This is a genomic window from Streptomyces sp. NPDC030245, assembly GCF_055572995.1.
Window position 1 is genome coordinate 619,290 of record NZ_JBVICF010000002.1, and the last position, 54,898, is coordinate 674,187.

The window sequence follows — 54,898 nt, forward strand, 5'->3', positions numbered from 1 at the left end:
TGGTGATCACGACGACGGTCGTACGGGGGTCGGGCCCGGGGTCCCGCTCGTGCTCCGTGAGGGTGCCGGTCGTCGGGGCGTTCTCGTACGGCATCTGCGCTGATCCTCTGATGTGTTGAGGGCTTCTGGTCTGTTGAGGGATTTATGAAGGGGCCCGGTCCAGCAGGCGGGCCGCGGACTCGATGCGGGCGGGCAGCGGTTCGCGGGCGCTGAGGGCGGCGGGGAGGCGGACGAGCACGCCTTTGAGGGCGCTCGCGGCGTCCCGTTCCCCGCGGGCGGCCGCCGCGGCGAGGTGTGCCGTGCCACGCAGGGCCACGTGGACCGGCCGCCGGAGCCAGGCGGTGAGGAGGGCGTTGCGCCGCTGCACCGCGGAGCGACCCGGCCGGGTGGCGGGGTCGGGGTGGTGGTGGGCCGTCACGGAGGGCGCGTAGGTCACACCCCAGCCGCGGGCCGCCAGGTCGTAGGCGAGCAGGGTCTCCTCGCCGCCGAAGAACAGCACCCGGTGGTAGCCGCCCGCCTCCAGGAAGGCCGCGCGCCGGGCCACCGCCGCGCAGGCGAGGAAGCCGAGGACGGGGCGGCCGGGCAGGTCGTGGACGGGTGGCAGCGGCGAGTCGGCGAGGACGCGGTTGAGCGGGTCCTCCTCGGTCTCGGGGCCGACCAGGGTGCGGGCGGCCAGGAGCCCGAGGCGTGGGTGCGCGTCGAGGAGGTCGGCGGCCGTGTCGAGGGCGCCGGGCGCCCACCAGGAGTCGTCGTCGCTGAAGGCCACGTACGGCGTGGTGGCGTGCCGCACCGCGAGGTTGCGGCCGAGGGCGCCGGTGTTGCGCCCGGCCTCGACGACGTGGGCGCCGACGGGGTGGGCGCGCACCGCGTCGGCCGTCCCGTCGGTGGAGCCGTTGTCCACGACGACGACGGGCGGCCGCTCGGGCAGCGCGGCGAGCCGGTCGAGGGTGCGCAGGACGCTCTCGCGGCGGTTCCTGGTGATCACGGCGACGGTGGTGCGCGGGGGGCCTGCGCTCACGTGCTCTCCTTCAGCAGTTTCCGCACCGCGCGCACCACGTCGTCCGGCGGTGCGGCGGTGCCGCCCGGGCGGCCGGTGTCCGTGGCCGGGTCGTCCTGGTCCCCGAGGAGCACGGCGGGCACGCCGTAGGGGCTCCGCCGTTCGGCGGGCACGTCCTGGGGGCCGACGGAGACGACGGGGGTGCCGGTCGCGGCGGCGAGGTGGGCCGGGCCGGTGTCGCCCGCGACGACGACGTCGGCGGCGCGCAGGACGCCGGCCAGGGTCCGCAGGTCGGTGCGGCCGCCGAGGTCGACGGCGGTGTCGCCGCTGACCCGCCGGGTCAGGGCGGTCTCCTCGGGGCCGCCGGTGACGACGACGCGGTGGCCCGCGTCGGCGAGCAGGGCGGCCGTCTCGGCCGCGTGTCCGGCGTCCCAGGCGCGGGCGGGTGCCGCGGTGCCCGGGTGCAGCACGACGTACGGGCCGTTGCCGGTGAGGCCCGTGGTGTCGGGGGCCGGGAGCACGCGGAGCCTGCCGTCGTCGCCGGGCCGGGGCGAGAAGCCGAGGGCCGCCGCCGTGTCGAGCGCCGCTTCGGCGTCGTGCCGGCCGGGCAGCCGCCGGTGACGTACGTCGATGAGGCTGCCCGCGTGGTCGGCGCTGTCGGCCCCGATCCGGGGGACCTGCGCCATCCGCAGCAGCAGCGCGATGGGCAGCGGGCTCTGCTCGAAGGACGTGACGACGAGGGCGACGTCGTACGCCGCGTCCCGCATGCGTGTCAGCAGACCGTCGACGTCGGCCTCCGCCACCGACGGCGGCCGGTCGCCCTCCCAGGGCGCCTCCCAGACGAGGACCTCGTCGACGTGGGGCAGCAGCCCGGCGGCGGGCGCGCCGCGCGGTCCGCACAACATCGCCACGTGGTCGGCCCTGGTCGCGACGGCGCGGACGGCGGGTCCGGCCAGGAGCACGCCGCTCATGCCGTCCAGGCAGACGACGAGCGCCTTCGCCACGTTCCCCCGCAGGTCGTCACCAGGAGCACGCATGGCGTGCGCCTCCCTCGGCGCTCGGCGCGCCCTGTCCGGCGTTCTGGAAGTAGGCGATGGTGCGCTTGAGCCCGTCGTCGAGGGAGACCTTGGGCGTCCAGCCGAAGAGCTCGTGGGCGAATCCGGTGGCGGGCGCGGGTGGTTCCGGGGGGCGCGGCCCGGTGAACTCCAGGGGTGCGTGGGAGCCGGTCAGGGCAAGGACCCGGCGGGCGATCTCCGCCAGGGTCGGCCCGGGGTCGCCGCCGATGTCGACGGGCCGCACGGAGCGGCTTGCGGCGACCAGGAGCACACCGTCGACCGTGTCGTCGACGTAGCACAGCGAGGGCGTGCCGCCGCCGTCCCCGGGCACGGTCACCGGTCCCCCGCCCAGCGCCTGCCCGATCAGCCCGGGGATCAGCCGGCCGTCCCCGGCGTCCATGCGCGGCCCGTACGCCGGGAAGACCCGCACGATGCCCGCGTCCGCCTCCTTGGCGCTCACGTACGCGGTGGTCAGCGCCTCCGAGAAGCGCTGGGTCTCGCCGGCGGGACCGGCCGGGGCGCCGTGGACCGGGCAGGTGGACGCCAGGAGGAACCGCGCCCCGTCACGCTCGGCGACGGCCAGGGCGGTGCGGGCGCCGAGGCTGCCGGCGTCCAGCGTCTCCAGGGGGCCTGCGGCGGTCGCCGCCGCGGGGCATGCGAAGTGCACCACCAGGTCGTACGGTCCGGGCAGCGTGTCGGCGCAGCCGGGCCGCGCGAGGTCCCGCTCCAGGAACCGGAAGTCCGGGTGGTCCGTCATGTGCTGGACATTGCCGGTCGATCCGGTCGGCCTGTCGTCCACGCAGTCGACCGCGACGCCCGCGTCCAGCAGGCGTTCGCACAGGTGCGAGCCGAGGAAGCCGGCCCCCGCGGTGACCATGGCCCTCTCCCACGGAGGCGGGGGCTGCGGCGCCATGGAGAACATCGTCGGCGACATGGGCTTGACCTTCCTTCCGCCATTGGGGTGGGTGTCGGTGGCAGCGCCTCATGTGCCCTGCCGTACGCCGTTCAGACATGGGCGGTGACAGCCGTGCCCGAGCGGGCCCTCACGGCCAGGACGGCTCCCTGCGCGGTACGACGACCAGTTCGCCCACCACGCTCCCGGCCGGGACCGACAGGGCGTACAGGACCGTGTCGGCGACGATGTCCGGGCTCTGCAACATGGCCACGTCGGCGTCCGGGAAGCGCTCCATGATGAACGGGGTCTCCATGCCGCCCGCGATGATCCCGGTGACGCCGATGCCCACGCAGTCGCGCTGGGCCTCCTTGAACAGCGTGTGGGTGAAGGCCCGCAGACCCGACTTGCCCGCCGCGTAGGGCCCCGCCTCCGTCCACGTCCGGTTGGCGGCGGTGGAGAGGATGTTCACGATGTGGCCGCCGCCGCGGGCGATCATGCGCCGGTACGCCTCCAGGCACAGGTACATCGGCCCGAGCAGGTTGGTCTCGACGACCCGTGTGACCTCGTCGGCCGTCAGGTGCTCGATCGGTTTGGAGACGTCCACGGCCGCGTTGTTCACCAGGATGTCGAGGGGGCTGCCCGCCTCGTCCAGGTCGCGGAAGGCCGCGGCGACTCCCGGGGCGTCCCGCACGTCCATCTCCAGGAACCGGGCATCGAGGCCCTCGGCGGTGAGCTCGTCGCACAGCTCCCCGGCCATTTCCTTGCGGACGTCGGCGATCAGGACCGACGCGCCCGCGGCCGCCAGTCTCCTGGCGATCGAGGCGCCGAGGCCCCTGGCCGAACCGGTCACGAGAGCCTGCTTGCCGTGGAGGTCGACCTGTGCGCCGCCCATGCCTGTGCCTTCCGTCGTTCTCGTTGACGGCGGTGCGCTCCGCGACCGCCCCGCTTCCCACTGTGAGGGCCGGTGCGGAGTCCGGCACCTCGGGCCGGGTGCCGGGCGGGCGGCGCCCGGCTGTGGCGCCCCTCACGCGCGAAGGGCCCGGAGGCGGGGTCACGGGGGCGCCGGGAGGCCGTGTGAGCAAGCACACCAGAAGCGCCAATTCCCTTGCGTGGATGCGGGTTTGGGCCCGATCACCGGCATGTTCGGCAGAGCCGTCCCGGAGCGCGGCGAACCCGTCTGCCACCATGGTCGTCGCCGTACTTCCGGAGCGTCCACGCGCCTCTTGGCGCACCCCGCCGACGCCCCTCCCGCAGGACGGCGCCCCCAGACAGATCCGGTGGAGTGACCGCGCAGTGCTGCCGGTGTTCCGAGCTCCCGCCGAGACCTCCGCCTGAGTCCGTCCCTCCGGACTCACCCCGAGTCTTCGAGTGCCCCTGTGTCTTCTTCTCCCCCCACCTCTCCTGCCCCGCCTGTGCCCGCCCATGCCTCCGCGTCCCGGTCGCCCTGGCGGTCCCTGCGGTACCGCAGCATGCGCTGGTGGTCCGTCGCCAACTTCGTGTCGAACGCCGGCACCTGGATGCAGCTCACCGTGCAGAACCTGCTGGTCCTTCAGATCACCGGATCCGCCGCCGCCACCGGTCTCTCCATGTCCGTGCAGGCCGCGCCCGCGCTCCTGATGAGCCTGGTGGGCGGCGCCGCCGTCGACCGCTGGCCGCGCAAGCTCACCGCCTCCGTCAGCCAGGCGCTGCTCGGCGCCGTCGCCTTCACGACGGCCCTCCTCGTGGCGACCGGCGGGCTCGACCTGACGATCCTCATGGTGCTCGCGGCCGTCACCGGCGTCATCGCCACGGTCGACGGGCCCGCGTGCGCCCTCCTCGGCAACGACCTCGTGCCGCCGGAGGACGTGCCCTCCGCCATCGGCGTGGGCTCGCTCGTCCACAGCGCGGGCCGTCTCGCCGGTGCCGCACTCGGCGGCGTCACGGTCGGTTTCCTCGGCACGGCCGCCGCGTACGCCGCCAACGGCTTGTCGTTCCTCTTCGTCGCCGCCGTCATCCCCTTCCTCCGTCCCGCGTACGGCGCGGTGCGCCAGGCCGGGGCCGGCCGGTCCGTCGCCCCGGTGCCGACGGGCCCCGCGCCGACCGGGCCCGCGCCGGTGGGCGAGCACATGACCGTCCGGCAGGGCCTCGCGTACTTCATGCGGCGCCCCCGGCTCGTGGCCCTGGCGGGGGTGACCGGCGTCAGCGCGGTCTTCGGGCGGAACTACAACCTCACGCTCGCCGTGCTCGTCACCGGGCCGCTCGCCGGCGGCGCCGGGTCGTTCGGCACGGTCTCCACCGTCCTCGCCGTCGGCGGCATCATCGGCGCGGTCCTCGGCGCCCGGCTGCGGAAGCCGTCCGTGCGGCTCGTGGGCACGCTGGCCGCCGCGGGCGCGCTGCTCCAGGTCGTGGCGGGCTTCTCCCCGTCCTTCGCCGTCCTGCTGGTCCTCGTCCTGCCGATGGCCGTCGTCGAGTCGGTCTCCGACACCGCGGGCACGACCGTCCTTCAGACCGACCCGCCCGCCCACCTGCGGGGCCGCGTGCTCGGCGTGTGGGGCAGCATCAGCACCGCCTGGGGCCTCGGCGGACCGCCCGCGCTCGGCCTCCTCATGGAACTGGCCGGCGCCCGCGGCGCCCTCGTCTCCGGCGGCCTGATCATCGCGGGCTCCATCGGGGCGGGGTTCCTCCTGCGCAGGCGCAGGACCACCGAGCCCGTACTCCTCCGCGAGACCGCCCGCGACGTCACACCCCAGCCCGCCCTGCAAACGGCGGCCTGACCGCCGGGTGCGGCGGCTCTGTGGTTGCTCGCGCAGTTCCCCGCGCCCCTGACGGGGCGCGGAGCGCCCCCCTAGGGGCGCGGGGAACTGCGCGAGGACGGACCACTGCCCGCAGTCGAGAACGGCGGGAACCAGGACTGATCCGGCTCCGGCAAGGACGCCACCGCGGCGAGCACCTCCTCCGGTGTGATCCGGAGCAGGCGCTCGTCCGGCTGCGTGCCGTGTGCGTCGCCCGGGCGGGGCTCGTCGGCGGCGTCCGGGTGCCACAGGGCCCGGTGGCGGGGGTCCGCCGGCGGTCCCCACAGGCGGGGCGCCACGGGGCCGAAGAGGACGACGGAGGGGGTGCCGAGTGCCGTGGCGAGGTGGGCCAGGCCCGTGTCGCCGACGATGACGCAGCGGGCGTGGGCCACGAGCGCCGTCAGCCGGTCGAACGGCACATCCGCGGCGCCGCCCAGCACGGCGTCCGCGGGCAGCCCGGCCTGCGAGGCCACGGACCGCGCCGTCGCCTCCTCGCCCGCCCCCGCCGTCACCACGACCCGGTGCCCGCGGGTGGCCAGCTCCCGGGCCACGGCGGCGAACCGCTCCGGGGGCCAGCGGCGGGCGCCTGCGTCGGCGCCCGGGTGGACGACGACCGCGCCGGGCGCCGGTGACGGCGTCACGGGCGACGGGATCCGCACCTCGGCGGGGTCCGCGTCGATGCCGTACCAGGACAGCAGCCGGCACCACCGGTCCCGCTCGTGCTCGTCCTCCCGCCACGCGGGCCCTTCGATGCCGGGCGTGCCGGGGTGTGCGTACGCCAGGAGGCGGCGGGGCCGCAGCCGTTGGAGCAGCAGGTGGCTCGGGGGGCCGTTGCCGTGCAGGTCGACGGCGACGTCGGGGGGCGGGCCCGGCCACGGCAGGTCGGAGGGGACCGCCCGGCCCGGTGCCGACGCGGGCAGCAGCCGGTCGACCAGGCCGGTGGCCAGGGCGGGGCCGGTCAGCCGTTCGGGCGCGGCCAGCACGATGTCGTGGGAGGGCAGCCGCCGTCGCAGGGCGCGCAGCGCCGGTACGGCGGTCAGCAGGTCCCCGAGGCCCAGCGCTCGCAGCACCAGTACGCGGGGGCGGTCCGGCCCCGGGGAGCCGGGCCGCGGCGGTCGCGTGGTCTTCTCGGTCACGGTCAGGGGCGCCTCTCGGCCGAGGGTGCGGCCGGCCGGTTCGGCGTCGCGGCCGCGGCGGCCCGGCGGGCCAGGAGAGTGGTGGAGCGGCCGTCGAGGTAGGGCAGGACGACGGCCTGCCCGCCCCACGCGCGCAGGGTCTCGGCCTCGGGCAGGTCCTGGACGGAGTAGTCGCCGCCCTTGACCCACACGTCGGGCCGCAGCCTGCCGAGCAGTTCCTGCGGGGTGTCCTCCGCGAAGACGGCGACGGCGTCGACACTGCCGAGCGCTTCGAGGACACGGACGCGGTCCGCCTCCTTGTTGAGCGGCCGCCCCGGCCCTTTGCGGCGGGTCAGCGACTCGTCGGAGTTGAGGCAGACGATCAGGCAGTCGCCGATGCGCCGGGCGCTCTCCAGCAGGCCGACGTGGCCCGCGTGCAGCAGGTCGAAGCAGCCGCCGGTCGCCACGACCGTCCCGCCGCGCGCCCGCACCTGTGCCGCGAGGGCGAACGCGTCGGTGCGGGGCTCGTCCTCGGCGCGGCCGGGGGACGCCGACCGCCACAGGGACGGGTTCGTGGCGCCGCCCGCGGAGACGAAGGCGGCGGCCTCCGCGACGGCCCGTTGCAGGGCCTCCTCCGGGAGTGCCCCGTCGGCGAGGGCGGCCGCTGTGGCGGCGGCGAAGCAGTCACCGGCCCCGCACGGGTCGCCGCTCGCGCGGTAGGGCGCGGGGATGAGCATCGGCGTACCGGAACCCGGCCGGGTGAGGAGCACGCCGCGCTCGCCCAGGGTGACGGCGACCCCGGCGGCCTGCCAGCGGTCCGCCAGCTCCGCGCCCCGCCCGGCGTACGCGCGCAGCGTCTCGTCGTCGCCGGGGCACAGGGCGCGGGTCTCCGCCGCGTTCGGGGTGACGAGCCGCGCGCCCGGTACGGGTGTGTCGCCCTTGGGGTGGGGGTCCCACACCAGCGGGGTGCGGGGGGTGACGGCCGCCAGGTGTTCGCGCACGGCGCTCGCGGTGTGCCGCCCGTAGTCCGCGACGAGGACCGCGTGGGCCCCGGCCAGCGCGTCGCGTACGGCGGCGTCGGGCTCTCCCGGTGTGCCGCCGCCCCGGTCGAAGCGCACCAGCGGGCGGCCGGACGCGAGGACGCGCGTCTTGACCGGCAGGGTGCCGTTCAGCGGCAGCTCCACCAGCCGCACCCGGCCGCTGAGCGCGCGGCGCACCGCTTCGCTCGCGGGGTCGTCGCCGAGGGCGGTCACCAGCGTCACGTCACGGCCGCCGCGTGCCGCGAGCGCGGCGGCGAGTCCCGCGCCGCCCGGATGCCGCCGGTCGGCGGTGACGTCGACGACGGGCGCGGGGGCGTCCGGGGAGAGCCGGGTGGCGACTCCTTCGATGTCCTCGTCGAGCAGCACGTCCCCGACGACGACGAGCGGCTTCGGCGCGGTCACGAGACGTTCCCGTTGACGGGGACCACGTCGCGTGGCGCGAGGCGTCCGGGGGTGGTCACGACGGTCTGGGAGAGCGCCGCGTCGAAGGCTTCGCACAGCAGGTGCACGGCGACGAGGTGGGCCTCCTGGACGGTCGCCGTGGTGTCGCCCTCGATGTACAGGACTTCGTCGGCGGCCTCGCCCACCGGGTTCGGGCCCGGCCCGGTGAGCGCCCAGACGCGCAGTCCGGCGGCCCGGCCCGCGACCGCCGCCGTGATCAGGTTGGCGCTGCGGCCCGATGTGGAGAGCAGGACGAGGATGTCGCCTGGCCTGCCGTGTGCGGAGACCTGGCGGGCGAAGACGTGGTCGAAGCCGTAGTCGTTGCCGATGGCGGTCACGCTGGACGTCTCGGCGTGCAGGGAGATGGCGGAGTACGCCGGCCGTTCCTGCCGGTAGCGGCCGACGAGTTCGGCGGTCAGATGCTGGGCCTGGGCGGCGCTGCCGCCGTTGCCCGCGGCGAGGAGCCGGCTCCCCGCGGGCAGTGCGGCGGCGAGCCTGCCGCCCCAGTCCGCGATCCGGCCGAGGCCGTCCCGGCGCAGCCGGCCGAGCGCTTGCTCCAGTGACCGGCAGTGCAGCTGCGCGGCGTCGAGTGCGGGGGATTCGCTCATGCTGGTCGGGCGTGCGGCGTCGCTGGGGACGCCGGGGGCCCGCACCTCCTTCGGGTGTCGGTGCTGCGCGATCGGCCGGCGGGGGCCGGCGGCGGTCGGGAGCGTCCGCGGTGACCGGCGCCGGTCACCGGGCTGTCCGGTGCGTGCCTCACACCGCTCCGACCCCCGTCACGAGGGACTTGGCGTCGAGGACTTCGCAGTAGGCGGCCTCGGTGGCCGCGGCGACCTGGCCCCAGCCGTACCGGCGCAGGACCCTGCGCCGCCCCGCCTCGCCGCTCGCCTCGCGCAGCGCGGGGTCGGCGAGGAGTTCGGCGACGGCGCGGGCGAGGGCCTCGGGGTCCCGGGGCGGCACGAGGCGGCCGGTGGCCGGGTCGGCGACCGTGTCGAGCTGCCCGCCGACGGCGCTGGCGACGACGGGTCTGCCGCATGCCATCGCCTCCAGCGGCACGATGCCGAACGGTTCGTAGTCCGCGGGGCAGAGCACGATGTCGGCCGCGCGCAGCAGCGGCGGCACGTCGCCGCTCGGTACGCCGCCGGTGAAGCGGACCCGGTCGGCGACGCCCGCCTCGCGGGCGAGCGCGCGCAGCCTGCGGACCTCGGGGTCCTCGGCGAGCCGGCCGGCGGGCGGGCCGCCGACCACGACGAGTTCGGTCTCGGGCAGCCGGGCCAGCGCGGCGACGGAGACCGCCGCGCCCTTGCGCGGCACGAGGCGGCCCAGCTGGAGCACCTGGTGCCGCTGGGTGCCGCGCTCGGCGACCGGCCCGCGCGGGGTGAACAGTTCGGTGTCGACGCCGCACGGCACGATGCCGACCTTGGCGGCGGGGACGCCCATCCTGCCCAGTTCGGCGACCTCGTCGCGGCAGGTGGCGATGATCCGGTCGCAGCCGAGGCCCACCTCCGTCTCCAGGGCGATCCGCCGGGGCGGGCTGGGGTCGGCGAGCTGCTGATGGCGTCGCTTCACCGTGCCGAGGGCGTGGTACGTGTGCAGCAGGGGCAGGCCGACCTCGCGTGTGGCCCGCAGCGAGGCGAGCCCGGACATCCAGAAGTGCGAGTGCACCACGTCGGGCGGGCGGCCGCGCCAGACCCGTGCCAGGTAGCGGCCGAACTCGTCCATGTGGGGCAGGAGTTCGTCCTTGGGTATCTGCTCGGGCGGGCCCGCGGGCACGTGGTGCACCTGTACTCCGGTGCGCAGCGCGACGCGCTCGGGCAGGTCGGGTGCGTCCCTGCGGGTGTAGACGGTCACCCGGTGGCCGCGGTCGGCGAGCGCGCCGGCGAGGCAGGCCACGTGCACGTTCTGGCCGCCCGCGTCGACGCCGCCGAGGGCGGCGAGCGGGCTCGCGTGTTCGGAGACGAGGGCGATCGACAGCACGCCGGGGCCGACGGGTTCGGCGCCGAGGACACCGGAGTCGAGGGGGCCGAGGGTCGAGGTCATGAGATCGCCTCCGTCAGCACGCGCTCCCAGTCGTCGAGGAAACGCTTGAGTCCGTACCTTTCGAGAGCGGCCTGGCGGGCGCGTGCGCCGTCCTCGGCCGCGGCCTCCGGTTCGTGCAGGTAGTGCCGGGCGGCCCGCGCCAGGACCTCGGGGCGGGTGGAGAGGGTGCCCGTGCCGCGCGGCACGGCCTCGACCGCCTCCGTGGTGGCGAGCGCCACGACCGGCATGCCCAGGTGCATGGCCTCCAGCAGGGAGAGGCCGAGGGACGTCCAGCGCACCGGGTGCAGATACAGGCGGCGCTCGGCGAGTGCCGCGTGCAGTTCGCTCTGCGGCAGGTCGGCGGTGCGGCAGCGGTCCTCGGTGAGGCCCAGGTGCTTTGCCAGGCCCTCGGTCCGCATGCCGAAGACGTCCAGGGGAGCCGCCTCGCTGAGGTCGGCGAGGAGGTCGGTGCCGGTGTAACGGCCGCGGCGCACCGGTTCGTTGACGACGACGGCGGCGCGGCCGAGGCGGCCGGTGTACTGGTGGCCGGGGTCGACGATGCCGTGTTCGATCACTTCGGTGCGGGTGGTGCCGTTGTCCCAGAAGAGCCGGTTGAAGTGCGTGACGTGGACGAGTGTGAGGTCGTCGCGGTCGGCGCACGGGTGCCGGGTGTCGGGGACGTCGCCGTCCGGTGCGTTGTGTTCCAGGTACACGGCGGGCACGTCGCGGCCGGGGCGCCGGCCGCCGAGCCAGCGTTCGGCCAGCTCGGGTTCGTGCGGCCGCTGGAAGAGGACGAGGTCGACCTCGGCGTCGCGCAGCTCCTCGGGCGTGACCTCGCGCACGGAGTCGGGCCACGTGAACGTCCGGGCCCGGCCGAGGCCGTCGGGGCCGCGGTCCGGTGTGACGGGAACGAGGTAGGTGTGGGGCCCCTGCACGAACGAGGTCGTCCAGGAGCCGTGCACGTGCCACAGCAGGATGTTCATACGGTCGCTCCTCGTTCGGTTCCGGGCGTGCGGCCCTTTCCGGTCGGCGGTCGGGACAGGGCGGTCACCGGGCGCGGGGGCGACCGGTGACCGGCCGTGCGGTCGGTGTCGGCGGCGGCGAGGGCGCCTGCGGCGTGAGCCGTGGCGGTGTCGGCGGTGAGCGCCGCCACGGCGGCGAGCACCTCGGCGTCACCGACACCGTCGAGGCAGGGGTGGCCGGGCACCGGACAGGTCCGCGCCCTGCTGTCCGCGCACCGCTCGCGCTGGTCGCCGAGCAGGACGTGGCGTACGCCGTACGGGCCCCAGCGCTCGGCCGGCACCACCGGCGCGAACAGGCTGACGACGGGGGTGCCGACGGCGGCGGCGAGGTGTCCTGGCCCGGTGTTGCCGACCACGGCCGCCCGGGCCCCCGCCAGCACGCCCGCCAGGTGCCGCAGGTCGGTGGCTCCGCCCAGGTCGAGGCCGTGCCGTCCGGCGACCTTCGCGGTCAGTTCGCACTCGCGTGGCCCGCCGGTGACCACGACCCGGTGCCCGGCGGAGGCGAGGGCCGCCACGGCACGCCGTGCCCGGTCGGGGCTCCAGGCGCGGGCGGGCACGGCGGCCCCGGGGTGGAGCACCACATAGGGCTCGGAGCCGGTGAGGGAGGTGGTGTCGGGCGGTGTCGTGACCCGCAGGGCACCGTCGTCGCCGGGCGGCAGCGCGAAGCCGGCGGCCTCGGCGAGGTCGAGGGCGGCCCTGGCCTCGTGGCGGTGGGGCAGCCGGTGGTGGCGCAGGTCGAGGAGGGCGCCCGGGTAGTCCTCGCTGTCGGCGGCCGTCCAGGCGACCCCGGCGAGCTTCAGGAGGAGGGCGACGGGCAGCGGGCTCTGGTGGTACGAGACGAGGATCAGGGCCCGGTCGAAGCGGCCTGCCGTCAGGGTGTTGAGCACCTGGCGCGTCGCCTCGCGCGACACCTTCGCGGGCTCCAGGCCCACCCAGGGCGCGTCGTACACCAGCACGTCGTCCGCGCCGGGCAGCAGCTCGCCCGCGTGCACGCCCTGCGGCCCGCAGAGCAGCGCGGTGTACGAGGAGCCGGCCGCCGCGGCGCGCACGGCGGGCCCGGCGAGCAGCACGTCGCCCGCGCTGTCGAGCCGTACGACGAGCGTGCGCGGCAGGGACGGGGTGCCGGTCATCGCCGCTCCCCCTCCCCCGCACCCGGGCCTGCCCCGGGGGCGCAGACGGCCGCCGCCGGGCGGTCCGTGCCGCGCGCGCCGAGGGCCAGGCGGACGGCGGTGAGCAGGTCCGGGGCCACGGTGTCGGCCGCCTCGATCTCCTCGGCGCGGGTGGCCGGGGTGGGCACCAGGACGCCGCGGGCCCCGGCGGCGCGAGCGGCGTCCGTGTCGGCTCCGATGTCGCCGATGACGGTGGTGTGTCCGGGCGGGACGCCGAGCCGTTGGCACGCGGCGAGCACCAGGCCGGGCGCGGGTTTGCGGCAGCCGCAGCCGTCGCCGGGGCCGTGCGGGCAGATGGCCCAGACGGCGAACGGGCCGAGGAGGTCCTCCACGCGCCGCCGCACCGCGTCGACCTGGGCGCGGGTCAGCAGGCCGCGGGCCATGCCCGACTGGTTGCTGACGACGCCGACGGGGATGCCCGCCGCGCGGACGGCCCGGACGGCGGCGCGCACGGTCGGCGCGAGGCGTACCAGCGCGGGGTCGCCGTTGTAGGGCACGTCCTCGACGAGGGTGCCGTCGCGGTCGAAGAGGATCGCGGCGGGGAGGTCCGGTCGGTCGCCGCGCGTGGTTGTCACCGCCCCTCGGGGGCCGTCGATCAGCCAGGGCCCTTCGCGGCCGCGGGCGACGGTGTCCGTGCGCGGGGTTTCCGGAGGGCGTCGGCTCATCGGCGCACCCGTTCCTCGTGGGCCGGCCGGACCGGTGGGGGCGAGCCGTGGCCGGGCACGGCCGGGTGCGGGCCGAGCTGTTCGACGCGTCGGTGCAGGGCCTGTCCGCGCAGCCAGTGCCAGACGGCGGCGGGCGGGATGAGCACGCTGGTCAGCGCCATGGTGGTCACTTCCGCCCGGTGCCGCGGCCCCGGCAGGATCCGGGCGAGCGCGAACTCGGCGGTGCCGGCCAGCCAGCCCGCGGCGCAGACGGTGGCGGCCCCCGGTCTGCGGAGCGCGGCTGCGGCGAGGGCTGCGGCGGCCGCCGCGGTCACCGCGATGTGGCGGTGCAGCCGGCCGCGGGGCGCGGCGGCGCGGGCCCACCAGTCGGGTCCGTGCAGCCGTGTCATGAGGACGTCGTCGGCGTTGCCGGCCTGCACCCGCACGGAGACCCAGCGGTCGGCGGGGCGTACCGGGTGTGCCGTGGTGCGGGTGCCCGCGTCCACCGTCCAGCCCGCGTCGAGCACCCGCAGCGCGAGGTCGGCGTCTTCCCTGAAGGCGCGCCGGAACCGCTCGTCGAAGCCGCCGACGGCCTCCAGCGCCTCACGGCGGTAGGCCATGTCCGCGGTGATCCACCGGGCGGTGGCGAGCCCCGCGGTGTTGCGTTCCCAGTCCGTGGGCCTGCGGTCCTCGGGCAGCGGCACGTCGATGTGGGCGGTGACGGCCGCGTCGCGCGGGGCCGCCGCGGCGAGGTCGAGTGCGAGGTCGTCGCACCAGGTGGGGCCGGGGACGACGTCGTCGTCGAGGAAGACGATCCACGGCACGCGCCCGGCCGCCCGCCACCCCGTGTTGCGGGCCGCGGCGGGCCCTCGCGCCTTGCCCTTCACCACGGTGGTGACGGGGCGCAGGGCGGCCGGGACCTCGACGGGCAGCGGGGTTGCACCCTCGGCTCCCGGCCGGTCGTCGACGAGGATCACCCGGTCCGGTGCGGGTCCGGCGGCGTCGGCGAGCGCGCGCAGGGTCGCGCGCAGGCTCGGCCGCCCGAGGGTGGGGATCACCACGGCGTAGGTGCCCTCGGGGGTGTTGCGGGTCCGCTTCTTGTCGGCGGCCATCAGACATCGCCGCCTTCGGAGGTGCGGAAGAGGTCCTGGCGGTGGATCGCGTACGGGCCGATGGCCAGCAGGTCGACGGGGGAGGAACCGAAGCACTCCAGCGCGTCGCGCGGGTCGTCCACCATGGGGCGGCCGGCGGTGTTCAGGCTGGTGTTGACCACGACGGGCAGCCCGGTGAGCTTCTCGAACTCGCCGAGCATGCGGGCCACCAGGGGCTCCTGCGCCGGGTCCACGGTCTGGATGCGGGCCGTCCCGTCGACGTGGACGACGGCGGGGATCCGGTCGCGCCAGGGCTCCGCCACGTCGTGCACGAAGAGCATGTACGGGCTGGGCATCGGCCCGTCGAAGATCTCCGGGGCACGGTCGGCGAGGACCATGGGGGCGACGGGCCTGAACTGTTCGCGGCCCTTGACGTCGTTGAGGCGTTCCAGGTTTCCGGCGTGCCCGGGGTGGGCCATGAGCGAGCGGTGGCCGAGCGCCCGGGGACCGTACTCGGACCGGCCCTGGAACCAGGCGACGATCCGGTTCTCGGCCAGCGCCCGCGCGACCGTCGCGGCGATGTCGGCGGGCCGCTCGAAGGTGACGGCTGCGGTCTTCAGCCAGGCGCCGAGTTCGGCGTCCGACCAGTCGCGGCCCAGATCGGCGCCGGTCATGGGCTCCGGCTGCACGCCCTCGCCCGCGGTGAGGAGCAGCGCGCCGCCCAGTGCCGTGCCCGCGTCACCGGCCGCGGGCTGCACCCACACCCGGGAGAAGGGGCCCTCGCGGGCGATCCTGGAGTTGGCGACGCAGTTCAGCGCGACGCCGCCGGCGAGGGTGAGCACGGTGTGGTGGGTCTTGCCGTGCAGCCAGCGCGCCAGGTCGAGCAGGGTCTCTTCGAGGACGGCCTGGGCGCTGGCGGCCACGTCCGCGTGGTCCTGGGTCCAGGGTTCGTCCGCGCCGCGCGGCGGGCACAGCTCGTGCCACGGCACGGCGGTGGCGCGGAACCCTCCGTCGCCCGTCGGGTACACGTGCTTGCGCAGCTCCGGGAGCATGCGCGGGGTGCCGTGGGAGGCGAGGGCCATCACCTTGAACTCGTCGGACGAGCGCAGGAATCCGAGGTGCCCGGTGAGCTCTTCGTAGACGAGGCCGAGGGAGTGCGGCAGGTCCTGGGCGTACAGCGGCTCCAGCTCGTCGCGGACGCGGCGTGCGGCGAGGTGCGAGGCGCGCTCGCCGCGGCCGTCGAGCACGAGGACCGAGGAGTCCTCCGCGTCGGGCGCGGCGAAGGCGCTCGACGCGGCGTGGGCCATGTGGTGCGGTACGAAGCGGACGATGCCCGGGTCGAGCCCCGGCAGCGCGGTCCTGAGGAAGTTCGGGGCCTCGCGGGCGTAGGTCTGGCGCAGGTGGTCCCAAGGGTCGTCGAGGCCCATGGACTCGGCGGGCCTGGCGAGTTCGGGGTCGTAGGAGTAGGCGACCGCGTCGAGGTCCTCGGGCCGTAGACCGGCCCTGCTCAGGCACCAGGCGGCGGCCTGTTCGGGGAGTTCCCAGGCCGAGAACGGCAGGGGTCGTTTGCCGTGTTTGCGCCGGGAGAACCGCTCCTCCTCGGCGGCGGCGACGGTTCTGCCGTCGATCACGAGGGCTGCGGCGGGGTCGTGGAAGAGGGCGTTGATTCCGAGGACGCGCATGGGGTGTCCGAGATTCTGTCGGCGGTCCTTGGCCCGTGTCCGGTGCCGCGGTCGTGGCGCGGGAGCGCGCGGGTGACAGCGGTACGGGGAACATGACCAAGCTGGGTCTGGGCAGGCAGGTTTCCCGCGAGGGGCGGCGCGGTGGGCGTGCCGCCCGGTGCTCAGCGGTCGGCTGTGGCGCGGAACCAGTCGATGGTGCGCCGCAGGCCTTCCTCGGCGGCGACTTCCGGTTCCCAGCCGAGCTTGTCGCGGGCCAGGGTGATGTCCGGGCAGCGCACGGCCGGGTCGTCGGTGGGCCGGTCGATGAAGCGGATCTCCGAGCGGGAGCCGGTGAGTTCGATGACCAGGCGCGCCAGTTCGAGCATGGTGATCTCGGTGGGGTTGCCGATGTTGACCGGGCCGCGCATGCCGTGGGCGGCCGCCGCGAGGATGCCGCGCACGGTGTCGTCGACGTAGCAGAGCGAGCGGGTCTGGTTGCCGTCGCCGGTGACGGTCAGCGGCTCGCCGTCGAGCGCCTGCCGGACGAAGGTGGGCACCGCCCGGCCGTCGTGGCCGCGCATCCGGGGGCCGTAGGTGTTGAAGAGGCGCACGATGCCGGTGTCGGTGCCTTCGGCGTCGGCGTGCGCGGTGGTCAGTGCCTCGCCGAACCGCTTCGCCTCGTCGTACACGCTGCGCGGCCCGACCGGGTTGACGTGGCCCCAGTACCGCTCGTCCTGCGGATTCTGCTCCGGGTCCCCGTAGACCTCCGAGGTCGAGGCGAGCACGAAGCGGGCGTCCGACCGGTGTGCCAGTTCCAGGGCGTTGCGGGTGCCGAGGCTGCCGGTGTCCAGGGTGTGCAGGGGGAGCCGCAGATAGTCGGCGGGCGACGCCGGGGAGGCGAAGTGGAGGACGAGGTCGACGGGCCGCTCCACGGTGAACCCCTCGGCGACGTTCGCCTGTATGAGCCGGAAGCCGGGCCGGTCGAGGAGCGGCGTCAGATTCTCGGGCCGCCCGGTGCTGAAGTCGTCGACGCAGGTCACAGCGGTGCCTGCGGCCAGCAGGGCGGTGCACAGATGCGAGCCGACGAAGCCTCCGCCGCCGGTGACGACGGCGTGCTCCCACTTTCCTGACAGAGCTGTGGTCATCCAGGACTCCTCACGTGCGGCGGGGACGGCGTACCCGGTCCGGTGCCGACCGCCGGTCGCCGGCGGCCTGGGGGCCGCCGAGTTCTCGATCAGCCTCTGTCAGGTGAGCGCGGACGGCTCGGTGGTGTAGGGCATACGGGTGACGCGTGCGCGCCGCCGAGCACGCGAGATGCCCGCCGCGCCACGCCGGTGAGGGCGTCGCGGGCGGGCATCGGGAAGGCGGGGGCCCTGCTCGGTGGTCAGTCGGAGGAGAGGGCCTGGAGGAGCTGTCCGACGGACGGGTCGGGGAGGCTGCGGGCCACGTCGGCCTGGGCGACGACGCCGACGAGGTCGTGGCCGTCGATCACCGGAAGGCGGCGGACCTTGTGGGAGGTCATGGTGCGCATGATTTCGTCGGCGTCGTCGTCCGCGCCGATGGTGACGGCCTCGCCCTGGGCGAGCTCGCCGGCCTTGGTGCCGGCCGGGTCCTTGCCCTGGCCGAGGACCTTCACGACGATGTCGCGGTCGGTCAGCATGCCCTTGAGCCGGTTGTCGGTGCCGCAGATGGGCAGCGCCCCGACCCCGAGCTCGGTCATCTTCTGGGCGGCGAGCAGGACGCTTTCTTCGGCGCCGATGCACTCCGCGCCGCCGGTCATGATCTCTCTGGCCGTGGTCATGTCACTCCGTAGGTCGGTCCGCTGTGGGCAGCCCTATGGGTTCCCGTGGGCGGCATGGGGTGTATCGCCGCCGTACGGGTCTATTTGCGGCGCTCAGCTGCCGAGGCCGCCGCTGCCGAAGCTGCCGCCGCTGCCCTTCCTGTGGTCGTCCGGGTCCTGGGAGGGGCTGGGGTGCGTGCCGGACTTGCCGTATCCGTCGTTGAGCTCGTGCGGCGTGAGGCGGCCGCCGTCGCGCGGCACCTCGTCCGGGTCGCGGTACTCACGTTCCTCCCGCACCGGCCCGTCGTACGGCCGCTTGGGCTGCTCTTCGGGGCTCGGCACCCGCGTCTCGCGTGCTTGGGCGCGCCGGCCCCAGAAGAAGGCGGCCAGGAGCATGCCGGCCACGACGATGCCGGCGACCCACATCAGCAGGGCCACGGTGTGCGGGACAGCCAGTTCCATTGGTTCCATATAAGGGATGTACCCGGCCTGCCCGAAAAATAGCTTAAATCGCCCTTTTCGCGGCTTCTGCTCCGGTGCAACACCTCCGCACCTTCTACCCCACGGGTGCGGTCGTACGCGTGCGGTGGGCGAGGCGGGCCCTGCGGGTGGCGACGTCGACGGTGTACGCCTCGACGGTCATCGCCCGCTCGGACACCTTCAGCACCATGAAGCCGTGCTCGGAGAAGTTCTGCCAGGCCGCCGGATGGTTGAAATGGGCCCTTCCGTCTCCGGCCTTACCCGCGGCGCCGCAGACGATCTGCCGGGTGCCGCCGGTGCGGGCGGTGGGCTCCAGGATCTGAAGCGTGTGGTCGTGCCCGGACAGGATCAGGTCGGCGCGCCCGCACACCACCTCTTCGTACAGCTCCTTGAGGTGGATGCCGCTGGTGTAGTGCCCGATCACGAAGCCGTCGTACGAACCGGCGCTGCCGTGCTTGCCGTTGTTCAGGTACGGGTGGTGGCCGAGCACGATCTTCCAGCGGGCCCGCGACGCCTTGAGGGCCCCGTCCAGCCACGCGCGCTGCGCGCGCATGTAGGGGCCGTTCCACCGGTAGTGCGGGTCGAGCTGGGCGACGTACGACGAGACGGGGTTGGTGTCGATGGCGAAGAACTCGACCACCGGTTCGGGCCCGGCCGCGGCGGGCAGCGCGACGGTGTAGTAGCGGCTCGGCATGTACCAGCGGGGCGATCCCTCGGCGTAGGCGACCTCCCGGTCGCCGCGTGACGGGTCGCCGCCGCTGCCCGGTATCAGACCGGAGCAGTCGTGGTTGCCTAGGACCATCAGCCACGGCATGTCGACACCGGAGTTGGGGTCCTCGAACTTGGCGCGGAACTCGGAGTCGTCGGCGGACTCGGGGCCGTTCTCGTAGATGTTGTCGCCGAGGCCGACCGCCAGGCCGATGCCTTCGGCGCGGCACACCTCGCGGGCGGCGGCGGCCACCGCGTGCTGGGCCTCCTCGCCGGTGCCGGCGTCACCGGTGAGGAGCACCGCGTACTCCCCGGACCTGTTCGGGGCGGCCGGGAAGGGGAACTTGCCGGTGCGGGAGGCCGCCGCCGCGGAGGTCTGCGCCCCGCCCGGCAGCACGGCCAGCGCCGCCGCCCCCGCCACCACACCGCCCAGCACGGTCCTGCGGCGCGGCGCCCGCATCCGACTGACCCGCTCCCCCACCGGCCCTTCGGCGAGCGCCGGATCGGCCCGCAGCCACTGGTCCTCCGTCAGGTCCGCACTCGGTGGTATCAACTCGTCGTCGCACATGGAGGGTTTCTCTCACGGGAGCGCGTGCGGTTGGTGGGGAACCAATGAACTCCTGGTGGACGAATGGACACGGGCCGGCGTATCTCTCAGGCCGCTGTCACGACCTCCGCCGGGTCCACCGGCTCCGTGCCCTTGGCGAACTGCGTCCGGTACAGCTCCGCGTACCGCCCGTCCAGGGCAAGGAGTTCGTCGTGCGTCCCGCGTTCGACGATCTGTCCCGCCTCGACGACGAGGATCTGGTCGGCGGAGCGCACCGTGGACAGCCGGTGCGCGATCACCACGGCGGTACGGCCTTCGAGCGCCTCGGCCAGCGCCTCCTGCACGGCGGCCTCCGAGGTGTTGTCCAGGTGGGCCGTCGCCTCGTCGAGGATGACCACGCGCTGTCCGGCGAGGAGCAGCCGGGCGATGGTCATCCGCTGCCGTTCACCGCCGGAGAGGCGGTAGCCGCGCTCGCCGACCACGGTGTCCAGGCCGTCGGGCAGCGACCGTACGAGCTCTTCGAGGCGGGCTCGCCGCAGCACGTCCCACAGCTCGTCCTCGCTCGCGCCGGGCCGGGCGAGGAGCAGGTTGTCGCGGACGGACTCGTGGAAGAGGTGGCCGTCCTGCGTCACCATGCCGAGGGTGGCCCGCATCGAGTCCGCGGACAGGTCCCGCACGTCGACGCCTCCGATGCGGACGGTGCCCTCGTCGGCGTCGTACAAGCGCGGCAGCAGCTGCGCGATGGTCGACTTGCCCGCTCCCGAGGAGCCGACAAGCGCGATGGTCTGGCCGGGCTCGGCGCGGAAGGACAGGCCGTGCAGGACCTCCTCGCCGCCGCGGGTGTCGAGCGAGGCGACCTCTTCGAGGGAGGCGAGGGAGACCTTGTCGGCGGACGGGTAGCCGAACCGGACGTCGTCGAACTCGATGGCGACGGGCCCGTCGGGCACCTGCGCCGGCTCGGCCTTCTCCTCGATGAGCGGCTTCAGGTCGAGCACCTCGAAGACCCGCTCGAAGCTGACGAGCGCGCTCATCACCTCGACGCGCGCCCCGGCCAGCGAGGTCAGCGGCGCGTAGAGCCGAGTGAGCAGCAGGGCCAGCGCGACGACGTCGCCCGCGGCCAGGGTGCCTTCCAGCGCGAAGTACCCGCCGAGGCCGTAGACGAGCGCCAGCGCGAGGGCCGACACCAGGGTGAGCGCGGTGATGAACGCGGACTGCGCCATGGCGGTCCGTACGCCGATGTCCCGCACCCGGCGGGCCCGCGCGGCGAACTCGGCGGACTCGTCGGCGGGCCGGCCGAAGAGCTTGATGAGGGTGGCGCCGGGCGCCGAGAAGCGCTCGGTCATGCGGGTGCCCATGGCGGCGTTGTGGTGCGCCGCCTCGCGCTGGAGCCTGGCCATGCGTGAGCCCATGCGGCGCGCGGGCACGACGAAGACGGGCAGGAGCACCAGGGCGAGGAGGGTGATCTGCCAGGAGAGCGTCAGCATGACGACGAGGGTCAGGAGCAGCGTGACGATGTTCCCGACGACGCCGGACAGCGTGTTGCTGAACGCCCGCTGCGCGCCGACCACGTCGTTGTTGAGGCGGCTGACCAGCGCGCCCGTGCGGGTGCGGGTGAAGAAGGCGACGGGCATCCGCTGCACGTGGTCGAAGACGGCGGTCCGCAGGTCGAGGATGAGGCCTTCGCCGAGGTTCGCCGACAGCCAGCGGCTCAGCAGGCCGAGGCCGGCCTCGGCGAGCGCGATCACGGCGATGAGCACGGCGTACCGCACGACGGTCGAGGAGTCGGAGCCCTTCACGATGGCCGTGACAACATGGCCCGCGAGGACGGGAGTTGCCACGGCGAGGAGTGCGGTGACGACGCTCAGCAGCACGAACTGCCAGATGCGGCGGCGGTGGGGCCGTGCGAAGGCGCCGATGCGGCGCAGCGTGGCTCGGGCGAAGGGGCGGCGGTCCTGCTGCGCGGTCATGACGCTGTACATCTGCGTCCACGCGGTCGTTTCCATGCTCATACCGGAAGGTTAGAACCTCAACTAAACTTGAGGTCAAGGCTCGACCGCCGCTTTCACCTAGCCGAGTTCGAGCGAGGTGACGCCGAAGACCCTTCCCTCCGCGTATTCCCTGACCGGTCCCGTGTACATGCGGGCGGTGTCGAAGGTGGGTTTCATGCCGCGCGCCTCGGCGAGGGCCACCGCTTCCGGGTTGGTCTCGGGCACGTCCATCGCGACGGGCGCGCCGTCCGCCTCCGCGGCCAGCGCGTCCAGGAGCGCCTCGGCGTCGGCGCGGGTGTCGGCGAACAGCGGTCCGACGCGCAGGGCGTCACGGCCGGGGCGGAGCACTCCGTACCCGGTCAGCCTGCCGTCGACGATGCGGGCGAGGGCGCGGTGGCCCGGGGCGGTGAGCCAGGACTCCAGGAAGCGCGGCCGGTCGGCGGGCAGACATGCGCCGTCGTACGCCAGGAGCGCCCGCAGGCCCGCTGCCTCGACGGGGCGCACGTGCCGGTCGGGCGCGTCGGGCGCGGGCAGCGGGCCGAGGTAGCGGAGCGTGCCGTGGCGCCACTCGAAGCCGGAGCGGCGGTAGTTGTCCTGCTGGGCGGGGACGCCGTCCAGGCCGACGGTCCTGCCCTCGGCGTGCGCGAGCCCCGTCCGCCAGGTGGCGAGCCCCAGGCCCTGGCCGCGCCGGTCGGGGCGGACCAGGTAGAAGCCGAGGAAGGCGTAGCTGTCGCCGTAGTTGACCACGGAGATCGCGGAGACCGGTTCGCCGTCGAGCCGCCCCAGGAAGAACCCGTCGGGATCCTGCGCGAAGAACGACGGGGCGTCGGCGAGGCCGGGGTTCCAGCCCTCGCCCGCCGCCCACTCCGTGACCACTCGCCAGTCGTCGAGCGTCGCCCGTGAGACAGCGAGCCGCCCGGGGGCCGAATCCGTCATCGCTGCACCCTTCTCGAACCGACACGGCGGGCCGTGGAGGACCGCACCGGGTGCATCCTGCCCGGTGCGGCGTCAGCCGATGCCCGCCACGTGCCGGTCGCGTGCGGCGCCGAGCCCGGCCACGACCTGTGGCACCAGCAGGACGAGCAGGAGGACCAGCGGCACGGTCCAGCTGTGCGAGACGTCGTGGACGGCGCCCAGGAGGGTCGGCCCGGTGGCGGCGAGGATGTACCCGAAACACTGCGACATGCTGGAGAGTTGCGCCGCGTGCCGGGTGTCGGGCGCGCGCTGCACGATGAAGAGCAGCGCCAGGCTGATGGCCGCGCCCTGCCCGAGGCCGAGCAGCGTCATCCACAGATAGGCGCCGCCGACCGGCGCGACGAGCAGTCCGGCGAAGCCGAGCGCGCACAGGGCCGCGCCGAGCGCGGCGAGGGTGCCGGAGCGCAGCCTGCGGCCGACGATCACCGGGGCGAGGAAGGAGCCCGCGATGCCGAGCAGCGACGAGAAGGAGAGCATCCAGCCCGCGTCGCCCGCGCCCATGCCTGCGTCCTGGAAGACGGTCGGGAGCCAGGCGGCGGCCGCGTAGTAGTTGAGGGACTGGAGCCCCATGTACGCGGTGACCTGCCAGGCCAGCGGGGAGCGCCAGAGCCCGCGTACGGGATGCGCGGCCTGCCGTGCCGCCGCGGCGCCCACGCGGGTACGCGACCGGATCTGCGGCAGCCACACGACCAGCGCGACCACCGCGAGCGCGCCCCAACAGGCCAGGGTGGTACGCCAGTTCATGCCGCTCGCCTGCTGCACGGGCAGCGTCACGCCGGCCGCGAGGGCGGCACCGCCGAAGAGCGACATCGAGTACAGACCCGTCATCAGGCCCGCCTTGGCCGGGAAATCACGCTTGATGAGCCCCGGCAACAGCACATTGGCGACGGCGATGCCCGCGCCGATGACGACGGTCCCCGCGAAGAGCGCGACGACCGAGTCGACCAGGCGCAGCGCCGTGCCCGCACAGATCAGCACCATCGTCCCGAACAACGACCGCTCCATCCCGAGCCCCCGCCCGAGCCGCGGCGCCACGGGCGCGAGCAGCCCGAAGCAGAGCAACGGCAGCGCGGTGAGCAGACTCGTCGCGGCGGCCGACATGCCGCTGTCGTCCCGGATGGTATCGGCGAGCGGCGAGACGGCGACGAGGGCTGGCCGCAGATTGAGCGCGAGGAGCACGACCCCGAGGGCGAGGTAGAGGGTGGCGCGGGGGGATGTCGGGGGTGGGGCGGGGGTCGGGGCGGCGACGGGGTTCGGCGCAGCCGTGCTGGTACCGGTGGGTGCGGCTTTGGGGGGCGGCGGCTCGTCCGGCGCCGGTACCGGTGCTGCTGCCTTACTCATGTGCTGCTCCTGCGGTCGTTCTTGTGGGCGCCGAAGTCGGTGGCCGGAGCCGTGTCCGACGGCGTGTCGGAGGCGCCGGGCGGGTGTTCCCGCAGTGCCGCCATCCCCTCGTCGAGATGGGCAAGGACCGCGGCCTCCGCGGCCTCGGGGTCCCGTGCCTCGATGGCGTCGACGATCGCCTCGTGGCCCGCGAGCTGGTGGCGCACCGAGTCCGGGACGGGCGCCCCGATGACGGACTGCACCGTGGAGCGCAGGGCGTCACTGAGGTGTCCGTACAGCTCCGCGAGGACGCTGTTGTGCGCCGCCTCGGCGACCGTCCGGTGGAAGGCCATGTCCGCGTCGACGAACGCGGCCGTGTTCCCGCTCTCCCACGCCGCGGTGCGCTCGGCGAGCGCGGCCCGCAGCGTCGCGAGGTCCTCGTCCGTGCGGCGCTCCGCCGCGTACCGGGCGGCGTCCCGCTCCAGGCTGGCGCGGACCTCGTACGCCTCCAGAACTCCTGCCCTGCGTACTCTGCGCTGCACGGCCGCGCCGAAGTCGCTGCTGGCCCGGACGTACGTCCCGTCACCCTGCCGCGGCTCCAGCATCCCCGTGTGCACGAGCGCGCGAACCGCCTCCCGGACGGTGTTGCGCCCCACGGCGAGCTGCTCCACGAGCAGCGGCTCGGCGGGGATCTTCTCGCCCACCCGCCACTCGCCGTCGGCGATGAGGCTCTCCATCTGGGCGATGACGAGGTCGACGAGGCTGGTCCGGGCGGCGCTGCGCAACGGCATCGGTCGGCACTTTCTCTCAAGCCCTCACGGGGGGTGACATCTCGGACATGGGAACATCCCATGTTTCGAGCTGTCAAACGAGCCTTTACCTTCCAGGTCTGGTCTAGACCTTGACAGGTTCAGACCATTTTCGCTTGAGTTCGCGAGACCCCCTGGAGGCGCGGCCCCCAGCAAACCGCGCCACCGTAAGGAGAGTTGGCATGTTCCGACGCTTCACCAGCTTCGCGGCCGCGCTCGGCGCCCTCGGCGCGCTGATCGTCCTCGGCCCGGCCGCCACCACGGCGTCCGCCGCCGAGTGCGCCGCACCATGGAGCTCCTCGTCCGTCTACACGGGCGGCAAGTCCGCCTCGTACAACGGACACAACTGGACCGCCAAGTGGTGGACCCAGAACGAGACCCCGGGCCGCTCCGACGTCTGGGCCGACCAGGGCACCTGCGGCGGCGGGACGGACCCGGGCAACCCCGACCCGTCCGGCTTCGTCGTCAGCGAGGCCCAGTTCAACCAGATGTTCCCGAGCCGGAACTCGTTCTACACGTACAAGGGCCTGACCGACGCCCTCAAGTCCTACCCCGCCTTCGCGAAGACCGGCAGCGACACCGTCAAGCGCCAGGAGGCGGCGGCGTTCCTCGCCAACGTCAGCCACGAGACGGGCGGCCTGAAGTACGTGGTCGAGCAGAACCAGAACAACTACCCGCACTACTGCGACAAGACCCAGCCCTACGGCTGCCCCGCGGGACAGGCCGCCTACTACGGCCGCGGCCCGATCCAGCTGAGCTGGAACTTCAACTACAAGGCGGCGGGCGACGCGCTCGGCATCGACCTGCTCAACAACCCCTACCTGGTCGAGCAGAACCCGGCCATCGCCTGGCAGACGGGCCTCTGGTACTGGAACACCCAGAGCGGCCCCGGCACCATGACCCCGCACAACGCCATGGTCAACGGCGCCGGATTCGGCGAGACCATCCGCGCCATCAACGGCACCCTGGAGTGCAACGGCGGCAACCCCGCCCAGGTCCAGAGCCGCATCGACCGCTACAAGGCCTTCACGCAGATCCTGGGCACCACCCCGGGCTCGAACCTGAGCTGCTGACCCTCGACGAGCCGCCGGCCCTCGACCAGCCGCTGACCCCCGACCGCCGACCCTGAGTCGCCGGCACGGCCCGGGCGGGTCCCTGCCACAGGGACCCGCCCGTCGCTATGCCGCCAGCAACCGGGCCGCGCCGGCCCGGGCCTGGCGCGCCGGTTCGGGCGAGCCGGAGATCGCGGCGGCCGTCACGGCTCCTTCCGCGAGCAGGACCAGGGGGCCGACGGCCGACTCCGGCCCTCCGGCGTCCGCCACCAGCCCGGCGACGTACTCCGCGAACGCCTCCTTGTGCGCCCGCACGATCCCGGCCACCTCGGGGTCGACGGCCCCGAGCTCCCCGTACGCGTTGACGAAGGCGCAGCCCCGGAAGTCCGGCTCGGTGAACCAGTCGTACAGCCAGTCATAGACCGCGAGGACGCGCCCCGGGCCCTCGGGCAGGCCCTCCACATGGGCGGCGAGGCGAGCCCGCCAGCGGCGATCGCGGCGGTCCAGGCAGGCCCGGACCAGCTCCGACTTCGAGGGGAAGATCCGGTAGAGCCGCTTGAGCGAGACACCCGACGCGGTGCGGACCTGGTCCATCCCGACCGCCTGGACGCCCCGCTCGTAGAAGAGCCGGTCGGCGGCGTCGAGGACTGCGACTTCCGCTTCCGCGTGATCCATGACGACTCCCGGCCGGTCGAGAACGAACGTTCTCACACCGTACTACGCACTCCTACACGCACCCGGGCACCTTGGGTCGTTGCGCGAGAACGAGCGTTCTCCTATCGTGGCCACCCGCGATGGAGAACGACCGTTCTCCCACGTATCCGCAGGGAGCAGCCCCATGCCCACGCCCAAGACCGCCACCGGCACCGTGCGACCCCCCGTCCCGCCCTTCACCCGGGAGACCGCCATCGAGAAGGTGCGCCTCGCCGAGGACGGCTGGAACAGCCGCGACCCCGAGAAGGTGGCCCTCGCCTACAGCGAGGACTCGCGCTGGCGCAACCGCGCGGAGTTCGTCACGGGACGCGAGGCCATCGTCGGCTTCCTGTCCCGCAAGTGGGCCCGCGAGCTCGACTACCGGCTCATCAAGGAGCTGTGGGCGCACGACGGCCACCGCATCGCGGTGCGCTTCGCCTACGAATGGCGGGACGACTCCGGCCACTGGGTCCGCTCGTACGGCAACGAGAACTGGGAGTTCGACGACGGCGGCCTGATGCACACCCGCCACGCCTGTATCAACGACCTGCCCATCCAGGAATCCGACCGCCTCTACCACTGGCCGCTCGGCCGCCGCCCCGACGGCCACCCCGGCCTCACCGACCTCGGCCTCTGAACGGCCGAAAGCGCTACCGGCCAGGTGTTACCCCCTCGAACACTGGGCACCCGGTCGGCGACAACGGCCCGGTCCACCGCATGGACGACGAGGCCGAACAGTACGCCGACCGGCAAGGAGATCCACATGACCACCGCACGCGAGATCATGACGCCGGGCGCGGAGTGCGCCGGAGCCGAGGAGACCGTGCTCCAGGCAGCCACCAAGATCACCGAGCTGGGCGTCGGTGCCCTCCCCATCTGCGGGACCGACAACCGCCTCAAGGGCGTCATCACCGACCGGGACATCGTGGTCAAGGTCCTGGGCAAGGGCAAGGACCCCTCGAAGGTCCTCGTGCAGGAGCTCGCGCAGGCCGAGGCCGTCACCATCGGCGCGGACGACAGCGTCGACGAGGTCTTCGCGACGATGACCTCGCACAAGGTGCGCCGGCTCCCCGTGATCGACGGCCGCTCCCTGGTGGGCATGGTCGCGCTCGCCGACGCCGCCCGCGCCCTGACCGACCCCAAGGCGGGCCAGCTCCTGGAGGCCCTCTCCACGGACTGACCGCACCGGTCACCCCGCCGTACCGATCGAACACCTCGCCGTGGGGCGGGCAGCCGCCCCACGGCACCGGGCGGCCCTCCCCGGCATGCCGCCGTCCGCGGGCCGCCCTACGGTGGACATTCCGGGGCCGCGTCGCTCGGAGCCACACCGCCCCGGCCCCGCCGGGCCCCGGGCACCCCGAGGAGGAACCGCATGCCCATCGCCACGGTCGACCCGGCCACCGGTGAGACCCTCGAAACCTTCGAGCCGCTGTCCGCCGACGAGATCCAGCAACGCCTCGCGGCGGCGGAATCCGCGTACGCCCACCACCGCACCACCGGCTTCGCCGAGCGCGCCCGGCTGCTCAACCGCGCCGCCGACCTGCTGGAGGAGGACGCCGCGGACGTCGCCCGCACCATGACCACCGAGATGGGCAAGCCGGTGAAGGCGGCACGGGCGGAGGCCGCGAAGTGCGTCAAGGCCATGCGCTGGTACGCGGAGCGCGCCGAGGGGCTGCTCGCGGACGAGCGGCCCGCGCAGGACGACGTGGCCGACTCCGGCGCGTCCCGGGCGGTCGTCCACTACCGTCCGCTCGGCGTCGTCCTGGCCGTGATGCCGTGGAACTTCCCGCTCTGGCAGGTCATCCGCTTCGCCGCGCCCGCCCTCATGGCGGGCAACGTCGCCCTGCTCAAGCACGCCTCGAACGTGCCGAGGACCGCCCTCTACCTCCAGGACCTCTTCCGTCGCGCCGGCTATCCGGAAGGCTGCTTCCAGACGCTGCTGATCGGCTCGGGCGAGGTCGAGGAGATCCTGCGCGACCGGCGGGTGGCCGCGGCGACGCTCACCGGCAGCGAGCCCGCGGGACGCTCGGTGGCGTCCGTCGCGGGCGACGAGATCAAGAAGACGGTGCTGGAACTGGGCGGCAGCGACCCGTATCTGGTGCTGCCGAGCGCCGACGTCGAACAGGCGGCCGCGACCGCGGTGACGGCCCGGGTCCAGAACAACGGCCAGTCCTGCATCGCCGCCAAGCGCTTCATCGTGCACGCCGACGTCTACGACGCCTTCCGCGACCGGTTCGTCGCCGGTATGCGGGAGTTGACCGTGGGCGACCCGATGGACGAGAACACCGACGTGGGTCCGCTGTCGAGCGAGCGGGGCCGCGCGGATCTGGAGGAGCTCGTCGAGGACGCGCTGAGCCGGGGCGCCACCGCCCTGTGCGGCGGCGAGCGGCCCAAGGAACAGGAGCGGGGCTGGTACTACTCCCCGACCGTCCTTGCGGACGTCACTCCGGAGATGCGGATCCACCGGGAGGAGACCTTCGGTCCTGTGGCCACGCTGTACCGCGTCGCGGACCTGGACGAGGCGGTGGAGCTGGCCAATGACACGCCCTTCGGCCTGAGTTCGAACGTGTGGACCCGCGACGACGCCGACATCGAGCGGTGCGTACGCGATCTCCAGGCGGGCGGCGTCTTCTTCAACGGCATGACCGCCTCCCACCCGGGCCTGCCCTTCGGCGGCGTCAAGCGCTCCGGCTACGGACGGGAGCTGTCGGGCCACGGCATCCGTGAGTTCTGCAACGCCACGACCGTCTGGTACGGCGCCGCGGAGTGAGCAGAGGAGTCCCGGGGCGCCCGCGGGCACCCCGGGACAACGCCCCTCACACCTCTCACGCCGACAGCACGGAGTCGTCCAGGGTCCTGGCGCCCGGCAGCCGGTGGCCCGCCGCGACGACCGCGGCGTCGATGTCGCTGGTTCCGGTGGCCAGGCACAGGCTGTACGCGATGTCCTCGTACGCCTGCCGGCTCTCGGCACTTCCCTGGTCGGCACGGAGCACGGCCAGGGCCTTGTAGCGCTCCAACAGGTCTTCCAGTACGACGGGGTGCGCCAGCAGCACGGGGTGCCTCCCTCGGGATCGGGTTCAACGGTTGCTCAACGACCCGCCTGCCCCCGCGTGTCGACTCGAATCAGCATGAACGCTTCCGTTTGTCGATCCGCCGGTTGGTGGTCAGACTCGATGATGTGGACGCGTCGAACAGCCAGCCCGCGGGGCGGCCCGTACCGGAGACCCGGGACGGCGGCCGCCGCGAGACCGAGAGCGAGCGCGCCGACCGCCGCTGGACCGAGCTCATCCAGGAAGTGCGGGTGGCGCAGACCGGTGTGCAGATCCTCTTCGGCTTCCTGTTGACGGTCGTCTTCACCCCGCGGTTCTCGGAGTTGGGCGACACCGACCGGACGATCTACATCGTGACGGTGCTGCTCGGCTCGGCGACGACGGGCGCCCTCATCGGGCCGGTCTCGTTCCACCGCGTCGTCTCGGGCCGGAAGATCAAACCGCAGGCGGTGGTGTGGGCCTCCCGGCTGACCGTCGTCGGCCTGATCCTCCTCCTCGCCACACTCACCACGGCGCTCCTCCTCATCCTGCGGGTCGCCACCGACGACTCCGTGGTGCCCTGGCTCGTGACCGGCGTCGTCACGTGGTACCTGCTCTGCTGGTTCGTGCTGCCCGCGTGGGCGCGACACCGGTACACGACGGCGGACTGAGGCCCGCGCAAGGGGCGCGGGGAACTGCGCGACCAGCCACGAAGCACCCGCAGCAGAGGTCGCGCCCCCGGGAGGGGGATCAGGTGGATCAGGTGTGGATCACCGCGCCGGGGGCACCCAGTGTCAGGACCAAGCAGGCAGCAAATCCACACTGTTCGCAATAAGTCACCGGAAATCACTACGCGTCACTTCTCGGGTGGTGGCAGGTGACGAACGGGCGGAGTGTGGGAGGAGGAGCCTCTAGTGCAGTTCCCACAGACGGGAGATGCCACATGACCACGCACACGCGGTCGCCCATGCCGACTCCGGCGCGCCCGGCACGTCCGGGGCGTCTGGTCGCTCTGCCCGGCGTCTACGCACCGCAGCACGACACGGAGCTGCTGGCCCGCGTCCTGTACCGCGAGCGCATCGACGACGGCACTTCCGTACTGGACCTGGGAACCGGCTCCGGGGCGCTCGCCGTGACGGCGGCCCGGATGGGCGCGCGGGTGACGGCCCTCGACATCTCCCGGCGTGCGGTGCTGTCCACCTGGCTCAACGCGCGGCTGGCCAGGCAGTCGGTCACCGTGCGCCGCGGCGACATGGCGGCCGGGGTGCCCGCGGGGCCGTACGACGTCGTGGTCAGCAACCCGCCCTACGTCCCCTCCCCTTCACCGCTGCTCCCCCGGCGCGGCCCTGCGCGCGCGTGGGACGGCGGTCCCGCCGGCCGCGCCGTCGTGGACCGCGTCTGCGACGCCGCTCCCGACGCCCTGCGGGTCGGTGGCGTCCTGCTGATGGTGCACTCCGCGCTGTGCGGCGTGGACGCCTCGCTGGAGCGGCTCGCCGCCCGGGGCATGGAACCCGCAGTCGTGGAACGGGAGTTCATTCCCTTCGGGCCCGTGATGCGCTCCCGCGAGTCGTGGCTGCGCCGACGCAACCTGCTGCGCGAGGACGAGACCAGCGAGGAGTTGGTGGTGATCCGTGCCGAACGCCGCTGACCGACCTCGCCGCGTCACGGTCGACCGCGACGGGCCGCTCCTGGTGGAGGGGCCCGTCGAGGTGGTGGGTGACGACGGGACCGTCTCCGTCTCCCGGCGGTTCGCGGTCGCGATCTGCACCTGCCGCCGCAGCCGTACGTACCCGTGGTGCGACACGAGCCACCGCCGCCGGGTGAAGCAGCACGCGGACGACGCGGGCAAACCGTCCGCACCCGCCACCGAAGCGACGCGGACCCAGACCAAAACGCCGCACACCCAAGCCCCGCACACCGAGGAGCCGGAGACCTCGTCATGACCGCCCCCGCCGAACTGCGCCCCACCGCCCCGCCCCACGCCGAATCGCGGTACCGCAGCCCCGGACTGCCGTCCCCCCGCGGCGAGCTGTCCCGCGGCGTGCTCGCCGCCCTGCGGAACGGCGGCCCGGTCCCCTCCCCACGGGACGCCGAGCGCGCGGACCCGTACGGAGACGATCTCCAGCTCGCCCTCTACGTCCTCTACGAACTCCACTACCAGGGATTCGCGGAGGTCACCGACGAGTGGGAGTGGGACCCCGCCCTGCTGACCCTGCGGCGCGCGATGGAGCGCCGCTTCCTGGACGCCCTGCGCGCCGACGTGCCCCCGTGCGACGACGCGGAAGAGGCCCTGTCCGAGCTCCTCGTCGAACCGGTCGGGCACGACGAGTCGAGCGTCAGCCACCACCTCCAGCGCGACGGCGAGCTCTGGCAGCTCAAGGAGTACGCGGCGCTGCGCTCCCTGTACCACCTGAAGGAAGCCGACCCGCACGCCTGGGTCATCCCCCGGCTGCACGGCCGGGCCAAGGCGGCGATGGTGGCCATCGAGTTCGACGAGTTCGGCGCGGGCCGCGCCGACGACATCCACGCCAGGCTCTTCGCCGAGCTCATGGCCGACCTCGGCCTGGAGACGTCCTACGGCCACTACGTGGACGCCGCCCCCGCCGACGTCCTCGCGACCGTCAACCTCATGTCCCTGTTCGGCCTGCACCGCGCCCATCGCGGGGCGCTGGTCGGGCACTTCGCCTGGGTCGAGGTGACGTCGTCGCCCGGCTCGCGACGGCTCGCGGCGGCGCTGCGCCGGGCGGGCGCGGGACCGGCCGCGCAGCGGTTCTACGACGAACACGTGGAGGCGGACGCCGTGCACGAGCAGGTGGTGCGCCGCGACGTCGTCGGCGGACTCCTGGCCGCGGAGCCCGCACTCGAAGCCGACGTCGCCTTCGGGGTCCGCGCCACCGGTTTCCTGGAGGACCGCCTCGGCGCACGCCTCCTCGACGCGTGGCGGCACGGTCGCAGCGCGCTGCGCGTTCCCCTGTCCGACTCCCCCGACGGGTCTCCCCGGTGGCCGCAGGACTGATGCGAAGCTATATGTGAGACGTGACTGATGGTCGAGATGGCGATGCCCTGTCGCCGGAGTCCTTCGCGCGGATCGTGCGCACCCGCAGTGCCGTGCGCCGCTACAGCAGTGATCCCGTCGAGGACCGTGTCCTTGAGGACCTGCTGGACGCCATGCTGTCGGCTCCGACCGGGAGCAACGCGCAGGCGTGGTCCTTCGTCGTGGTGCGCGACGCGACGGCCCTGCGGCGGCTGAGAGCGTTCTCTCCCGGCCTTGTCGGCAAGCCCCGCGTCGTGGTGGTCGCCTGCGTGGACGGCCGCCGGCTCGATCTGGCCTCGCACGACGGCGCGCCGCAGCTGTGCGTGACCATGGCCGTCAACACCCTGCTGCTGACGGCCCACGCGTACGGCCTGGGGGCCTGTCCCGTCACCAGTTTCCGGTCCGGTGTGCTGCGGGTTCTGCTGGGGATCCCCGCCGACATCGAGCCGGTGTTCATGGTGCCCATGGGCTACCCGGCAGGCGAACGTCAGATGTCCAAGCGTCGACCCCGGAGCGAAGTGATCAGCTATGAAGTCTTCGGACAGCACACTCCCGCCGTCGGTGCGTGAGGATCTCGTCCTGCTCGCCGCGAACCTGCTGAGCAGCGCTCGCGGGTTGCTGGAGGAGCCGAAGGACTACGGGCCGATGCGCTGTCTGGGTGCGGCCGGCCGGGTACTGGAGCTCCTCGAACAGACGGAGTCGAGCGAACCACGGCTGGTCGCCGTCCGCACCAGGATCGACGACGTACTCACCGGTCCACAGAACCACGAACACACGGCCGATCTGCTGGAGAACCTGTGCGAGCAGGTGGCCGTGGCCGTGTCACAGCCCGCCCGGGCCGAGGCGGGCGACTGAGGCCACGCTCACCCGTCCTGGCCCTGTCGGCCGGGCGGCGGTCCGGAGACCCGCGGGTCCACATAGTCGGGCCCGGGCAGGCCCTTGCGGCGCATGGCGATGCCGGACAGCGCCTCGAAGATGGCCCGGCGGGCGTTCGTCGTGGTGGTGCAGCCGGGATCCAGGTGGGGCGCCACCTCGACGATGTCCATGCCGACGACCGGCAGCTCGTGGCAGATGCGGCGGATGGCGGGCAGCAGCTCCCGGTTGGTCAGGCCGGGTGGCTCGGGGGTGCCGGTGCCGGGCGCGAAGGCCGGGTCGAGGACGTCGATGTCCAGGGACACGAAGAGGTGTTCGGGGCCGTCGAGCGCTTCTTCGAGAGCCTGCTGAAGGACCACGTCGAACCCTCGCCGGTCGATCTCGGCCATGAAGTGTGCGCGCAGTTGGTTGTCGCGCATCCAGTCGAGCAGGTCGTCGTCGGGTGCGATCGCGCTGCGCAGGCCGATCTGGACGAAGTTGCGCCCAGGGATGTGTTCGTCCTCGATCAGCCGGCGGATCGGTGTGGCGTGCGAGGCGAGATGGCCCGCCAGGTGGGGGGCGCAGTCCGGGTGTGCGTCGAAGTGGATGACTCCGACCTTGCCCGCCCCGTACACGTCGGCCATGGCGGCGGCGTCGGGCCACAGGATCGAGTGGTCGCCGCCGAGCACGATCGGGACGGCCCCTGTCTCGGCGATCTCGCGGACCAGGGCGCGGATCGGTTCCATGGAGTTGTCGATGCTGAACAGGTCCACCGCCGCGTCGCCGTAGTCGACGACCGTCAGCTCCTCGAAGGGCTTGACGCGTGTACTGGGGTTGATGAGCAGTCGCGGGGTGTTCGGGAGGCACCGCTCGTCGGCTCGGATGGCGCGCGGGCCGAACGCCGCGCCCCGGTGCCCGGTGGACATGTCCACCGGTGCTCCGACCACCGCCACGTCGACGTTGCCCGCGCGCAGGTCGTCCTGGTTGAGGCAGAGCGGCAGCCCGAAGAGCGTGGCGATACCGGCGTAGGGGGGTGCGAACTCGTACCGCTGGAGGTTGATCGGGCCGGGCTCGCGTCCCGGCTCGCCCGTGCGGTCGATCCGCTGTCGCCAGACGTCCGCCGGTACGTCTTCCACAGGAGGGCTCCTTCTGTCGCGCCTGGGCGGCGGCCGCACCGGTGGCATCCGGGGTGGCTTCCGCCGTGGTCACACAACCCGAGGGAGCGCGGCCGCGGTCGGCACCCCGCCACCACGGACGGTGACAGTCAGCCGTGCGGACCATTTCCGACGGCTCGCCGGACACCGGCGTGCGGGCCTCGGACGGCGCAACCGGGCGTGCGTGCGGCCGGGCCCGTGCGGATGGTGGTGGCGGAGCGTGTGCGTTCCCTGCGCGCGGCTTCGGCCGGTGACCGGGCCGCCGCCCGCTCTGTTCCCCGCGCGTACCGCCCGAAAGGACAGCCAGCTGATGCTACGCAGTGACATGCCGGACACAGCGCGGCCGCGCGAGGAAGGCAGCAGCGCGGGACCGGGTCCACGGCCGTGTGACGGGACCGTGGCGGTGTGCGGTGGCTGAGGCGGCGGATGCGGACGTCGCGGTCGTCGGCACCGGCGTCATCGGCCTGGCCACGGCCTGGGAGGCGGCCCGCCGAGGGCTGCGGGTGCGGCTGGTCGGCCCGCGCTCGGGCGAGCACCGGGGGCAGGCGTCCCGGGCGGCGGGCGCGATGCTCGCCCCGTTCAGCGAGGTGGCGGCCTCCGACAGTCCGGAGCGTGTCGCCCTGGAGGTCGGCGAACGTGTCGCCGCGAGGGACCTGTACGACTCCTGGCTGCCGCCGCTGCGGCAGGCGAGCGGCCGGCCCCTCATCCTCACGCCGGGGCTGTGGGTGGTGGCCACCACCGGCGGACGCGGGGACGCGAGGGAGCTCGACGCCATCGCCGACGCGGCTCTCACCCACGGCCACCGGGCCGAGCGCCACGACCCCGGTGACGTGCCCGGCCTCTCCCCGGCCCGGTCGTGCGCCGCCCATGGCGCGCTGTGGCTGCCCGGTGAGGCGACCATCGACTCGGGTGAACTGATGAGTGCCCTCACCGAAGCACTCCTCGCCCACACGGCCGTGACGTGGACCGAGTCGGAGGCCACCGGCCTGCATCCGTCGGCCGGTGGGGAAGTGGCCGTCGCCTGTGCCGGGGCGCCCCGGATCAGTGCGCCGCGCGTCGTCCTCGCCACGGGCGTCGGCCTGACCGACCTGCTGGCGGGCAGTCCGGACCTGGAGCTGGCGTTGCCGCCGATACTGGCCGGCAAGGGGGTCAGCGCGCTGTTGCGGAACGTGCCCATGTCGCTGCCGACCGCGATCCGCACACCCATGCGCGACTTCGCCTGCGGAATGCATCTGGTGCCCCGCGCCGACGGCATGGTCTACCTGGGGGCCACGAACCGGCTCTCCCCCTCGGGGGCGGTCCCTTTTCCGCTGGTCATGGAACTCGCCGACCTGCTGCGGGAATCGGGCGAGGAGCTCAGCACCAAGCTGTACGAAGGGGAGCTCGTCGGCGCCCGCGTCGGGTACCGGCCCTTCACGCTCGACCACCTTCCGCTGGTCGGCCCCACCGCCGACCCGCGGGTTCTCATCGCTTCGGGCACCTACCGCAACGGCATGCTGCTCGCTCCCCGCCTCGCCGAGATGATCGCCGATCACCTCACCAGCGACACCGTTGCCGAGCACCCCTTCTCCCCCACCCGCTCGATCACACCGGGCGCCCTGCCGGAGACCCTTGAGCGCTGGCTGCCCGAACTGGTGGACCTCTTCCTGCCCCCGCAGGGGACGCCGACCGCCATGCAGGGCGTACTGGCCGACCTGCTGCACGAGAGCCTGCGCGGCCTGGCCGCCGACGGCGGTGACCCGCGCGGTGCGGCGGTGCGGCGTGCCTGGCAGCAGGCGCCGGTGCCCGAAGCCCTGTGGTCCCTGCTCGTCGCCTATCTCAGATGACGCCGGGGGGCGGCGGTGCGTACAGCGCGGAGATCAGGCGGAAGAGGTCCACGCGAGCGCCGTCCTCGTCCACGGCGTACCGGCCGGGGTCGGTCAGGTACAGGGAGGCCGCGTGGCCGTCGGGGCGCAGCGTCTGCACGGTCTCGGCGGCGTAGATGCCGAGGGACGGCGGGCCGTCGTCCGGGACGCCGAGCCGCTGCCGCACCTGCCGCGCCTGGTCGAACAGCAGCGCTTCGCCGAAGCTGTCCACGTTGATGCTCAGGGCGCCCTTGCCGTCGTCGGAGAGTCCGGCCGCCCGCAGCAGCTCCACGAGATAGCTGGTGTAACCGAGGCAGTTGCGGTCGCGCGGGACGTCGAGTTCCCGCAGCTCCTTCCACATCGGGTCGCCGCCGGCGACCATCAGGGCGAGGAGGTCGTCGTCGCGCGGTATGTCCCCGCTGGTCACCGCGTCCCACAGGCACTCGGCCAGCGGGTCGAGGCCGGGTGCGGTGCGTACGGGGACGTCGGTACGGCCCACGGCGTCCAGCGCCCGGCGGATGTGCCGCCGGAAGAGGTCGAGCACACGCGCGTAGCGGCCGTCGACCAGGTGGAAGTAGCGCTGAGCCAGTTCGGCGGCGACCAGGCCGTTCTGGAAGGCGTCGAGAAGGTAGAGGTAGTACTGCACGCGCGGTACGTCGACGGTGACCGTCAGGGCCAGGGAGGCGGGCAGCATGGCGGCGACGTCGCCGATCATGCGTGACTGGCGCATGACGGTCTCGTACTCGTAGAGCGACAGTTCGCCCTCCGTGTCGATGGACCGCAGTCGAGCGGCCGACGGGGTGGCGTCGGCCCGCAGCAGCTCCGTGCCGTGACCGTGCTCGTCGATGAAGCGCAGGTTCCGGTGACTGAACAGACAGACACCGCTGACCAGTTCGGCACGGTCGGCGTCGTCCGCGCTGCCGGAGAGCTGCCGCGCCCCCTTGATGTGCAGGCGGTGGCGGCTTCCGCAGAGCTCGGCTCCGGCGAAGACCGCCTTGTGCGCCTGGTCCCTGCGGCTCTGCACGATCAGCGCGTCGGCGCCGGTCCCGCACTCGCCCGCGCCGAAGTACTCGCCGAGCGTGCGCACGCGCTGGAACGCGCGTCTGACCGCCTTGTCCTGGTCCGGCGCGTCGGTGGCGGCTGTCTGCCACATGCCCTCACTCCCGGGGACAGGACGGGGGCGGGGTCCCGCGGGCGTGTCGTACCGGTGCAGGACCGAGGGCTCTTCCGGGTGTTCCGGCTGTTTGATGACGAGCAGTTCGTCGGTACCGGCGAGAGAGCGGCGCCCGGCGGGGGGCGCCTCTCCATCGGCAGGAACTTCGTGAGCCCGCACACATCCTCCCGGTGCTCCGCGTCCGACGCCGCACGGCTCCGTGCCGCTCTCACATACCTGGATGTTTTCGGATGAATCGGCGTGAATGGACCATTCCATTATCGGAGCCGTCAGGTATCGGGCAACCCGGCTCAGGCGGTGCGGCGCAGGCCGGTGGCGAGTACGGCCAGACAGCCGAGGAAGCCGATGGCCAGCAGGCCGCCGATGGCGACCAGCGCGGTGTGGAAGCCGGCGGTGGGGGTGGCGCCGACGGCGTACACGGAGCCCACCACGGCGGGGCTGAGGGCGCCGCCGAACTGGCGCAGTGCCGTGCTGGTGGCGGAGGCCATGCCGGCGAGGTCCCGGGGGACGGCGTTGACGGAGACGACGGTGACGGAGGTGAGCATCAGCGAGACGGAGACACCGAGGAGGGCCAGCCGCCAGGCCAGGTCGGGGAAGCTAGTGCCGGGGCCGACCTGCGTGAACAGGAAGACGGTGGCGGCGCCCAGCGCGAGGCCCGCGGTGAGCAGCGCCAGGGGCGGTACGCGGCGCATCAGGAGGCCGACCGGCACGTTGGCGACCGCGCTGACCCCGGCGAACAGAAAGAGCCGGATGCCGACCTCCAGGGCGGAGCAGTCGTCGACATCGCCCAGGTAGAGGCTGATCAGGAAGGTGAAGCCGACGGTCGCGAAGAGGGCGATCACGGAGGCGAAGGCGGCAGTGGCGAAGCCGGGCGAGGTGAAAAGGCGCAGGTCCATCAGCGGGGCGGTGGCGCGGCGCTCGACGGCGAGGAAGGCGGCCAGGGCGAGGACGCCGACGGCGAGGCCGGCCAGCGCCTGGGCGGAGGTCCAACCGCGGGAGCCGCCTTCGATGACGCCGAAGATGAGACCGGCCATGGCCGCGGCGGCGGTGAGCTGACCGGGCCAGTCCAGGCGGCGGCCCTCCGGGCTCTTCGACTCCGGCAGCCACAAGTAGCCGCACGCGAGCGTGCCGAAGGAGAGGACGGAGGCCGGAACGAAGATCCATCCCCAGGCTCCGGCCGCGAGGATGCCGCCGGACAGCAGGGGGCCGAGCGCGAGTCCGGCGGCCACCCCGGTGGCCCACAGCCCGATGGAGCGGCCACGCTCGTGCGGGTCGGGGACGGCGTGGGCGATCAGGGCCAGGGTGGTGGGGAGCAGGAGCCCGGCGCCGAGTCCCGATACGGCCTGCCCGGCCCAGAGGACCGGCATCGTCGCGCCGTTCCCCAGGAGGCCGGACAGGGCCGCGACGAGCCCTCCCGCGCCGGTCAGGGCGAGCCCCGAGGAGAAGATGCGGCGGCGGCCGTAGAGGTCCCCGAATACACCGGCGGAGAGGACGGAGACCGCCATCGGCAGGACGTAGGCGTCGGAGACCCACTGCAACTGAGCGGTGTCGGCGCCGGTGGAGGCGGCGATGTCGTGCAGCGCTCCCGCGACGCCGTTGACGGGGAGGTAGACGGTGAACACGCCCAGGACCGCCATGGTGACCGTGGCGGCGACGTGGTGCTCGGCCGCGGCTCTTCCGGGCCCGCGTTTCAGGGTCAGCCGCCTTCGACGCCGGTCGCGCCGTGTGCGGAGCCGACCGGCTTCGACTCCGGGGAGCCGCGCTGGCGCAGGTAGACGGAGAAGACGGCCATGGAGCCCACGGCGAGGAGTTCGGACTGCCAGTTCTGGAGGGTCCTGCTCCAGAAGTCGGCGGCGCCGAGGTAGTCGAACCAGCCGATGGGAGCCTGGAGTTCCCGCAGGTGTTCTTCGTTGTACGCGGCCGCGCCGGCGACGGACTGGGCCAGCCAGGAGAGCAGGAACAGGGCGCACATGAGGACGCCGAGCGAGCGGGAGTACCAGGCCTGACGCGCGCCGCCGACGGAGGCCCAGCGCGGCGAGTCGTGCCGCGCGTGTGCGCCGATCTTCTGGTCCTCGTCGGACTCGGTGCCCGCCTTGTGGAGCTCCTTGGACTCGGGCGAGCCGCGCTGGAGCAGCCAGACCGTGCCGAAGATGTAGAGGAAGAACTGAAGGTATTCGGACTGCCAGTTCTCCATCACGTCCACCGCGAAGTCGGAGCTCAGGAGATAGCCGCCGAAGCTCATCGGGGCCAGGTCCTCGGCGGCGAGGTGGTTGTTGAAGTCGGCGTGTCCGGCGACCGCCTGCCCGGCCAGGGCGAGGAGGAAGCCCACGCCGAAGGCGAGGGTCAGGCTGTTGTCGTGCAGGAAGCCACGAGCGCCCTGCGCGCGTCTCGGGCTCATCGCTGCATCAGCCCCAGCACCGTGCAGTAGGCGAGCCCCGCGGCCACCATCAGCAGATACACCGTGAACATCGTCCGCACCGGTCAACCCCCCTTGATCAGACACTGATACGGCTTCTCGGGGCGCTCGGTACAGCCGGCGGCCGTGACCTTCCAGCCGTCCGGGAAGGACGACAGGAAGAGCGTGTCGCGGTCGGTGACGACGCGTGCCTGGCGCCCGTACACGTCGACGTGCCGCACCTCGGCCGCCGTGGGCAGCCCCGCGTCGGGCAGGGCCCGCGCGCAGGGCAGCTCGGCGGACTGCTCCAGCTCGTCGCGGGTGCCGGGGGCGAGCGCCGCGCAGCCGCGCGCGGCGTCCGAGGCGCGCAGGCCGGCCGCGAACCGGGTGACCGCCCGTGCGGCGCCGTCCTCGCGTGCGCCGATGTCGCCGCATCCGCCGAGGGTGCAGCACCACAGTGCCGCGGCCACGCCCCACCTCGTTCCGCGCACCAGTTCTGCTCTCCTTCGCGGTCCCGCCGGCTCGTGACTGCCGCACCGCGAACGGTGGTCCGTCAGGGTGCAGACCCTCCGACGGTGCCGTCACTCCGCCCCGGCACGCGGAACCCGTACGTCCGACACGCGGACGTGCACCCGAACGGTCCGCACCCGTTCGGCCGCCCCCGTCAGCCCTCCTCGGGCGGCGCCCCGCGGTCGGGGCCGGTCAGCCGCAGCTGCACCTCGACCTCCTGGTCGCCGGAGACGGTCCCGGTGGCGGAGACGACGAAGGCCGATTCGAGCGTCCTGCGCAGGCGGGTCACCGCGACCGGGCCGCCTTGCAGGTCCGCGGTGACCGAGCCCGCGAGCAGGACGCCGGGGACGGAGTCCGGAGTGTGGGCGGCGAGGAATGCGCCGGTCCAGACGGCGGGACACTCCTCCCCCGTCTGGCCCGGGGCGTCGCTTCCGCGGTCGGACGTGAAGTGGGCGCGCAGGACGTTGAAGACGGTGTCCGCGTCGGCGGGAGAGCACTCGCCGAGGACCACTTGCACGAGGTCGGGGGACGGGGTGTGCGGTGTACGTGAGTCTCGGGTCTCCTGCACGTCACAGCTCCCGCAGCGCGGGCAGGAGCTTCTTCTCGGCCCACTCGATGAAGGGCCGCTGGTGCTCGCCGCCCACCTGTACGAGGGCGACCTCCGTGAAGCCCGCGTCGACGAAGGGGCGTACGGCTTCGACGAAGTCGTCGACACTGTCTCCGCAGGGGATCTGCTGGGCGATGTCCTGCGGAGTGACGAACTGCGTGGCGCCGGCGAACCCGGAGGGTCCGGGCAGTTCGGAGTTGACCGGCCAGCCGCCGACGGACCAACGGAACTGGTCGTGGGCGCGGGCCACCGCCGCGTCCTTGTCGGTGTCGTAGCAGACGGGCAGCTGGCCGACCCGGGGCTTGCCGCGGCCGCCGTGCTCGTCGAAGGACGTGAGCAGGTCGGCCTTGGGCTCGGTCGCGATGACGAGGTCGGCGAGCCGCCCGGCCAGCGCGCAGGACCGGCCGCCGGAGACGGCGATGCCGATGGGCGGCAGTTCGTCGGGCAGGTCCCACAGGCGGGCGTTCGCCACGTCGAAGTGGTCGCCCTGGTGGTTGACGTTGTCGCCGGTGAAGAGCGCGCGGATGATGCCGACCGCTTCTTCGAGCATGTCGATGCGGACGCGCGGGGAGGGCCAGCCGGCACCGACGACGTGCTCGTTGAGGTTCTCGCCCGAACCGAGCCCGAGCCGGAAGCGGCCCTCCGACAGGAGCTGCATCGTCGCGGCCTTCTGGGCCACCACGGCGGGGTGGTAGCGGACCGTCGGGCAGGTCACGTACGTCATCAGCGGGATGCGTGAGGTCGCCTGCGCCGCCGCGCCGAGCACGCTCCACGCGTACGGGGAGTGTCCCTGCGTGTCGAGCCACGGGAAGTAGTGGTCAGAGGTGACGGAGAAGTCGAACCCGGCCCGCTCCGCCGCCACCAGATCGTCGACGAGGGCGCGCGGTCCCGCTTGCTCGGTCATCATTGTGTAGCCGATTTGCACCATAATGGATCGGTTTGCCGAAGTGCTCCCGCTGAAACATCCGACGAACACCTGCTCCACCGTACGGATGCGAACAGAAAGCGGGGGTACGGGGGAAACCACAGCCCGGACGGTCAAGGACAGAGAGGCAGGCTCCTTTGCGCACTGTAGGAGTGGAGGAGGAACTTCTCCTGGTCGACCGCGAGAGCGGGGAACCGCGAGCCCTTTCCTCGGCGGTATTGGCACGGGCGGCCAGGGACACCGGGGAGCGCCCCGGCACCGAGAGGCACGCCGACGACTACCGCGAGCCCGAGGACGAGGCGTTCGAGAAGGAGCTCCAGAGTCAGCAGCTGGAGTTCGCGACGCAGCCGCGGACGAGCATGGACAGCCTCGCGGAGGAAATCGTCCGGTGGCGCGGGGAAGCGGCGCGGCACGCGGGCGACGTGGGCGCCGCGGTCGCCGCCCTCGCCACCTCTCCCCTGCCGGTCAGCCCGTCGATCAACACGGGCAGCCGCTACCAGTGGATGGAGGAACAGTTCGGCCTGACCACGCAGGAGCAGCTGACGTGCGGCTGCCACGTCCATGTGTCGGTCGAGTCGGACGAGGAGGGGGTGGCCGTCATCGACCGCGTCCGCCCCTGGCTCCCGGTCCTGGTCGCGCTGAGCGCCAACTCGCCCTTCTGGCAGGGCAACGACAGCCTGTACAGCAGTTACCGCAGCAGGGTCTGGGGCCGCTGGCCGATGGCGGGCCCCACGGAGCTCTTCGGCTCCGCCGCGCGGTACGAGGAAGAGGTCTCCCAGATGGTCGCCACCGGGGTGCTGCGCGACCGGGGCATGGTCTACTTCGACGCCCGGCTCTCCCACCGCTACCCCACGGTCGAGATCCGGGTCGCCGACGTCTGCCTGGAAGCGTCGTCGACCGTCCTGGTCGCGACGCTGGCGCGGGCGCTGGTGGAGACGGCGGCGCGGGAGTGGCGGGCCGGCCGGCCGCCGCTGGCGCACGGCATCGACCTGCTGCGGCTCGCCGCGTGGCGGGCCGCGCGCTCCGGCCTCGACGACACGCTGCTGCACCCCGTGACCATGCGGCCCGAGTCGAGCGCCGAGGTGGTGCGCGTGCTCGTCGACCACGTGCGGGACGCCCTGGAGGACACCGGGGACCTCGACCTGGTGCGCGGGGCCACGGCGGACCTTCTGAAGAACGGCAACGGAGCCCGGATCCAGCGGGACCTGCTGCACCGGACGGGCAGCCTGCGGGACGTGGTCACGGAGTGCGTACGTCGCACACAGCTGACGTGATCGGCCTCGCCCCCTCTTGACATCTTTAGAGACTCCCCTACTTTTAGAGGCCCCTCTATCTTTAGAGGGGCCTCTAAAGATTTTTGCCGCGGCGGAGGGGTGGACGCGTATGCGGAAGACCGAAGGGGGCGGGCTGCGTGAGCAGAACAAGGCCCGGCGCCGGTCCCTGATTCTCGAAGCGACGCGCGCGCTCCTGCGGGACGGGCCGGATGCGGTGATCAGCACCGAGCGGATCGCCGAGCGGGCGCACGTCGCCCCGGCCACCGTGTACAACCTGATCGGGCCGCGCGACAAGGTCTGGGAGGCGCTCGCCGCCGGGTTCATGGACGAGCTGGAGCGCCGCCTCGCGGTGTCGGGAGCCGGTGACCCGCGGGACGTCGTCAGGTCGACCGTCCAGCTGTTCGTGGACGACCCGGTCGTGTCGCGTCGCATGGTGCGGGAGTGGCAGGCGAGTGGCCTCGTGTTCGACCGCAGTCCGCTGGGCCACCTCCGCCGCACGATGGCGGACGCCCGCATGCGGGGGCTCCTACGGGCCGACATCGACACCGACGCGCTGGCGGCCACCGTCGCCGCCTCGTGCGTGGGCGCACTGCATCAGTGGGTCGCCGACCTGATCGACGCCGAAGAGTTCCTGGCACGCGCCCTGTTCGCACTGGACGTCGCGCTCGCGGCGGCGGCCTCGGACCCCTGCCGCGCCGAGCTGCTGGCGCCGCTGCGGACCCGGGGCACGGCATGAAGCCCGGCGCCGCGCCACGGACCCGGCGCTTCGTGGGCCGCGACGGCATCCGCCTGGTGGCGGACGTTTGGGGCGAGGCGTCCTCGCCGCCCCTTCTCCTGCTGCACGGCGGCGGCCAGACGCGGCACGCCTGGGACCGGACCGGCTCCCACCTGGCCGCCCTGGGGTGGCATGTCGTCGCCCCCGACCTGCGTGGGCACGGCTCCAGCGAGTGGTCGGCCGACGGTGGCTACGACCTCGACGTGTTCGCCGACGACATCCGGGCGCTCGTCACCACCCTCGGCGGCCGCCCGGTGCTCGTCGGCGCCTCGCTCGGCGGCCTCGGTTCGCTGCTGGCCGCCGGCGAGCCGCCCGGGGCGGCGGTCCGCGCGCTGGTCCTCGTCGACGTCGCCCATCGGCCGGACCTCCGCGGGGCCGGCAGGATCGTCGCGTTCATGCGCCGCCGGCCGGACGGATTCGCCGACGTCGGGGAAGCGGCCGCGGCGGTCTCCGCCTACCTGCCCCACCGGCCGCGCCCGGACGACCCCGAGCGGATACGGACCAATGTGCGCCGCCACGGCGACCGCTGGGTCTGGCACTGGGACCCCCGGCTGCTGGACGGCTTCGAGGACCGGATGGACCCGCCCGGCATGGCGGAGCGCCTCCTCGACGCCGCGCGCGGGGCCGACGTGCCGGTCCTGCTCGTCCGCGGCGGGAGCAGCGACGTGGTGCGACAGGACATCGCCGAGGAGTTCTGCGCCGGTGTCCCCCACGCGCGATGCGTCGAGGTGGCGGGTGCGGGACACATGGTGGTCGGGGATCGGAACGAGCGTTTCATCGAGGCGATCGTCCCGTTCCTCGAAGGAGCGAGCACCCGATCATGACGTGCGGGCTGCGGGTGGACGACACGCGCCGGGCACCTGGAGGGCCCCGGTGCCGTGCGGCACCGGGGCCCGAAGGAACTGCAACACCATCTGCCGACCTCAGTGTCGCGTCGGCTTTCCGTATCCGCACGGCCGTCCGTCGCACTGACGGGGGTGCGGGGATCGCGGATGCGTGACCGTAGACCACCTGCCTATCGATGTCCTGCGGTACCCGGGTGCAGATTCCCCCCGGGCGATCCTGACGGCGCTCGTTTCCTCCGTTCTTCCCTCTCTGTACTCATCCGTGGCCTCTCACAGCGCCACTTCGGCAGTCGGCCCGTCGCCCATCCCGATCCACTCCGGCTCCGAGCCCCACCGCCGTACCGCTGTCCGGCAGTTCGTGTCTGCCGGGCCTTTCTCGATCTCAGCTACGGAAGAAACCATAGACGGGTGAGCATCCAATGTCTACTCCAGCGAGCATAGATTTTTCGTTGTCCCTCGATGAGGTAATCGGGCCCGCTGATCTATGGATGCCGAACGCGGTGAGGGCCTGACCGGCACGTGCCGGTCAGGCCCTCACTGCTGTTCTGATGGTTGCTCCGGCGGTCAGGCCGGCAGGGGGGCGCCCAACAGGGCGGAAGCCCGCTCGACCGGACTGAAGACCCCGGCGGGGGCGACCGTGACGGCCGCGGGAAGGGTCCGGCAGGTGAAGCCGAGCTGGGTCATGGCCCGGAGGACCTCGCTCGCGCTGAAATCGCGGGGGTCCTGGCGGGTGATGACCTGGCCGACCTGTTTGACGGGGTAGTGGCGGCGCCCGATGATCACCGACTGGCCGGTGACCGGCTCGGGCTTGACGCCCTTCATCGTTGCCAGCACCCCGCTCTTGGTGAGGTCGAACGGGAAGCGAGCGATGACACAGCGCATGAGACCTCGCATGAGGGGTGGGGAGGATGGTCGGGGCGGCCCGTGGCGGGCTGGTTCAGTGGACGGGGGCGGCGGTGAGGTCCCGCAGGCGCATCAGGTCCGTATAGCCGGAGCCGTCACGGACGGCCGTGAGCCCGGCCCTGGTGACCAGGCCGGTGCGCCGACCGTCGTCGTCGCAGACGAGCAGGTGCCCGACGCGGGCGCCGACCATGACGGACAGCGCCACCTCGACGGTCATGTCGCCCCATACCCGAGGCCCCGTCTCGACCGCGGCGTCGACGGACGGTCCGCGTACGGGCTCGGCGTCCACCGGCCGGAAATGCTTCTGAACCAGCGTCAAAGGTGCCTCCTGAAGGCGGGGTTGGTGTCGGGAGCCGGAAGGAGCTACGCCGCGGTGTCGACAGCGGGCCGCTGGGCGGCGCGTCGGGCCGCCGAAGCGGGGCGCCGGCGACCGCGTGCGGCGGTGCCGCGCTTGGGGCGCTCGGTGACCGGCGCGGTGATGACGACCGGGATGCCCGAGGGCGCCTGGGCGCCGGTGATGCGCGCCAGCTCCGGCTCGCCGGAGCGGACCTGGGTGATCTGCGGGCGGATCCCGGCGTCCGACATCAGGCGGACCATGCCGCGGCGCTGGTTCGGGGTGACCAGCGTGACGACACTGCCGGACTCACCGGCACGGGCGGTACGGCCGCCGCGGTGCAGGTAGTCCTTGTGGTCGGTGGGCGGGTCCACGTTGACGACGAGGTCGAGGTTGTCGACGTGGATGCCGCGGGCGGCGACGTTGGTGGCCACGAGCACGGTGACGTGCCCGGTCTTGAACTGTGTCAGGGTGCGGGTGCGCTGCGGCTGCGACTTCCCGCCGTGCAGCGCGGCGGCCCGTACACCGCTGTCGAGCAGGTCCTGGGTCAGCCGGTCGACGGCGTGCTTGGTGTCCAGGAACATGATCACGCGGCCGTCGCGGGCGGCGATCTCGGTGGTGGCCGTGTGCTTGTCGGCGCCCTGGACGTGCAGCACGTGGTGCTCCATCGTCGTGACCGCACCGGCCGAGGGGTCGACCGAGTGGACGACGGGGTCGGTCAGGTAGCGGCGGACCAGCAGGTCGACGTTGCGGTCCAGGGTGGCCGAGAACAGCATCCGCTGCCCTTCGGGGCGTACCTGGTCCAGGAGCGCGGTGACCTGCGGCATGAAGCCCATGTCGGCCATCTGGTCGGCTTCGTCGAGGACGGTGATGGCCACCTGGTTCAGACGGCAGTCGCCACGGTCGATGAGGTCCTTGAGCCGGCCCGGGGTCGCCACGACGATCTCGGAGCCGGTGCGCAGCGCGCCGGCCTGCCTGCCGATCGACATGCCGCCGACGACCGTGGCCAGCCGCAGCCGGACGGCGCGGGCGTAGGGGGTGAGCGCGTCGGTCACCTGCTGGGCGAGCTCGCGGGTGGGGACCAGGATGAGACCCAGCGGCTGGCGGGGCTCGGCACGCTGTCCGGCGGTGCGGGAGAGCAGGGCGAGGCCGAAGGCCAGGGTCTTGCCGGAGCCGGTGCGCCCGCGGCCGAGGACGTCACGGCCCGCGAGGGAGTTCGGCAGCGTCGCTCCCTGGATCGGGAAGGGTACGGCCACACCCTGCCTGCCGAGTTCGGCGAGCAGCGGCGCGGGCATGTCGAGATCGGCGAAGCCTTCCACGGCGGGCAGCGCCGGGGTGACCGTCTTGGGGAGAGCGAACTCACCCTGCGGAGCGGCGGGCCGACGGCTGTAGCCACCGGTCCCACCGGATCGGCGCGGGGCCGCCGCTCCGAAGCGACTGCCGCTCTTTCCGGCATCGGCGCCACCGTTGCGGGCGCGGGCGAATCGGTCGTTCGTACGTGTGCGGTTCATGCGGAACCTTCCTCGATGCGGTGCATATCAAGGAATTCTTCCGGCGATGAGCGGCACAGAGAATCACAAGAAATGGACCGAATGGAACGTGAATGCGAAAATGCTTCACGCTAAAAAGAATGCAGCTGGGGCCCGCACCCCGAAGGATGCGGGCCCCAGCTACAAAGTGCGCGTCAGCGTCAGGCGGGAACGATGTTCTCGGCCGTCGGGCCCTTCTGGCCCTGCGCGATCTCGAAGCTCACCTTCTGGCCTTCGAGCAGCTCACGGAAGCCCTGGGCGGCGATGTTCGAGTAGTGGGCGAACACATCGGCGCCGCCACCGTCCTGCTCGATGAAGCCGAAACCCTTTTCCGCGTTGAACCACTTCACGGTGCCAGTAGCCATGTCATATCTCCTTGGGGCAGTACATCGGCGTCCGCACTGTGCGGACACCGTGTCGCCGTGATGATTGACCCCGCCCGGAAAAATGACCGGAAATACAAGAGTGCTCCCACCGGCAGGGCCGGTCAGGGGCACTTGAAGTTCGGGAACCACAACTGCAACTGAGATCGACAGTAGCACGCTCAAGGGGGCCTGCACACGGCGGAAAATCCCGCTGCTCCGTTGTACTGAAAACCCTCACTGCGGGGGTCGTTAAACCCTCATACGGCGGTCTCATATATTGCTCGTCCGGGACCCGACGTTTCGAGAAATTGTCCTCACGCCAGCCGGAAGCGCAGACGGCAGATCGCCGCGTCCGTGTCCCGGCGTACGGCGTGGGCGACGACCGTGCCCCGCTGGTTCTGCAGGATGCGCTGCCAGAGGTGGGCCGGCTCCGTCTCGGGGATGAGGACCGTGACCCGGGTGCCCGGGTGGTAGTCGTAGATCCTCCTGACGTACTCCGCCACGGGGCGGCCCACCGTGCGGTGCCGGGACCTGAGCTCGATCAGGTCGACTCCCGGGTTCCACAGCTCCCAGTCGCGGCGCAGCGCGGCCGCCGCCTCGCGGTCCTCCGGCTCGTCGTACGTCACGGTGACCGCCCGCACCTCGTCGCCGAGCGACACCGCCGCGTTCAGCGCCTCACCGGTGAGCCTGGAGAGCCCGCCGACCGGGACGACGACCAACGAGTGGTCGCGGTGCGGGGGTTCGGGCACCCGGCCGATGCCGAGCCGCTCGCCGATCCTCGCGTACGCGCGGTGGACGGTCTCGAAGGAGAGCACGAGCAGCGGGAGCGCGACCACGACGAGCCAGGCACCGTCGTGGAACTTGGTGGCGGTCACGACGATCGCGCTGACGCCCGTCAGCAGGGCGCCGACGCCGTTGAGCAGCGCCTTGGCCCGCCACCTGGGGCCGCGCTCGCGCCGCCAGTGCAGCACCATGCCGGTCTGCGCGACGGTGAAGCCGACGAAGACGCCGATCGCGAAGAGCGGGACGAGCGTGTTGGTGTCGCCGCCGGAGAACAGCAGCAGCGCGGCCGAGACGGCGGCGAGCGCGAGCACGCCGTGCCGGTGCACCTGGCGGTCCGCCTTCAGGGCGAAGACGTGCGGCAGGAAGTGGTCGCGGGCGAGCAGCTTGAGCAGGACGGGCAGGCCACCGAAGGAGGTGTTCGCGGAGAGCGCGAGCAGCACCGCGGTCGCGAACTGGATGACGTAGAAAGCCCAGTTGTGCCCGAGGGAGGCGTCGGCGAGCTGGGCGAGCACGGTGACGCCGTCGACCGGCCGCAGGCCGAAACGGGAGATGAGCACCGCGAGGCCGATCAGCATCGCGCCGAGGAGACCGCCGAGGGCGATCTCCGCGTGCTGGGCGCGCCTGGCGCGCGGCTCGCGGAACGCGGGCACGGCGTTCGCGATGGCCTCGACGCCGGTCAGCGCCGAGCAGCCGGCCGCGAAGGCCTTGAGCAGGAGGAGGGCGCCCACGGTGGTGGCGTTCTCCGTGAGGACGGCGGCATGGCCTTCGGCGGCGGCGGTCGAGGCGGGGGCGTCCCGGAAGAGGCCGACGGCTATCAGCGTGAAGATCGCGACGACGAAGACCGCTGTGGGCGCGATGAAGACCTTCGCGGACTCGACGACGCCGCGCAGGTTCACGGCCGTGATCAGGACGAGCACTCCCAGGCAGAGGACCAGCCGGTCGTCGTGGAGGGCCGGGAAGGCGGAGGTCAGCGCGGCGACGCCGGCGGTGACGGCGACCGCGACGTTCAGCACGTAGTCCAGGACGAGCGAGGCAGCGGCGACCAGGCTCGTCCGGCGCCCCAGATGCGCCTTGGCCACGGCGTAGGAGCCGCCGCCGTCCGGGAACGCGGCGATCACCTGACGGTACGAGGCGACGAGGACGGCGAGCAGACCGGCGATCGCGAGGGTCACCGGGAGCGTGCACCCGAGGCCGTGACCGCCCGCCGCGGCGAGCACGAGGACGATCGCCTCGGGTCCGTACGCCACGGACGCCATCGCGTCGAGGGAGAGGGCGGCGAGTCCGGTGAGGGCGGTCAGCCGGTGCTTCTCGCCGGTGTCCGGCGGTTCTTCGGCGGCCGGGGCGGTGCCGGGCTCGACTGTCAGGACGGCCATGTACGCGTACTCCTTCACGCGCCCTCTCGGGCTTTGCGCGCCCTCTCGGGCTGTAAGCACCCGCTGGGGCAGTTCTTCGGGCATGGGGCAGGTGCGTTCAGGTTCCGTCGGGTCGGGCCGGCGGGAACCCGTCCCTTACGGGTCCTTCATGGCGTGGGCCGCATTCCATACGCGGCTCTGACGTGGACGGCACCAGGGACGTCGACGGCACCCCATGGACGTGGACGGCTCCGGGGGCGAGAACGCGCCATCCGAAGAAGCGGTGCCGGCGGACGCCTGCCACCGCCACCGTCTGCCTGAGACGATCGTCGACGTGCCCCCAACCACCCCCACCGCCCCCGCCGAATTCCCCGGCGGCGCCGAGCTGTTCCGGCTCAGCGCCAATGTGGCCCATCTCAACCACGGGTCCTTCGGAGCCGTCCCCGTCCCCGTCGCCCGCGCCCACCGGCGCCTGGCGGAGGAGGCCGCCGCGGATCCGGACGCCTTCTTCCTCGGCGTCCCGGACCGGCTCGCCGAGGCGCGCGCCCGCATCGCGGCCCACCTCGGCGCCGACCCCGACGGAATCGCCCTCGTCACCAACGCCACCGAGGCCGCGGGGCTCGCCCTCGACGCCCTGCGGCTCACGCCCGACGACGAGGTGCTGGTCACCGACCACGGCTACGGCACGGTCGTCGCGGCCGCCGCCCGCCGGGCCCGTGTCCACACCGTGTCCCTCGATCCAGCGCTCGCCGACGCGGAGGCGGTGCGCAAGGCCGTGCTCGCCGGCCTCACCCCGCGCACCCGGGTCGCGCTGCTCGACCAGATCAGCTCGCCCACCGCCCGGCCCATCGCCACGCCCGCGCTCCTCGCCGACCTCGCGGCGCGGGGCGTGACCACCGTGGTCGACGGCGCCCACGCCCCCGGCATGCTCCCCGACCCCCTCGCCGGAGCACCCGACTTCTGGTTCGGGAACCTGCACAAGTGGGCGTACGCCCCGCCGGGCAGCGCGGTGCTCGCCGTGGCCCCCGCCCACCGGGACCGGGTGCCGGCCCCCGTGCCCTCCTGGGAGGACGGCCGCGGCTTCCCCCGCGCCGTCGAGTACCGGGCCACCGCCGACTACACGGGCCTGCTCGCCGGCTACGGCGCCGAACTCCTCGCGGCGCTGCCGGGGCTGCGGACCCTGCCCGCCGACGAGCGGCTGGCCATGCGGGCGCTGCGGCTGCCGCCGGGCCTGGCCCGCACCCAGCCCGAGGCGGAGGCGCTGCGCGAGGAGATCGCCGGCCGCCTCGGCTTCCGCGTGCTGGTCTGGGCCTGGCCGGGTGGCGGCGGCATCCGCGTCTGCGGGCAGATCTACAACGGAGCCACGGAGTACGAACGCCTCGCGGCGGCGCTGCGCCCGCTGCTGGACGGGCGATGACCGGGGCGCTCCGCACGGCCCCCGCCCCGGCCTCGGCTCATCTGGACCACGAGCGATGAACACGACAAGATATCGTTGACGCGCGACGCCAACTGGCTCTTTTCAGAAGCCAATTGGCCGAAAACGTATGCCGCGGGAAGTCTGCCGCGGCCGAGGAAAGCCAGGAAGTGCTGATGAGTGCAGTGAGACAGGTCGGGCCATCGAGACGGCCTCGATGCGCCCACTGGCTCGGCTTCCCACAGACGCCCTAGTCGCACCCGCCCCGTGGCGGCCCGGTCCGCCGCGGGTCCGGCCGCACCGCCCGTGCGGCTGCCGGGCGGGCCCCCCACTCCGTGGCAGTCGTGCGCACCGGGCGCCGCCCGTCGGGCCGCGGCACATCGCGCACCGCCACAGTCACCCCGTCCAGTCGGCGGCACCTGGCCGCCTCACCCCCATGAGACCTCTAGAGGACGTGATGACAGACCTGATACAGGCCACCACCGTGGTGCCCTCGGTTCTCGCCCTGGCCGCCGGCGGCGCGGCCTGGCGGTTCTGGGACCAGTACCGAGGTGAACGCGCCACCAGCGGCCGCCTCCGCAGGGAGGCCGAGGAGATCGCCGGGCGGCAGCGCGCCACCGAGGCCGTCCTCGCGCAGCTCGCCTCCGGTGTGATCCCCCGGCTGGGTGCCGAGGCGGAGCGCCTCGGCACCGGCCACGGCGTCGACATCGAACTGCCCGAGGCGCTGGTGAACACGGCACTCGCACAGCGCCTCGCGGAGCTGGCCGACTCCGCGGCCCACACGGTGCGCAAGGTCCAGTACGACGCGCAGACCAGCACGAGCGCCCAGATCGACGAGGTCCGGGAGAGCGCTCGGGAAGAGGTCGCCCGCGCGCGGCAGAGTGCCGAGGAGTCCAGCAGGGCGGCGGTGCGTGCCGTCTCCTCCGCGATGGTGGGCATGGCCTCGAAGCTGAGCCAGCGGGTCAGCCACGGTGTGCGGCGGCACGAGGGCGACGAGGCGTACGAGACGCTGGTCGGCATCGACCACCCCACCCAGCAGATGCTGCTGGTCGCCCAGAACTACGTGGTCCTGTCCGGGGGCAAGCTGTCGCGCCGCTGGCCGGCCACCCCGCTGACCGATGTGGTGCGGGCCGCGATGGGCAGCATCGAGGAGTACGAGCGCGTCGAGCACCAGGAGCTCGATGTCACGCTGACCAGCCGGGCGGTCGGCCCGGTCGTGCACGCGCTGGCGGTCCTCCTGGACAACGCCGTCCGCTACTCCCCCTCCTCCGCGCGCGTGCACGTGGCCTTCCAGGAGGGCCACCACGGCGTCTCGGTCATCGTGGACGACGCCGGTCTGCGCATGAACGAGGAGCAGCTGACCTGGGCCCGGACGATCCTGACGGGTACGCGGCGCGACGACATCAACCAGCTCGGCGCGCATCCGCAGACCGGCCTGCGGGCGGCCGCGGCCCTCGCCGCCGACTACGGCTTCCGGATCGACCTGGAGGCGCCGAACCCGTTCGGCGGCACGCGCGTGTACATGTTCCTCCCCAAGAGCCTGCTGACCGCGTCCGCCGCGCCCTCGCCCGCTCCCCCGCCGGCCGCCGAGCCGGCCCCCGCCAGGCGCACCACCGCCAGCGGGCTGACCGTCCGGTCCCGCTCGGCCGCCGGCCGGCCGCGGACGTCCGCCACCGCCGGCCCGCGGGCCTCGTCGCCCGAGGCCGCGGCGCCGGGGCGGCCCTCCATCGCCGCCGCCTGGGCGCAGGGGACCCGCAGCGCACGCACCGAAGAACCGACCACCACGCACGAAGGAGCCCGACCGTGACCACCGGCAACGAACTTGGCTGGCTGCTGGACCGATCACTGGGGTCCCTCGACGGCGTCCGGCACGCGGTGCTGATGAGCTCCGACGGTCTGCTGCACTCCCGGACGTCCGGGATCGGCCAGGACGAGGCGGAGAAGTTCGCCGCGATCACCGCGGCCGTCCGCGCCGCCGCGCTCGCCTACGACGAGGAGACCGGCGGCGGGGGCACCCGGCAGGCGCTGATCGAGCTGACCAACCACGTCGGCCTCATCACCCAGGCCGGCGGCAACACCATGCTGTCGGTGCAGACCAGCGGCCCCGACGCGGACATCGGCCTGATCACCCATCACATGCTGGAGCTGGCGCAGCGGGTCGGTCACGAGATGAAGGTCGCGCCGCGGCAGCCCTCCGAGTTCGGCCTGCCGACGACGTGAGCGGACCGCGGCGGGACCCGGACCTGGTCAGGCCGTACGTCCGTACCGACGGGCGGGTCCGCGCCGATCCGGCGGTGCGCCTGGAGACCGTGGTGATCGCCGCGAGCGGGCCGAGCGAGGGCCTCGGGGCGGACGCCCGGCGGGTGATGGGCCTGTTCACCCACGCCGGGGGCGGCGGCCTGGCGGTCGCGGACATCGCGGCCGCCCTGGAGTTCCCGCCTTCCACGGTACGCATCCTCGTCTCCACGCTCATCGACGAAGGCCTGCTGACGCGCCCTGTCGCCGCCGGTGACGACCAACCCCAAACCGATCTGCTCCAGGAGGTACTGCGTGGTCTCCGCGCCCTCGTCTGACGGCCTCATCTATGTGCCACCCGGCGTGACCCGGTCCGCGAAGATCGTGATCTCGGGGAGCTTCGCCGTCGGCAAGACGACGTTCGTGGGCAGCGTCTCCCAGATCCCGCCGTTGCGCATGGAGGAGCGGATCACCCAGGCCAGTGCCGGGGTGGACGACCTGGCACGGACGCCGCGGAAGACGACCACGACCGTCGGCATGGACTTCGGCCGCCTGCACCTGAGCGACTCCCTGGTGCTGTATCTGTTCGGCACTCCCGGCCAGGGGCGGTTCCGCCCCATGTGGGCCGGGCTGACCGAGGGCGCCCTGGGAGCGCTGGTCCTGGTCGACACCCGCAACCTGGAGGCCTCGTTCGAAATCCTCGCGCTGCACGAGGAACAGGGCACGCCGTACGCCGTGGCGGTCAACCTGTTCGACGGGGCGCCGCGCTACGACCTGGACGAGATCCGGCAGGCCCTCGACCTGGACCCGCACACGCCTCTGACGACGTGCGACGCGCGTGAGGGCACCTCCAGTGTGCTGGCCCTGATCACCCTCTGCGAGTACCTGTCCGAACTGAACGCACCTGTTTTGGAGCCCCGCCCGTGACCAGCCCGACCACGACCGACGCGGCGACCGAGCGCCGGACAGCCCTGTACGACGCCGGGTTCGCGGCCGATCCGCACGCGGCGTACGCGCGGATGCGGGCCGAGTTCGGGCCGTTCGTTCCGGTGGACCTCGTTCCCGGCGTCCCTGCGACCCTCGTCATCGGCTACGCCCAGGCGCGGCGCATCCTCAACGACCCGCTGCGGTTCCCGGCCGACCCGCGGGTGTGGGAGCAGTCCGTCCCCGAGACATGCCCGGTCCGCCCGATGATGGAGTACCGCCCGAACGCGCTGCGTTCGTCCGGTCCCGAGCACACCCGCTACCGGTCGGCGAACACCGCCGCGATCGACGCCGTCGACCAGCACCAGC

At 73.2% G+C, this 54,898-nt stretch carries 57 protein-coding genes (2 of these 57 only partly in view); 21 read left to right on the forward strand and 36 right to left on the reverse strand.

Translation table 11 applies throughout. The annotated features are described in order from the left end of the window. From ACZ4Z4_RS07210 to ACZ4Z4_RS07230, 5 genes are all read right to left on the reverse strand, one after another. Positions 1 to 94: the start of a glycosyltransferase family 2 protein gene (locus ACZ4Z4_RS07210; RefSeq protein ID WP_468323413.1), read on the reverse strand. Its footprint begins 860 nt before the window's first position; only the first 94 of its 954 coding nucleotides appear in the window; it begins with the start codon at positions 92 to 94; its stop codon lies beyond the left edge, outside the window. Between the two features lie 48 nt (positions 95 to 142). Beyond that, on the reverse strand, positions 143 to 1,018 hold the full coding sequence (locus tag ACZ4Z4_RS07215; RefSeq protein WP_468323415.1) for a glycosyltransferase family 2 protein: 876 nt from the start codon (positions 1,016 to 1,018) through the stop codon (positions 143 to 145). Further along, positions 1,015 to 2,034: a glycosyltransferase family 9 protein gene (locus tag ACZ4Z4_RS07220; RefSeq protein WP_468323418.1), complete on the reverse strand. Its 1,020-nt coding sequence runs from the start codon at positions 2,032 to 2,034 to the stop codon at positions 1,015 to 1,017. Before ACZ4Z4_RS07220 ends, ACZ4Z4_RS07215 begins: the two co-directional genes overlap by 4 nt. Beyond that, the gene (locus ACZ4Z4_RS07225) at positions 2,018 to 2,986 is read right to left on the reverse strand and encodes an NAD-dependent epimerase/dehydratase family protein (protein ID WP_468323421.1); all 969 of its coding nucleotides are present in this window, start codon (positions 2,984 to 2,986) and stop codon (positions 2,018 to 2,020) included. Before ACZ4Z4_RS07225 ends, ACZ4Z4_RS07220 begins: the two co-directional genes overlap by 17 nt. 109 nt (positions 2,987 to 3,095) lie before the next feature. After that, on the reverse strand, positions 3,096 to 3,839 hold the full coding sequence (locus ACZ4Z4_RS07230) for an SDR family oxidoreductase (RefSeq protein ID WP_468323424.1): 744 nt from the start codon (positions 3,837 to 3,839) through the stop codon (positions 3,096 to 3,098). A 577-nt stretch (positions 3,840 to 4,416) separates the two neighbouring features. Between ACZ4Z4_RS07230 and ACZ4Z4_RS07235 the strand changes: the two genes are divergently transcribed. Continuing rightward, a complete protein-coding gene (locus tag ACZ4Z4_RS07235; RefSeq protein ID WP_468323427.1) occupies positions 4,417 to 5,700 on the forward strand; it encodes an MFS transporter in 1,284 nt (427 codons plus the stop codon). A gap of 71 nt (positions 5,701 to 5,771) precedes the next feature. Here ACZ4Z4_RS07235 and ACZ4Z4_RS07240 read toward each other — a convergent pair whose 3' ends face one another. The 17 genes from ACZ4Z4_RS07240 to ACZ4Z4_RS07320 all read right to left on the reverse strand — a co-directional run bounded on the left by ACZ4Z4_RS07240 (position 5,772) and on the right by ACZ4Z4_RS07320 (position 24,509). Further along, complete coding sequence (locus tag ACZ4Z4_RS07240; protein WP_468323430.1) at positions 5,772 to 6,854, reverse strand: glycosyltransferase family 9 protein; 1,083 nt, start codon at positions 6,852 to 6,854, stop codon at positions 5,772 to 5,774. A gap of 2 nt (positions 6,855 to 6,856) precedes the next feature. Further along, the gene (gene rfaE2, locus ACZ4Z4_RS07245) at positions 6,857 to 8,275 is read right to left on the reverse strand and encodes a D-glycero-beta-D-manno-heptose 1-phosphate adenylyltransferase (protein ID WP_468323433.1); all 1,419 of its coding nucleotides are present in this window, start codon (positions 8,273 to 8,275) and stop codon (positions 6,857 to 6,859) included. Then, positions 8,272 to 8,922, reverse strand: a complete 651-nt coding sequence (locus ACZ4Z4_RS07250; RefSeq protein WP_468323436.1) for a D-sedoheptulose-7-phosphate isomerase — start codon at positions 8,920 to 8,922, stop codon at positions 8,272 to 8,274. The genes rfaE2 and ACZ4Z4_RS07250 overlap by 4 nt, the downstream gene beginning before the upstream one ends. A gap of 148 nt (positions 8,923 to 9,070) precedes the next feature. Then, on the reverse strand, positions 9,071 to 10,354 hold the full coding sequence (locus ACZ4Z4_RS07255) for a glycosyltransferase (protein ID WP_468323439.1): 1,284 nt from the start codon (positions 10,352 to 10,354) through the stop codon (positions 9,071 to 9,073). After that, the gene (locus ACZ4Z4_RS07260; protein ID WP_468323442.1) at positions 10,351 to 11,316 is read right to left on the reverse strand and encodes a glycosyltransferase; all 966 of its coding nucleotides are present in this window, start codon (positions 11,314 to 11,316) and stop codon (positions 10,351 to 10,353) included. Before ACZ4Z4_RS07260 ends, ACZ4Z4_RS07255 begins: the two co-directional genes overlap by 4 nt. After that, positions 11,313 to 12,485: a glycosyltransferase family 9 protein gene (locus ACZ4Z4_RS07265; protein WP_468323445.1), complete on the reverse strand. Its 1,173-nt coding sequence runs from the start codon at positions 12,483 to 12,485 to the stop codon at positions 11,313 to 11,315. The genes ACZ4Z4_RS07260 and ACZ4Z4_RS07265 overlap by 4 nt, the downstream gene beginning before the upstream one ends. Continuing rightward, positions 12,482 to 13,189 (reverse strand): HAD-IIIA family hydrolase, encoded by a 708-nt coding sequence (locus ACZ4Z4_RS07270; RefSeq protein WP_468323448.1) that lies wholly within the window; start codon positions 13,187 to 13,189, stop codon positions 12,482 to 12,484. Before ACZ4Z4_RS07270 ends, ACZ4Z4_RS07265 begins: the two co-directional genes overlap by 4 nt. Next, a complete protein-coding gene (locus ACZ4Z4_RS07275; RefSeq protein ID WP_468323451.1) occupies positions 13,186 to 14,280 on the reverse strand; it encodes a glycosyltransferase family 2 protein in 1,095 nt (364 codons plus the stop codon). Before ACZ4Z4_RS07275 ends, ACZ4Z4_RS07270 begins: the two co-directional genes overlap by 4 nt. Next, positions 14,280 to 15,941 (reverse strand): carbamoyltransferase family protein, encoded by a 1,662-nt coding sequence (locus tag ACZ4Z4_RS07280; protein WP_468323454.1) that lies wholly within the window; start codon positions 15,939 to 15,941, stop codon positions 14,280 to 14,282. The genes ACZ4Z4_RS07275 and ACZ4Z4_RS07280 overlap by 1 nt, the downstream gene beginning before the upstream one ends. A 161-nt stretch (positions 15,942 to 16,102) precedes the next feature. Further along, entirely contained in the window at positions 16,103 to 17,065 is a 963-nt protein-coding gene (locus ACZ4Z4_RS07285) for an NAD-dependent epimerase/dehydratase family protein (RefSeq protein WP_468323457.1), read from the reverse strand. 239 nt (positions 17,066 to 17,304) lie between these two features. Then, positions 17,305 to 17,721: a CBS domain-containing protein gene (locus tag ACZ4Z4_RS07290; RefSeq protein ID WP_468323460.1), complete on the reverse strand. Its 417-nt coding sequence runs from the start codon at positions 17,719 to 17,721 to the stop codon at positions 17,305 to 17,307. Between the two features lie 93 nt (positions 17,722 to 17,814). Then, positions 17,815 to 18,162: a DUF6479 family protein gene (locus tag ACZ4Z4_RS07295; protein WP_468323463.1), complete on the reverse strand. Its 348-nt coding sequence runs from the start codon at positions 18,160 to 18,162 to the stop codon at positions 17,815 to 17,817. Positions 18,163 to 18,256: 94 nt separating this feature from the next. Further along, the gene (locus ACZ4Z4_RS07300; protein ID WP_468323466.1) at positions 18,257 to 19,456 is read right to left on the reverse strand and encodes a metallophosphoesterase; all 1,200 of its coding nucleotides are present in this window, start codon (positions 19,454 to 19,456) and stop codon (positions 18,257 to 18,259) included. 86 nt (positions 19,457 to 19,542) lie between these two features. Continuing rightward, the gene (locus ACZ4Z4_RS07305) at positions 19,543 to 21,444 is read right to left on the reverse strand and encodes an ABC transporter ATP-binding protein (RefSeq protein WP_468323469.1); all 1,902 of its coding nucleotides are present in this window, start codon (positions 21,442 to 21,444) and stop codon (positions 19,543 to 19,545) included. Between the two features lie 57 nt (positions 21,445 to 21,501). Then, positions 21,502 to 22,359 (reverse strand): GNAT family N-acetyltransferase, encoded by an 858-nt coding sequence (locus tag ACZ4Z4_RS07310; RefSeq protein WP_468323473.1) that lies wholly within the window; start codon positions 22,357 to 22,359, stop codon positions 21,502 to 21,504. A gap of 72 nt (positions 22,360 to 22,431) precedes the next feature. Then, positions 22,432 to 23,739, reverse strand: a complete 1,308-nt coding sequence (locus ACZ4Z4_RS07315) for a CynX/NimT family MFS transporter (RefSeq protein WP_468323476.1) — start codon at positions 23,737 to 23,739, stop codon at positions 22,432 to 22,434. Then, entirely contained in the window at positions 23,736 to 24,509 is a 774-nt protein-coding gene (locus tag ACZ4Z4_RS07320) for a FadR/GntR family transcriptional regulator (RefSeq protein ID WP_468323479.1), read from the reverse strand. Before ACZ4Z4_RS07320 ends, ACZ4Z4_RS07315 begins: the two co-directional genes overlap by 4 nt. 200 nt (positions 24,510 to 24,709) lie before the next feature. On the opposite strand from ACZ4Z4_RS07320, the gene ACZ4Z4_RS07325 reads away from it, so the two are divergent. Further along, entirely contained in the window at positions 24,710 to 25,600 is an 891-nt protein-coding gene (locus ACZ4Z4_RS07325; RefSeq protein ID WP_468323481.1) for a glycoside hydrolase family 19 protein, read from the forward strand. A 105-nt stretch (positions 25,601 to 25,705) separates the two neighbouring features. Here ACZ4Z4_RS07325 and ACZ4Z4_RS07330 read toward each other — a convergent pair whose 3' ends face one another. Further along, entirely contained in the window at positions 25,706 to 26,254 is a 549-nt protein-coding gene (locus ACZ4Z4_RS07330) for a TetR/AcrR family transcriptional regulator (protein ID WP_468323484.1), read from the reverse strand. Between the two features lie 163 nt (positions 26,255 to 26,417). On the opposite strand from ACZ4Z4_RS07330, the gene ACZ4Z4_RS07335 reads away from it, so the two are divergent. From ACZ4Z4_RS07335 to ACZ4Z4_RS07345, 3 genes are all read left to right on the forward strand, one after another. Next, on the forward strand, positions 26,418 to 26,909 hold the full coding sequence (locus tag ACZ4Z4_RS07335; protein ID WP_468323486.1) for a nuclear transport factor 2 family protein: 492 nt from the start codon (positions 26,418 to 26,420) through the stop codon (positions 26,907 to 26,909). Between the two features lie 126 nt (positions 26,910 to 27,035). Then, positions 27,036 to 27,452, forward strand: a complete 417-nt coding sequence (locus ACZ4Z4_RS07340) for a CBS domain-containing protein (RefSeq protein ID WP_468323489.1) — start codon at positions 27,036 to 27,038, stop codon at positions 27,450 to 27,452. A gap of 192 nt (positions 27,453 to 27,644) precedes the next feature. Further along, complete coding sequence (locus ACZ4Z4_RS07345) at positions 27,645 to 29,042, forward strand: NADP-dependent succinic semialdehyde dehydrogenase (RefSeq protein ID WP_468323493.1); 1,398 nt, start codon at positions 27,645 to 27,647, stop codon at positions 29,040 to 29,042. A gap of 55 nt (positions 29,043 to 29,097) precedes the next feature. Here ACZ4Z4_RS07345 and ACZ4Z4_RS07350 read toward each other — a convergent pair whose 3' ends face one another. Continuing rightward, entirely contained in the window at positions 29,098 to 29,325 is a 228-nt protein-coding gene (locus tag ACZ4Z4_RS07350) for a DUF5133 domain-containing protein (RefSeq protein ID WP_398298925.1), read from the reverse strand. A 125-nt stretch (positions 29,326 to 29,450) separates the two neighbouring features. Here ACZ4Z4_RS07350 and ACZ4Z4_RS07355 point away from each other — a divergent pair, with 125 nt between their 5' ends. The 6 genes from ACZ4Z4_RS07355 to ACZ4Z4_RS07380 all read left to right on the forward strand — a co-directional run bounded on the left by ACZ4Z4_RS07355 (position 29,451) and on the right by ACZ4Z4_RS07380 (position 33,190). Further along, the gene (locus ACZ4Z4_RS07355) at positions 29,451 to 29,972 is read left to right on the forward strand and encodes a DUF6328 family protein (protein ID WP_468323494.1); all 522 of its coding nucleotides are present in this window, start codon (positions 29,451 to 29,453) and stop codon (positions 29,970 to 29,972) included. Positions 29,973 to 30,244: 272 nt separating this feature from the next. Beyond that, positions 30,245 to 30,949: a HemK2/MTQ2 family protein methyltransferase gene (locus tag ACZ4Z4_RS07360; protein WP_468323497.1), complete on the forward strand. Its 705-nt coding sequence runs from the start codon at positions 30,245 to 30,247 to the stop codon at positions 30,947 to 30,949. Continuing rightward, positions 30,933 to 31,244: a CDGSH iron-sulfur domain-containing protein gene (locus ACZ4Z4_RS07365; protein WP_468323499.1), complete on the forward strand. Its 312-nt coding sequence runs from the start codon at positions 30,933 to 30,935 to the stop codon at positions 31,242 to 31,244. The genes ACZ4Z4_RS07360 and ACZ4Z4_RS07365 overlap by 17 nt, the downstream gene beginning before the upstream one ends. Then, positions 31,241 to 32,317 (forward strand): iron-containing redox enzyme family protein, encoded by a 1,077-nt coding sequence (locus tag ACZ4Z4_RS07370; RefSeq protein WP_468323501.1) that lies wholly within the window; start codon positions 31,241 to 31,243, stop codon positions 32,315 to 32,317. Before ACZ4Z4_RS07365 ends, ACZ4Z4_RS07370 begins: the two co-directional genes overlap by 4 nt. Positions 32,318 to 32,337: 20 nt before the next feature. Then, complete coding sequence (locus ACZ4Z4_RS07375) at positions 32,338 to 32,904, forward strand: nitroreductase family protein (RefSeq protein WP_468323503.1); 567 nt, start codon at positions 32,338 to 32,340, stop codon at positions 32,902 to 32,904. Beyond that, positions 32,897 to 33,190, forward strand: coding sequence for a DUF6092 family protein (locus ACZ4Z4_RS07380; RefSeq protein WP_468323506.1), 294 nt, complete (start codon positions 32,897 to 32,899; stop codon positions 33,188 to 33,190). The genes ACZ4Z4_RS07375 and ACZ4Z4_RS07380 overlap by 8 nt, the downstream gene beginning before the upstream one ends. An 8-nt stretch (positions 33,191 to 33,198) precedes the next feature. Here the strand turns inward: ACZ4Z4_RS07380 and ACZ4Z4_RS07385 are convergent, their stop codons facing one another. Beyond that, on the reverse strand, positions 33,199 to 34,323 hold the full coding sequence (locus ACZ4Z4_RS07385) for an agmatinase family protein (protein WP_468323508.1): 1,125 nt from the start codon (positions 34,321 to 34,323) through the stop codon (positions 33,199 to 33,201). A 428-nt stretch (positions 34,324 to 34,751) separates the two neighbouring features. On the opposite strand from ACZ4Z4_RS07385, the gene ACZ4Z4_RS07390 reads away from it, so the two are divergent. Then, entirely contained in the window at positions 34,752 to 36,167 is a 1,416-nt protein-coding gene (locus ACZ4Z4_RS07390) for an NAD(P)/FAD-dependent oxidoreductase (protein WP_468323511.1), read from the forward strand. On the opposite strand, the gene ACZ4Z4_RS07395 is transcribed toward ACZ4Z4_RS07390, so the two are convergent. The 6 genes from ACZ4Z4_RS07395 to ACZ4Z4_RS07420 all read right to left on the reverse strand — a co-directional run bounded on the left by ACZ4Z4_RS07395 (position 36,160) and on the right by ACZ4Z4_RS07420 (position 41,799). Continuing rightward, entirely contained in the window at positions 36,160 to 37,338 is a 1,179-nt protein-coding gene (locus tag ACZ4Z4_RS07395) for a hypothetical protein (RefSeq protein WP_468323513.1), read from the reverse strand. The two genes, ACZ4Z4_RS07390 and ACZ4Z4_RS07395, sit on opposite strands and share 8 nt — an antisense overlap. A gap of 311 nt (positions 37,339 to 37,649) precedes the next feature. After that, entirely contained in the window at positions 37,650 to 38,996 is a 1,347-nt protein-coding gene (locus ACZ4Z4_RS07400) for an MFS transporter (protein ID WP_468323515.1), read from the reverse strand. A gap of 59 nt (positions 38,997 to 39,055) precedes the next feature. After that, a complete protein-coding gene (locus tag ACZ4Z4_RS07405; protein ID WP_468323517.1) occupies positions 39,056 to 39,757 on the reverse strand; it encodes a DUF6766 family protein in 702 nt (233 codons plus the stop codon). A gap of 83 nt (positions 39,758 to 39,840) precedes the next feature. Next, complete coding sequence (locus ACZ4Z4_RS07410) at positions 39,841 to 40,245, reverse strand: hypothetical protein (RefSeq protein ID WP_468323519.1); 405 nt, start codon at positions 40,243 to 40,245, stop codon at positions 39,841 to 39,843. Between the two features lie 173 nt (positions 40,246 to 40,418). Then, positions 40,419 to 40,832: a hypothetical protein gene (locus ACZ4Z4_RS07415; RefSeq protein ID WP_468323521.1), complete on the reverse strand. Its 414-nt coding sequence runs from the start codon at positions 40,830 to 40,832 to the stop codon at positions 40,419 to 40,421. A gap of 1 nt (position 40,833) precedes the next feature. Then, positions 40,834 to 41,799, reverse strand: coding sequence for an LLM class F420-dependent oxidoreductase (locus tag ACZ4Z4_RS07420; protein WP_468323523.1), 966 nt, complete (start codon positions 41,797 to 41,799; stop codon positions 40,834 to 40,836). A gap of 134 nt (positions 41,800 to 41,933) precedes the next feature. Between ACZ4Z4_RS07420 and ACZ4Z4_RS07425 the strand changes: the two genes are divergently transcribed. From ACZ4Z4_RS07425 to ACZ4Z4_RS07435, 3 genes are all read left to right on the forward strand, one after another. Further along, positions 41,934 to 43,070: a glutamate--cysteine ligase 2 gene (locus tag ACZ4Z4_RS07425; protein WP_468323526.1), complete on the forward strand. Its 1,137-nt coding sequence runs from the start codon at positions 41,934 to 41,936 to the stop codon at positions 43,068 to 43,070. 109 nt (positions 43,071 to 43,179) lie between these two features. After that, positions 43,180 to 43,806: a TetR/AcrR family transcriptional regulator gene (locus tag ACZ4Z4_RS07430; RefSeq protein WP_468323528.1), complete on the forward strand. Its 627-nt coding sequence runs from the start codon at positions 43,180 to 43,182 to the stop codon at positions 43,804 to 43,806. Beyond that, positions 43,803 to 44,669: an alpha/beta fold hydrolase gene (locus ACZ4Z4_RS07435; RefSeq protein WP_468323531.1), complete on the forward strand. Its 867-nt coding sequence runs from the start codon at positions 43,803 to 43,805 to the stop codon at positions 44,667 to 44,669. Before ACZ4Z4_RS07430 ends, ACZ4Z4_RS07435 begins: the two co-directional genes overlap by 4 nt. Before the next feature lie 585 nt (positions 44,670 to 45,254). Here ACZ4Z4_RS07435 and ACZ4Z4_RS07440 read toward each other — a convergent pair. From ACZ4Z4_RS07440 to ACZ4Z4_RS07460, 5 genes are all read right to left on the reverse strand, one after another. Next, positions 45,255 to 45,572 (reverse strand): SCO5918 family protein, encoded by a 318-nt coding sequence (locus tag ACZ4Z4_RS07440; protein WP_468323534.1) that lies wholly within the window; start codon positions 45,570 to 45,572, stop codon positions 45,255 to 45,257. Between the two features lie 55 nt (positions 45,573 to 45,627). Continuing rightward, on the reverse strand, positions 45,628 to 45,912 hold the full coding sequence (locus ACZ4Z4_RS07445) for a CBS domain-containing protein (RefSeq protein ID WP_468323535.1): 285 nt from the start codon (positions 45,910 to 45,912) through the stop codon (positions 45,628 to 45,630). Positions 45,913 to 45,956: 44 nt separating this feature from the next. Further along, on the reverse strand, positions 45,957 to 47,438 hold the full coding sequence (locus ACZ4Z4_RS07450; protein WP_468323538.1) for a DEAD/DEAH box helicase: 1,482 nt from the start codon (positions 47,436 to 47,438) through the stop codon (positions 45,957 to 45,959). A gap of 179 nt (positions 47,439 to 47,617) precedes the next feature. Further along, entirely contained in the window at positions 47,618 to 47,821 is a 204-nt protein-coding gene (locus ACZ4Z4_RS07455) for a cold-shock protein (RefSeq protein ID WP_280850343.1), read from the reverse strand. 314 nt (positions 47,822 to 48,135) lie between these two features. After that, a complete protein-coding gene (locus ACZ4Z4_RS07460; protein WP_468323541.1) occupies positions 48,136 to 49,977 on the reverse strand; it encodes an APC family permease in 1,842 nt (613 codons plus the stop codon). A 313-nt stretch (positions 49,978 to 50,290) separates the two neighbouring features. Between ACZ4Z4_RS07460 and ACZ4Z4_RS07465 the strand changes: the two genes are divergently transcribed. From ACZ4Z4_RS07465 to ACZ4Z4_RS07490, 6 genes are all read left to right on the forward strand, one after another. Further along, entirely contained in the window at positions 50,291 to 51,373 is a 1,083-nt protein-coding gene (locus ACZ4Z4_RS07465; protein WP_468323543.1) for an aminotransferase class V-fold PLP-dependent enzyme, read from the forward strand. A 454-nt stretch (positions 51,374 to 51,827) separates the two neighbouring features. Further along, positions 51,828 to 53,177 carry an ATP-binding protein gene (locus ACZ4Z4_RS07470; RefSeq protein ID WP_468323545.1) on the forward strand — a complete coding sequence of 450 codons (1,350 nt, stop codon included), beginning with the start codon at positions 51,828 to 51,830 and terminating at the stop codon, positions 53,175 to 53,177. After that, positions 53,174 to 53,590: a roadblock/LC7 domain-containing protein gene (locus ACZ4Z4_RS07475; protein ID WP_362989547.1), complete on the forward strand. Its 417-nt coding sequence runs from the start codon at positions 53,174 to 53,176 to the stop codon at positions 53,588 to 53,590. The genes ACZ4Z4_RS07470 and ACZ4Z4_RS07475 overlap by 4 nt, the downstream gene beginning before the upstream one ends. Then, complete coding sequence (locus ACZ4Z4_RS07480; RefSeq protein WP_468323547.1) at positions 53,587 to 53,943, forward strand: DUF742 domain-containing protein; 357 nt, start codon at positions 53,587 to 53,589, stop codon at positions 53,941 to 53,943. The genes ACZ4Z4_RS07475 and ACZ4Z4_RS07480 overlap by 4 nt, the downstream gene beginning before the upstream one ends. Beyond that, a complete protein-coding gene (locus tag ACZ4Z4_RS07485; RefSeq protein WP_468323549.1) occupies positions 53,921 to 54,532 on the forward strand; it encodes a GTP-binding protein in 612 nt (203 codons plus the stop codon). Before ACZ4Z4_RS07480 ends, ACZ4Z4_RS07485 begins: the two co-directional genes overlap by 23 nt. Further along, positions 54,529 to 54,898, forward strand: the start of a protein-coding gene (locus ACZ4Z4_RS07490; RefSeq protein ID WP_468323551.1) for a cytochrome P450. 839 nt of this gene lie beyond the right edge of the window; the window shows 370 of its 1,209 coding nt (coding positions 1-370); its start codon is at positions 54,529 to 54,531; its stop codon lies off the right edge, out of view. The genes ACZ4Z4_RS07485 and ACZ4Z4_RS07490 overlap by 4 nt, the downstream gene beginning before the upstream one ends.

Coding starts and splice junctions, on each gene's coding strand:
- ACZ4Z4_RS07220 (WP_468323418.1), bottom strand. CDS start 2,034: ATGCGTGCTCCTGGTGACGACCTGCGGGGGAACGTGGCGAAGGCGCTC.
- ACZ4Z4_RS07225 (WP_468323421.1), bottom strand. CDS start 2,986: ATGTCGCCGACGATGTTCTCCATGGCGCCGCAGCCCCCGCCTCCGTGG.
- ACZ4Z4_RS07230 (WP_468323424.1), bottom strand. CDS start 3,839: ATGGGCGGCGCACAGGTCGACCTCCACGGCAAGCAGGCTCTCGTGACC.
- ACZ4Z4_RS07235 (WP_468323427.1), top strand. CDS start 4,417: ATGCGCTGGTGGTCCGTCGCCAACTTCGTGTCGAACGCCGGCACCTGG.
- ACZ4Z4_RS07250 (WP_468323436.1), bottom strand. CDS start 8,922: ATGAGCGAATCCCCCGCACTCGACGCCGCGCAGCTGCACTGCCGGTCA.
- ACZ4Z4_RS07255 (WP_468323439.1), bottom strand. CDS start 10,354: ATGACCTCGACCCTCGGCCCCCTCGACTCCGGTGTCCTCGGCGCCGAA.
- ACZ4Z4_RS07260 (WP_468323442.1), bottom strand. CDS start 11,316: ATGAACATCCTGCTGTGGCACGTGCACGGCTCCTGGACGACCTCGTTC.
- ACZ4Z4_RS07265 (WP_468323445.1), bottom strand. CDS start 12,485: ATGACCGGCACCCCGTCCCTGCCGCGCACGCTCGTCGTACGGCTCGAC.
- ACZ4Z4_RS07270 (WP_468323448.1), bottom strand. CDS start 13,189: ATGAGCCGACGCCCTCCGGAAACCCCGCGCACGGACACCGTCGCCCGC.
- ACZ4Z4_RS07275 (WP_468323451.1), bottom strand. CDS start 14,280: ATGGCCGCCGACAAGAAGCGGACCCGCAACACCCCCGAGGGCACCTAC.
- ACZ4Z4_RS07280 (WP_468323454.1), bottom strand. CDS start 15,941: ATGCGCGTCCTCGGAATCAACGCCCTCTTCCACGACCCCGCCGCAGCC.
- ACZ4Z4_RS07285 (WP_468323457.1), bottom strand. CDS start 17,065: ATGACCACAGCTCTGTCAGGAAAGTGGGAGCACGCCGTCGTCACCGGC.
- ACZ4Z4_RS07290 (WP_468323460.1), bottom strand. CDS start 17,721: ATGACCACGGCCAGAGAGATCATGACCGGCGGCGCGGAGTGCATCGGC.
- ACZ4Z4_RS07295 (WP_468323463.1), bottom strand. CDS start 18,162: ATGGAACTGGCTGTCCCGCACACCGTGGCCCTGCTGATGTGGGTCGCC.
- ACZ4Z4_RS07300 (WP_468323466.1), bottom strand. CDS start 19,456: ATGTGCGACGACGAGTTGATACCACCGAGTGCGGACCTGACGGAGGAC.
- ACZ4Z4_RS07305 (WP_468323469.1), bottom strand. CDS start 21,444: ATGAGCATGGAAACGACCGCGTGGACGCAGATGTACAGCGTCATGACC.
- ACZ4Z4_RS07310 (WP_468323473.1), bottom strand. CDS start 22,359: ATGACGGATTCGGCCCCCGGGCGGCTCGCTGTCTCACGGGCGACGCTC.
- ACZ4Z4_RS07315 (WP_468323476.1), bottom strand. CDS start 23,739: ATGAGTAAGGCAGCAGCACCGGTACCGGCGCCGGACGAGCCGCCGCCC.
- ACZ4Z4_RS07320 (WP_468323479.1), bottom strand. CDS start 24,509: ATGCCGTTGCGCAGCGCCGCCCGGACCAGCCTCGTCGACCTCGTCATC.
- ACZ4Z4_RS07325 (WP_468323481.1), top strand. CDS start 24,710: ATGTTCCGACGCTTCACCAGCTTCGCGGCCGCGCTCGGCGCCCTCGGC.
- ACZ4Z4_RS07330 (WP_468323484.1), bottom strand. CDS start 26,254: ATGGATCACGCGGAAGCGGAAGTCGCAGTCCTCGACGCCGCCGACCGG.
- ACZ4Z4_RS07335 (WP_468323486.1), top strand. CDS start 26,418: ATGCCCACGCCCAAGACCGCCACCGGCACCGTGCGACCCCCCGTCCCG.
- ACZ4Z4_RS07340 (WP_468323489.1), top strand. CDS start 27,036: ATGACCACCGCACGCGAGATCATGACGCCGGGCGCGGAGTGCGCCGGA.
- ACZ4Z4_RS07345 (WP_468323493.1), top strand. CDS start 27,645: ATGCCCATCGCCACGGTCGACCCGGCCACCGGTGAGACCCTCGAAACC.
- ACZ4Z4_RS07360 (WP_468323497.1), top strand. CDS start 30,245: ATGACCACGCACACGCGGTCGCCCATGCCGACTCCGGCGCGCCCGGCA.
- ACZ4Z4_RS07370 (WP_468323501.1), top strand. CDS start 31,241: ATGACCGCCCCCGCCGAACTGCGCCCCACCGCCCCGCCCCACGCCGAA.
- ACZ4Z4_RS07395 (WP_468323513.1), bottom strand. CDS start 37,338: ATGTGGCAGACAGCCGCCACCGACGCGCCGGACCAGGACAAGGCGGTC.
- ACZ4Z4_RS07400 (WP_468323515.1), bottom strand. CDS start 38,996: ATGGCGGTCCTGGGCGTGTTCACCGTCTACCTCCCCGTCAACGGCGTC.
- ACZ4Z4_RS07405 (WP_468323517.1), bottom strand. CDS start 39,757: ATGAGCCCGAGACGCGCGCAGGGCGCTCGTGGCTTCCTGCACGACAAC.
- ACZ4Z4_RS07420 (WP_468323523.1), bottom strand. CDS start 41,799: ATGGTGCAAATCGGCTACACAATGATGACCGAGCAAGCGGGACCGCGC.
- ACZ4Z4_RS07430 (WP_468323528.1), top strand. CDS start 43,180: ATGCGGAAGACCGAAGGGGGCGGGCTGCGTGAGCAGAACAAGGCCCGG.
- ACZ4Z4_RS07435 (WP_468323531.1), top strand. CDS start 43,803: ATGAAGCCCGGCGCCGCGCCACGGACCCGGCGCTTCGTGGGCCGCGAC.
- ACZ4Z4_RS07440 (WP_468323534.1), bottom strand. CDS start 45,572: ATGCGCTGTGTCATCGCTCGCTTCCCGTTCGACCTCACCAAGAGCGGG.
- ACZ4Z4_RS07450 (WP_468323538.1), bottom strand. CDS start 47,438: ATGAACCGCACACGTACGAACGACCGATTCGCCCGCGCCCGCAACGGT.
- ACZ4Z4_RS07455 (WP_280850343.1), bottom strand. CDS start 47,821: ATGGCTACTGGCACCGTGAAGTGGTTCAACGCGGAAAAGGGTTTCGGC.
- ACZ4Z4_RS07460 (WP_468323541.1), bottom strand. CDS start 49,977: ATGGCCGTCCTGACAGTCGAGCCCGGCACCGCCCCGGCCGCCGAAGAA.
- ACZ4Z4_RS07470 (WP_468323545.1), top strand. CDS start 51,828: ATGACAGACCTGATACAGGCCACCACCGTGGTGCCCTCGGTTCTCGCC.